Here is a 57,671-nt window from a genome sequence, read left to right as displayed (position 1 = left end):
ATCAGCCTGGATATGGATCAGTTCCAGCAGCCAATGACCATCAGCCTGCAAAGCATGGGCATTCTGAGCGCGATTCTGCTGGCACTGTCGCTGGCTCTGAGCCTGCGCATGGGCCGTTATCTGTCGACGCCGTTGCTGCAATTGCGCGTGTGGCTGCGCCGGATCGACGCGCACACCCCGGGCATCGATCGTCAGGATGAAATCGGCGATCTGGCGCGCCAGCTGCACGCCAGCTACGCCCCGGAGCCGGAACCTGAGCCTGAACCCGAGCCGGAATTAGCCGAGGAAGAAGACGAGCCGGAATTCGAAGTGCGTAACCTGCGCGATCCAAGTTTCGACGAAAGCCGCCCGCTGGCCGCGAAGAAACCGGCGCCGCGTCTCTTGGTCAGCACCGTCGAAGACGATGATGACGATGACGCTTTCGCCGACCTGCGCGACGAATCGCTCAACGGCGCCGCCCAACCGCTCACGCGCAAACCGAGCCCTGACGTGCCACAGCACACCGCCGTACTGGCCGTGCAACTGGGTTCGCAGGAACAATTGCGCCGCTTGCCTCGCGCACGTCTGGAAGAATTGCAGGAACGCTATCGCGACTGCCTCGAGCAGGCCGCTTCGCTGTATCAGGGCGAAATCGAAACCCTCAATGATGGCAGCACGCTGTTGCTGTTCCACACCGAAGATTGCGGCGACGACTACCTGACCAATGCCATCTGCTGCGGCGAATTGCTGCGTGCTCTGGGTCATCAGTTGCAGATCGAGGTCGCAGACAGCGGCATCACCCTGCAATTGCAGTTGGGCCTGACCTTGGGCGATGAGTTGTTCGGTCTGAGCCAGATTGATCTGCTGCTGACCGATTCGGCCCAGGATGCACTGGCCTTGTCGCAACACAGCCGCAATCTGCTGCTGGTCGAGCGCAAGATCAGCGATGACACGTTGATCCGCCAGCGTGCGCGGATCCGGCCGATCGCCAGCCCTGAAGGCGCGTGCTGTGTGGAGCGGTTGATGGAGCCGTATCCATCGATGCTGGAGCGGCAACTGGCGCGGATGCATGAGCGTCGGGCGTAAGGCCTAGGCCAGATACGCAAAAGCCCGCAGACGAGTGATTGTCTGCGGGCTTTTTGTTGCCTGCGCTGGCCCCTTCGCGAGCAGGCTCGCTCCCACCAGGTCTGCTCGCCGCCGATCAAATGCGGGAGCGAGCCTGCTCGCGAAGTGGCCAGCGTTGAAGACGAATAATCTCTGCCCCCCAGATACAACAAAGCCCGCACAAGGCGGGCTCTGTTCTGGCTCGTTCCAGCCTCAGAAGCGAAACACTTCCATATCGGTACGAATCGGCGAGGCCATTGGAATCTTCGGCTGCTTCTCGGCATCCGCCGCCGGCGCTGCGGGTTTCGGCGCGGCTTTACGCGGTGCCTCGGCCACGGGCGGCTGGTTGGCCAGTGGCTTGAGCGCCACCGACAACTGCTCGGCCAGACGCTGCAACAGAACCCCTTGTGCCTGCACCTGGGACGCGGTGCTGCCAGCGTGCGTTTCCTGCAGGTGAATGATGCGGTTATCACGCACCTTGCCGCGACGATCGATCAAACGCCACTGCGCATCGAGAATCGCCGGTTGTTTCGCCCCGGAATCCAGACGAGTGATGGTCAGCAAAACCTGCACATCCGGCGTGAACCCGGCGGTAGCAGGCGCCAGCACTACACGCTGGCTGTCCAGGTGACCGGCGACCTGACGCATCAGCAGCTGATCGATATCCGACGAAAGGCTGCCAGCCCAACGACCGTCGGTCGCCGCTTGCAGGCTGCCGTCCGGTTGACGTTGCAGCAGGGTTTCGCGTTGCAGGTAATCGGCTACAACCACCGGCCCCAGCAAAACCGCCATGCCCGCGCTTTGCGCAGGCTGAACCGGACTTCCGCTGTCCAGTTGGTACAGCGACACCGGCTGGTGAACGCTGCAACCCGCCAGGCCAAGAACGCCGGCGAGCAACAAAATAAGGGGGCGTAGAGCAGTCATCATCCCGTCCAGGTGGCCGCCACAAGGCTGACCACAGTGAAAATACTCAATAAATATGAAGAACGCTCGGCCACGCCGGCGCTTGAAAGGCCATATCATCCGTGAATATGCGTTCCGACTCCAGCGCCAAAGCGTCGATCTACGCGTTTAATCGCAGATCGAACGCTCTAGGAAGGCGTTCTCGCCTAATTGAGGTTTTCGACGAGCAGCGCATCGACCCGTTGGAAGCCCCGCGGAAGTTTGTTTCCGCGCCGTCCACGCTCACCTTTGTAGTGCTCGAGGTCGTCGGCTTTCAGCGACAGGGTCCTTTTGCCAGCCTGCAACACCAGGGTGGCGCCTTCCGGCAGGACGGCGATGTCCGTGACATATTCTTCGCGACTGGCCACACGCTCACCGGAAATACCGATGATCTTGTTGCCTTTGCCCTTACCTAATTGTGGCAGATCACTGATTTTGAAGATCAGCAGGCGACCTTCGGTCGTGACCGAGGCCAGCCAGTTCTGCTCACGATCGGCCACAGGGCGCGGTGCGATGACCTTGGCGTTGTTCGGCAGGCTCAACAGGGCTTTGCCGGCCTTGTTCTTCGCTTGCAGGTCTTCACCTTTGACCACGAAGCCGTAACCGGCATCGGAGGCAATCACGTACAGCGCATCGTCTTCGGGCATCAGCACGCATTCGAACGAGGCGCCCGGTGGCGGCGTCAGACGGCCGGTCAACGGTTCGCCCTGACCACGGGCCGACGGCAAGGTATGCGCGGCGACCGAGTAGCTGCGACCGGTGGAATCGATGAACACGGCAAACTGGTTGGAGCGCCCCGCCGCCGAGGTCTTGAAGCCATCGCCGGCCTTGTACGACAAACCGGTAGCGTCGATGTCGTGGCCCTTGGCCGAACGCACCCAGCCTTTTTCCGACAGTACGACGGTGACTTTCTCGTTCGGCAGCAGATCGTGCTCGCTCAGCGCCTTGGCTTCGGCGCGCTCGACGATTGGCGAGCGGCGGTCGTCGCCGTAGGTTTCGGCGTCTTTGAGCAGCTCGGTGCGCACCAGTTTCTTCAGCTTCGCTTCGCTGCCCAGCAGGGCTTGCAGCTTGGCCTGTTCCTTGAGCAGTTCGTCCTGCTCGTCACGCAGCTTCATCTCTTCCAGTCGCGCCAACTGACGCAAGCGGGTGTCGAGGATGTAGTCGGCCTGAATCTCGCTGAGGGCGAAACGCTCGATCAGCTTGGCTTTCGGATGCTCCTCGGTACGGATGATGTGAATCACTTCATCCAGGTTGAGGTAGGCGATCAGCAAACCGTCCAACAGGTGCAGGCGACGTTCGACCTTGTCGAGGCGGAATTGCAGACGGCGACGCACGGTCAGCACGCGGAACTCCAGCCATTCGACCAGCAGCGCACGGAGGTTTTTCAGCTGTGGCTTGCCGTCCAGGCCGATGATGTTGACGTTGACCCGGTAGGTCGACTCCAGCTCGGTGCTGGCGAACAGGTGCTGCATCAGCGCTTCGTGATCGACGCGGCTGTTGACCGGGATGATCACGATGCGGCACGGGTTTTCGTGGTCGGATTCGTCACGCAAATCGGCGATCTGCGGCGCTTTCGACGGTTTGGCCTGCATCAGCGCGGCGATCTGCTCCAGCACCTTGGCGCCGGAGACCTGATGCGGCAGCGCGGTGACGATGATGTCGCCGTCCTCGACGTGGTACACGGCGCGCATACGCACCGAGCCCTTGCCGGTTTCGTACATCTTCAGCAGGTCGGCACGCGGCGTGATGATTTCCGCTTCGGTCGGATAATCCGGGCCTTGAATATGCTCGCAGAGCTGTTCGACCGTGGCTTTCGGCTCATCCAGCAAGCGTACGCAGGCGGTGGCGACTTCGCGCAGGTTGTGCGGCGGTACGTCGGTGGCCATGCCCACGGCGATACCGGTGGTGCCGTTGAGCAGAATGTTTGGCAGGCGCGCCGGCAACACCAGCGGCTCCTGCAGGGTGCCGTCGAAGTTCGGCCCCCAGTCCGCGGTGCCTTGGCCCAGTTCGCTGAGCAGCACTTCGGAATAGCGCGACAGCCGCGCTTCGGTGTAACGCATGGCCGCGAAGGACTTCGGATCGTCCGGCGCACCCCAGTTGCCCTGGCCGTCGACCAGCGTGTAGCGATAGCTGAACGGCTGCGCCATCAGCACCATCGCTTCGTAGCACGCCGAATCGCCGTGGGGGTGGAACTTGCCGAGCACGTCACCGACGGTACGCGCCGATTTCTTGTGCTTGGAATCGGCGTCCAGCCCCAGTTCGCTCATGGCGTAGACGATACGCCGCTGTACCGGCTTCAGGCCGTCGCCGATATGCGGCAAGGCGCGGTCCATGATCACGTACATGGAGTAGTTGAGGTAGGCATTTTCGGTGAAGTCAGCCAGCGAGCGGCGTTCTACACCATCCAGGCTGAGATCAAGGGAGTCGCTCATGCGGGCCTCATCGGTTCGTTGTCTGGCGCAGCAGCATGGTGCCACCGCGCTGGGTAAATTCAAGTTTGTTCAGGGCGCTCATGCCAAGCAGCACCTGGTCGCCATGCAGCCCCGGCGCCACCAGTGCGCGGACATCCCGCAGCACGATGTCGCCCAATTGCAGGCGGGCAATCTTCGTTCGATAGCCCTGGCTCAGGCCGTTGGCCGTGCTCAGGGTCACGCCGAAACCTTCTTGCAGCTTCAAACGCTTGGCCAGATCCGCCGGGATCGCGACATCGGTCGCGCCGGTGTCGAGCATGAACTCCACCGGCTCGCCGTTGATCTGGCCGCTGGCGACAAAATGCCCTTGGGCATTGCTCGCCAGTTTCACTTCGATAAAACCTTCGCCCTGCTCCGACGTGACCACGATGTTCGGATTCTGCTGGCGCTGCTCCCACTGACCGAAAAACCGCGTCGCGAGAAAAAGTGCCGCGCACCAGGCGAGGACCATTAGCACCCGACCGGCACGCTTGCCCGGTGGCCGCTGACTCACGGCCTGGCGCTCCAGCCACCGTCCGGCGCGGCGAAGCGCCAGACCACCGGGCGGACCTCACCGTCGGCACGCGGGCCAAAATTGTTGTCGACCCCGATCCACGCACCTTCAGCATCAATGATCAGCGCTTCTTCCAGTCCGTAGTTCTGCGAGTAACGGCGATTTTCCTGCAACAGTTCGCCGGCATATGACCAGCACTGCTCGACCTTGGCCGTCTGTGCATCGCGACGGCAAATCTCGAAAGCGTTGCGTTCAAGGGTAAAAAGCTTGCCGTTGAACAAGGAAATGTCGGAAAAGTCGCGATGAACCGCTTTCGCCTTGGGAAACTGTGGCGGCTGCATCTCCTTGCCGCCCTCACTGAGCAGCACGCAGCGACCGTCACAATCCCACACCGTCTGCTGGCGCTTGATCAGCAGCAAACCGCGCTTTTGCCGTTCGGCGGCCAGCCATATCTGATCACCGGCCGGGTTGATCGCCAGGCCTTCGAAGATCGAATTGAACTTCAGCAGCAGGCCGCTCGCCCGCGCTTCGCGAACCAGCAGCGGCGAGATTTTCAGCCAGTTCGCCGGGCCACTGACCGGCACCTGCAATACCGCCGCATGGGCCTCACTGACGATGTAGCGATTGCCTACGCTGTCGCAACTGATGCCTTCGAAATCCAGTTCGCCCCCGCGAATGAACGACGCCGCCCAAGTGCGCGAACTCAAACCCCACGGCAAGCCGCTCTCCGGCACGGGCGGCACGTCGATGTGCACGGTTTGCGCCTGCCAGACCGGATCGCGGGTATCGAGCCGATAGATCTGCTCGTCATCGCGATCGGAAACCGTCCACAGCTCATTGCCGCACATGGCCAGACCCGACAGATTACCGCCGCGCATGCCTTCGACCGGGTGTTCGGAAAGCAGCCGCAATTGTTGCAGCGGCTCGGCCGACACGCTCAGCGCACTCAGCAGCAACGCACCCGCCAAGGCCCAGCCAAACTGCATCAGGCCAGCACCTCGGCGAGGTTGCCTTTGGATTCCAGCCAGGATTTTCGGTCGCCGGCGCGTTTTTTCGCCAGCAGCATGTCCATCATTTCCGAGGTTTCGGCGAAGTCTTCGCCCAGCGTCAACTGCACCAGACGCCGAGTGTTCGGGTCCATGGTGGTTTCACGCAGCTGCGGCGGGTTCATTTCGCCCAGACCCTTGAATCGGGTGACCTGTGGCTTGCCGCGTTTCTTCTCGGCGACCAGGCGATCGAGAATACCGTCGCGCTCGGCTTCGTCGAGGGCGTAGTAAATCTCTTTGCCGAGGTCGATACGGTACAGCGGCGGCATCGCCACATAGACGTGACCGGCATCCACCAACGGGCGGAAATGCTGGACGAACAGCGCACACAACAAAGTGGCAATGTGCAGACCGTCGGAGTCGGCGTCGGCGAGGATGCAGATCTTGCCGTAGCGCAGCTGGCTCATGTCCGCCGCGCCCGGATCGACGCCGATGGCCACGGCGATGTTGTGCACTTCCTGGCTGGCGAGCACTTCACTGCCGTCGACTTCCCAGGTGTTGAGGATCTTGCCGCGCAACGGCAGGATCGCCTGGAATTCCTTGTCCCGCGCCTGTTTGGCCGAACCGCCGGCGGAGTCACCCTCGACCAGGAACAGCTCGGAACGCATGGGGTCCTGCCCGGCGCAGTCAGCCAGTTTGCCCGGCAGCGCCGGGCCTTGGGTGACGCGTTTGCGCTCGACTTTCTTGCTCGCCTTGAGGCGACGACCGGCGTTATTGATCGCCAGTTCGGCCAGGGCCAGACCGGTCTCCGGGTTGGCGTTGAGCCACAGGCTGAACGCATCCTTGACCACACCGGAAACGAACGCCGCTGCTTCACGGGAAGACAGACGCTCTTTGGTCTGGCCGGAGAATTGCGGTTCCTGCATCTTCATCGACAAGACGAACGCGATGCGCTCCCAGACGTCTTCCGGCGCCAGCTTCACGCCGCGCGGCAGCAGGCTGCGGAATTCGCAGAATTCGCGCATCGCATCGAGCAGGCCCTGACGCAGACCGTTGACGTGCGTGCCGCCCTGCGCAGTCGGGATCAGGTTGACGTAGCTTTCCTGCACCGCGTCGCCACCTTCCGGCAGCCACAACAGTGCCCAATCGACCGCTTCTTTATTACCGGCGAAAGCGCCGCAGAACGGCTCGTTCGGCAGACGTTCGAATTCGCTGACCGCATCGACCAGATAAGAGCGCAGGCCGTCTTCGTAATGCCACTCGACTTTCTCGCCGGTGCCTTTGTCTTCGAAGCTGACCAGCAAGCCCGGGCACAGCACAGCCTTGGCCTTGAGCACGTGCTTGAGGCGGCTGATGGAGAATTTGGGAGAATCGAAGTATTTCGGGTCCGGTGCGAAGTACACGCTGGTGCCGGTGTTGCGCTTGCCGACGGTGCCGACGATTTCCAGCTCGGAGGCCTTGAAGCCGTCCTTGAAGGTCATCTGGTATTCGTTGCCGTCACGTTTGACCCGTACGCGCACTTCGGTCGACAGCGCGTTGACCACGGAAATACCCACACCGTGCAAGCCGCCGGAGAACTGGTAGTTCTTGTTGGAGAACTTGCCGCCCGCATGCAGCTTGGTGAGGATCAGTTCGACGCCGGACACACCCTCTTCCGGGTGAATGTCGACTGGCATGCCACGGCCGTCGTCGCTGACTTCCAGCGAATGGTCGGCGTGCAGGATGACCTGCACCGACTTGGCGTGGCCGGCCAGGGCTTCGTCGACGCTGTTGTCGATGACTTCCTGGGCGAGGTGGTTCGGCCGACTGGTGTCGGTGTACATGCCGGGGCGTTTGCGCACCGGGTCGAGGCCCGAGAGGACTTCGATGGCGTCGGCGTTATAAGAACTAGCGCTGGGAGTGGCCATAAGGTCTCGTCGTCAGTCATTCATGAAAGAGGGGCAAGACTTCACAGCGTGGTGAAATCGATTGCCTGATACATATCGGCAGCCATGCCGGCAAAACTCAGCAACGCCGGCAATTGCCCGGCAAAGCCCTGGAAACTGTGGTCGCCGCCAGCCTGGATGCGCAAGGCACAGGCGCGGTAATACTGTTGGGCGAGGCGATAATCCAGCGTTTCGTCGCCGGTTTGCAACCAGACCTGATAACGCTGCGGATCCTGCGGTGGCGGCACTTCCAGTTCGGCCAGCGCCGTGACGTGGTCGTGGGTCAGTTCCCAGGTTTCATCGGTGTAGAGGTTCTTCTGCGTGCCCAGATAACCATCGAACATCCGGTGCGGGCTGACCGCCGGGTTGACCAGCAGGGCTTTCAGGCCATGGCGCTCGGCCAGGTGAGTCGCATAGTAGCCGCCGAGCGAACTTCCCACCAGCAACGGCCGGCCCAGCTCGGCGATTGCCTGCTCGAGCTGACCGATGGCTTCACGCGGATGGTGATGCAGCGCCGGCACGCGCAATTGCTCGCTCAATCCCAGCCGCTCCATGACCGCGACCAGCTGACAGGCCTTCTTCGAGGCCGGCGCGCTGTTGAAACCGTGGATATAGAGGATCGAACCGGACATTTGAGCTCCCTGGCTGTCGGCGAAAGATAGCGGAGTTTACAGGGAGTCAGAGCAATCGTGGGTGTTTGTGCGGCCGCCTTCGCGAGCAGCCTCGCTCCCACAGGGAATCGCGTTTCAATGTGGGAGCGAGCCTGCTCGCGAAGAGACCCGTATGGTCTCAGTAACCGTTGGAACCGTAATCAACCTGAAAATCGAATCCAGTCACGCGCTCAACCCCGGTTTCCAAACGCCCATCCGGCAACAACCGCAGCCAGCGATACCCCGGCGCCTGCTCGCCCACTTTGAAATCCGCACTCCCCGGCTCGAACTGGATGCACGTCGAAGGCGAGGCCAACAAGCGCACGCCATTGCGGTCGCGATCGATTTGCTGATGCACATGCCCCCATAACACCGCGCGAACCTGTGGAAAGCGATCCAGCACTTCAAAGAACGCTTCCGGGTTGCGCAGGCCGATCGGCTCCATCCATGCGCAGCCGATCGACACCGGATGATGATGCAGGCACACCAGATGATGACGCTCCGGCGCCTCGCTCAGCGCGCGGGCGAGCAGCTGCAACTGATCATCCTGCAGATAACCCGGCACCGAACCCGGCACCGCCGAATCCAGCATCGTCACCCGCCAATTGCCAATATCGACCACCGATTCGAGCAAGGTGCTTTGCACCGCCGCCTCGGCCATGACCATCGGCTCGTCGTGATTGCCGGGAATCCAGCGCGCCGGGGCATTGATCTGCGCGCTCAGTTGGCGGAATGCCTGATACGACTGCAGCGTGCCGTCCTGGGAAATATCGCCAGTGGCCAGCAGCAGATCGATCTGCGCCTGTTGCGCCAACACCAGGTCGATGACCCTTTGCAGGCTCTCGCGGGTCTTCATGCCCAGCAGCGTGCCGTCCGCCTCGGCGAACAAGTGGCTGTCGGACAACTGCACCAGCAGCGCCGGGTCGGCGCTGGTCAATGTCGATACGCTGGGCAAGGCGCTCTCCCGGGGCTAAGCACGCAATGGATGGGTGCGGCAATTATGCTGGGGGATTACAAAAAGGGGAAACCGCCGAAGCGGACGCAGTTCACAACTAGCGAACGACTTCGTACTCGTGCCCCAACGCCAGACAGTGACTCAGCCATTCGCCCAGAAACACATTGAGCTGGGCCTTTTCATCGGGCTGGTGCATGGCGGCGTTCGGATAAGGATAGATGCCGCGAAAGCGTCGTGCATGTTCGGCGCTGACCACTTCGGCCATGCGCGCGTCGTGATAGACCTGCACTTCCAGTTGCGGCACCGGCAACCACGGCAGGCTGTGCTCCTGGCGCACCTGCAAGGTCGTGGTGTACGGGCAGGTCTGCAGCACTTCGAGGGCGAGCACGCCGAGCATCTGCTCGCCCTGGGTCACAGCGATACGCCGCGCCTCGGGTTCGTTGCGCATGTCCGGCAGCAGTCGCATCAGGCGCGCGTAGTTGGCCTCGCAGGCGGCTTGCAGCCCTACGAGGTCAACCCGATAACGATCGCGCAGCTTGTTTACGACCATAGCCCCCTCACTTCGGCGCGGTTCAGCGCCAGCCACTGCAAGGCGATGATGCTCGCCGCGTTGGCAATGCGTCCGTCACGCACGGCTTGCAAGGCATCTTCAAAGGCCCACACCGTCACGCGAATGTCTTCGGCCTCTTCTTCCAGCCCGTGCAGCCCGCCGACACCGTCGGTGCTGCAACGCCCCAGATACAAATGCACGAATTCGTTGCTGCCACCCGGCGAGGGGAAATACTTGGTCATCGGCCACAACGCCTTGATGTCCAGCCCAGCTTCCTCCTGCGCCTCGCGGTGAGCAACTTCTTCCGGTTGCTCATCCTTGTCGATCAGACCGGCGACCAGTTCGACCAGCCACGGGTTGTCGGCCTTGCCCATGGCGCCGACACGAAACTGCTCGATCAACACCACTTCATCGCGCTGCGGATCGTAAGGCAGGACGCACACGGCATCGTGGCGCACGAAGATTTCACGATTGATCTCGCGGCTCATGCCACCGGCGAACAGCTCATGGCGCAAGTGCACACGGTCAAGCTTGTAAAAGCCCTCGTAGCATTTTTCGCGCCGCACGATATCGACGGCGGTCGGTATGGCGTTGGCAAAGTCAGTCATAATCTTCCTCTTTACTGCACATCCATTACGAGGTGCTGTGTACAACCGGCAACCTCGACTTCGCGCCATCCTAACGCGCCCGCACCGTTTGATGCAGCCCCTTTACCGTCAGCGGGATGGACGGTGAAGCTGAAACACACTCTAATCAGCTTAGTGGCGAACTGACTGCTCCGTTGAGAGTCGAAGCGGTATCTTTTTGCCTTCCCCTGCTTTCGAAAGGACGCCCATGTCGCTTTTCAAAATTGCCTCTGTGGCCGCTATTGCCCTGACTCTGGGCGCTTGTGCCAGCCTGTTCCAGCCCAACTATCGCACGCCGCTGGAAACCACCCGCGACGCCTCGGAACAACTCAAACCCGGCTGTTCCAATCCCGATTGTCCGCTGGTGAACATCGACACCCTGCGCTTCCCGGATGAGCCGGCGCTGGATGGCATCATCGAAAAACGTCTGCTGCAAATGACCCGCACCGAGAAGAACGCGCCGGTAGCGCCAACCCTGGCCGCCTACCGCGAGCAGTTCCTCGCCAGCGCCGGCCCGCGCAACAGCAGCTATCTGCAAGCGAAAGTACGCGAGCAGCATGACGGACTGGTGATCATCGAGCTGTCGAGCTACCTCGATACCGGCGGCGCCCACGGCACTCCGGGTCGCGGTTTCATCAACTATTCGCGCCAGCAGCACAAGGTGCTGAACCTGTCCGACATGTTGCTGCCGGGTCAGGAAGAGGCATTCTGGAAAGCCGCACAAGTGGCGCACAACAGTTGGCTGATCAGTACCAAGCTCGATCAGGAGGCGGAATTCGTCGCGAACTGGCCGTTCGTGAAAACCCCGCACGTGGCGCTGACCTACGGCGGCGTGATCCTCAAGTACGACGTGACCACCATCGCGCCTTATGCGCTGGGCCACGTCGAACTGAAGATCCCTTACCCGCGCCTGAACGGCATTCTCAAGCCTGAGCTGTTTCCCGGCCGTAACTGAAGGCCCGCCCGAGCACTAACTGCAACAGCCCTGCCAGCACCAGCGCCGGCAGGGTTGCGCCGACATCCGGATACAGATTCGCCAGCAAGTGGTAGGTGCTCACACCACCCAGCCACGCCAGCAACGCCGGCCAGCGCAATGCGGCTGAGGCGACCTGAGCACTGCGTTTGCGCAGGATGAAGTGATCCACCAGCACCACGCCGAACAACGGCGCAAACACCGAGCCGATCAGCAACAGGAAATTCTGGTACTGCGCCAACGGCGCCAGCAGTGCGATCAGCGTGCAGATCACGCCGATGGCCAAGGCCAGATGCTCGACTTTCAGACGCAACAGAATCCCGCTCGATACCGCTGCCGAATGTATATCGGCAAAAGCGTTTTCCGACTCGTCGAGCAGAATCAGCAACAGCGGAATGCCCAGACCGGCGCCTGCCAAGGCCAGTAGCAACGCATTGACTTCACCGCTCGGCGCGAACGCCAGGGTGTAGGCCACGCCAAGGCTCATCAGCCAGAAGTTACCGATGAAAAAACCCACAGCCGTGCCACCGAAAACATTCTTTGCGCGTTTGCCGAAACGCGAGTAGTCGGCAATCAGCGGCAGCCACGACAGCGGCATGGCGATGGCAATGTCGAAGCCCACGGCGAACGGCATCGAACCGTCACCGGCGCGCGCCCACAGCGCCGCGAGGTCGGCTTTGGCGAACAGGTTCCAGGTCAGCCACAGGCACGCGGCGAGCAACAGCCAGATGCCCCACTTGCGCAGAATCTGCCGCACGAACGTCAACGGCCCGCTCACCGCGAGCAAGGTCGCCAGCGTGCCGAAAAACAGCGTCCACAGCATCGGATTGGCCCACGGCGAACCTTCGCTGAAGGCGCGGGTGCCGAGCAGGCTGGCGGCGTCGCGCATGACGATGATTTCGAACGAGCCCCAGCCGATCAGTTGCAGCAGATTGAGCAGCGCCGGCAGGCTCGCGCCTTTGCTGCCGAGGCTGAGCTTCAGCGCCGCCATCGACGAAAGGCCGGTGTCGCTGCCGATCACGCCGACGGCGGCCAGCAACAGCACGCCGACCAGCGTGCCGAGGAAGATCACCAGCAAAGAACCGGACAGACCCAGGCCCGGCGCGAGCAATGCGCCGGTCTGTAGAACCATCAGGCCGATGCCGAGGGAGAACCACAGGGAAAACAGATCGCGACCGCCGAAGACACGCTTTTCAGCGGGGACGGCGAGGTCGGGGGAATAAGTGCCGGGTTGAATGCTCAAGGGTGTTATCTCAAAGAGGAGCAGGAAAAAGCTGCAAGCTGCAAGCCGCAAGTTAAAGCGGTACGCGGACTGCTTCTAATCTTGCAGCTTGCAGCTTGCAGCTTGCCGCTTGTGGCTAGACTTTCTTGTACAGCTGACTGCCTTCCTGCCTGAACCGCTCGGCCTGTTCCGCCAGACCTTTGGCGACGTCCACATCGACCGCGTCGATGCGCTGGTTGGCCGCGTATTCACGGACTTCCTGGGTGATTTTCATCGAGCAGAATTTCGGCCCGCACATCGAGCAGAAGTGCGCGACCTTGGCCGAGTCCTTCGGCAGGGTTTCGTCGTGATAGGAGCGTGCGGTGTCCGGGTCCAGGCCGAGGTTGAACTGGTCTTCCCAGCGGAATTCGAAACGCGCCTTGCTCAGCGCGTTATCACGAATCTGCGCGCCCGGGTGTCCCTTGGCCAGGTCCGCTGCGTGCGCGGCGATCTTGTAAGTGATGATCCCGGTCTTCACGTCATCCTTGTTCGGCAGGCCCAAGTGCTCCTTCGGCGTCACGTAGCAGAGCATCGCGCAACCGAACCAGCCGATCATCGCCGCGCCGATACCGGAAGTGATGTGGTCGTAGCCCGGCGCAATGTCGGTAGTCAGCGGGCCGAGGGTGTAGAACGGCGCCTCATCGCAGCATTCGAGCTGCTTGTCCATGTTCTCTTTGATCAACTGCATAGGCACGTGGCCCGGGCCTTCGATCATGCATTGCACGTCATGTTTCCAGGCGATCTTGGTCAGCTCACCGAGGGTTTCCAATTCGCCGAATTGCGCTTCGTCGTTGGCGTCGGCAATCGAGCCCGGACGCAGGCCATCGCCCAGCGAGAAGCTGACGTCGTAGGCCTTCATGATTTCGCAGATTTCGTCGAAGTGGGTGTAGAGGAAGTTCTCTTTGTGGTGCGCCAGGCACCACTTGGCCATGATCGAACCGCCACGGGAGACGATGCCGGTGACGCGTTTGGCGGTCAGCGGCACGTAACGCAGGAGCACGCCGGCGTGAATGGTGAAGTAGTCGACGCCCTGCTCGGCCTGTTCGATCAGGGTGTCGCGGAACAGCTCCCAGGTCAGGTCTTCAGCGACGCCGTTGACCTTCTCCAGCGCCTGATAGATCGGCACGGTACCGATCGGCACCGGCGAGTTACGGATGATCCACTCGCGGGTTTCGTGAATGTGTTTGCCGGTGGACAGGTCCATCACCGTGTCCGAGCCCCAGCGAATGCCCCAGGTCAGTTTCGCCACTTCTTCTTCGATCGAAGAACCCAGGGCGCTGTTGCCGATGTTGCCGTTGATCTTCACCAGGAAGTTACGGCCGATGATCATCGGTTCCAGTTCGACGTGGTTGATGTTGGCGGGAATGATCGCGCGACCGCGAGCGATTTCTTCGCGGACGAATTCAGGGGTGATTTCTTGCGGAATGCTTGCGCCGAAGCTGTGGCCGGCATGTTGCTGCTTGAGCAGGCCGGCTGCGCGGGCCTCTTGCAGCTTCATGTTTTCGCGGATGGCGACGTATTCCATCTCGGCGGTGATGATGCCTTTGCGCGCGTAGTGCATCTGGCTGACGTTGGCCCCGGCCTTGGCGCGGCGCGGGTTGTTGACGTGGGCGAAGCGCAGTTTGGTCAGTTCGGCATCGGCCAGACGCTGCTGGCCGAAGTTCGAGCTCAGGCCCGGCAGGCGCTCGGTATCGCCACGGTCATCGATCCACGCTGAACGCACATCGGCCAGACCTTTGCGCACATCGATGACCACGTTCGGATCGGTGTACGGGCCGGAGGTGTCGTAGACCGTGACCGGCGCATTGATCTCGCCGCCGAAATCGGTCGGGGTTACATCGAGGCTGATTTCGCGCATCGGCACGCGGATGTCCGGGCGCGAGCCCTGAACGTAGATTTTTTGCGAACGGGTGAACGGCTTGACCGATTGCTCGTCGACCTTGGCCGAGTCACTCAGGTTGATCGCGTTTTTTTCTTTTGTTGTCATCACGGGCTCTCCAGACAGCATCCAGCAGTGGATTGTCGGAGCAGAACCTGAAAGGCACGGACGCACCAGGACCGGTGCTGTGCATTCGTCATGGCGTTCGATTGTCGAACAATATCCCGGACGAAGCACAAGAGGACTCGCCGGGTGACGAGAAATCTTGTTCCCTACGCAGGCGCTAACCTGATCAGGTTCAACGGGATCCGAAATTATTCGATCTCAGCCTCATAGCAAGGCACCCCGACAAGAACCCGGCCAGTCTAGACACAACCACCGAGGAACGCCAACACCGCAGCGAACGCCATGATGAATGGCGTAAATACCCAGGCTGGCCGATTGTTGCCGGAGCAATGCGCAACTACACTCGCTGGGCCTGCTCAGCCTTGACGCTGTACGGGCTGCGCCTTACCTTTGGCGCCCGGATTACTTCCATAATATTCATGCTAGGGATCGCCTCATGCTGCGCAAACTTTCATTGGCTGTTGCCGTGTCCTGTGCGTCCAACACAATGGCCTGGGCAGCGGAAGCACCCTTGTCGACCAAAACCGATCTGGTCAGCGTCTATCAGGAAGCGGTCGACAACAACGCCGACCTCGCGGCGGCCCGCGCCCAGTATGGCGCGCAGAAAGAAGTGGTGCCGCAGGCTCGCGCCGGTCTGCTGCCGAACCTGTCCGGTGGCGCCGAAGTCGCCGACGTGCGCACCTCGATCGACCAGCCTTCGGCCATCGCCAACCGCAGCGCGCATTCCTACCAGGCGACACTCGCGCAGCCGCTGTTCCGCGCCGATCGCTGGTTCCAGTATCAAGCAGCCAAAGACGTCAACGAACAGGCCGCGCTGCAACTGTCGGCGACCGAACAGAACCTGATCCTGCAATCGGCCGAAAGCTACTTCAACGTGCTGCGCAGCCAGGACAATCTGGCCTCGACCAAGGCTGAAGAAGCGGCGTTCAAACGTCAGCTCGATCAGTCCAACGAGCGCTTCGATGTCGGCCTTTCGGACAAGACCGACGTGCTGCAATCGCAAGCCAGTTACGACACCGCGCGAGCCAACCGCATCGTCGCCCAGCGTCAGGTCGATGACGCGTTCCAGGCGTTGATCACCCTGACCAACCGTCAGTACAACTCGATTCAGGGCATCGTCCACACGCTGCCGATCCTGCCGCCGGCGCCCAACGATGCGAAATCCTGGGTCGACACGGCGGCACGGCAGAACCTCAATCTGCTCGCCAGCAACTACGCGGTCAGCTCCGCCGAACAGACGCTCAAGCAGCGCAAGGCCGGCCACCTGCCGACCCTCGACGCCGTGGCGAAATACGAGAAAGGCGACAACGACGCCCTCGGCTTCGCCAACCCCAACTCGTTCGGCGCGCCCTACGGCGGCAACGTCGAGCAGAGCACCCTGGGCCTGCAACTGAACATCCCGATCTACAGCGGCGGCCTGACCAGTTCGCAAGTGCGTCAGTCCTATGCGCAACTGGATCAGAGCGAACAGCAGCGCGAATCGCTGCGCCGGCAAGTGGTGGAAAACACCCGCAATCTGCACCGCGCGGTAAACACCGACGTCGAGCAGGTGCAGGCGCGCCGCCAGTCGATCATCTCCAACCAGAGCGCGGTGGAAGCCACGGAAATCGGTTATCAGGTCGGCACACGCAACATCGTCGACGTGCTCGATGCGCAGCGCCAGCTGTACACCTCGGTGCGCAACTACAACAACACCCGCTACGACTACATCCTCGACAACCTGCGCCTGAAGCAGGCGGCGGGGACGCTGAACCCTGGTGATCTGGAAGATCTGCGGCGCTATCTGAAAGCCGACTACAACCCGGACAAGGATTTCCTGCCGCCGGATCTGGCGTCGGCGGCTGAAGCGCAGCTCAAGGCCCGGCCATAAGCAATCTGGAATGCATCCCCTGTGGTGAGGGGATTTATCCCGTCCGGCTGCGCAGCAGTCGTAAATCCTGCTTGCCAGATCTGACTGAATCACCGCGCCGAATGGTTTTGGGGCCGCTTCGCAACCCAGCGGGGATGAATCCCTGTGGTGAGGGGATTTATCCCCGTCCGGCTGCGCAGCAGTCGTAAATCCTGCTTGCCAGATCTGACCGAATCACCGCGCTGAATGGTTTTGGGGCTGCTCCGCAACCCAGCGGGGATAAATCCCCTCACCACAGTAATATTCCAGGCGACTATTGGATCAGCCGCGCCAAGCCATCCAGCCAAAGGCCCGGCCATAAACAATCTGGAATGAAACCCCTGTGGTGAGGGGATTTATCCCCGTCCGGCTGCGCAGCAGTCGTAAATCCTGCTTGTCAGATTTGACTGAATCACCGCGTTGAATGGTTTTGGGGCTGCTTCGCAACCGAGCGGGGATGAATCCCTGTGGTGAGGGGATTTATCCCCTTCCGGCTGCGCAGGAGTCGTAAATCCTGCTTGCCAGATCTGGCCGAATCAACGCGCTGAATGGTTTTGGGGCTGCTTCGCAACCCAACGGGGATAAATCCCCTCACCACAGTAATATTCCAGGCGACTATTGGATCAGCCGCGCCAGACCATCCAGCCAAAGGCCCCGGCCATAAACAATCTGGAATGAATCCCTGTGGTGAGGGGATTTATCCCCGTCCGGCTGCGCAGCAGTCGTAAATCCTGCTTGCCAGATCTGACTGAATCACCGCGTTGAATGGTCTTGTGGCTGCTTCGCAACCCAGCGGGGATGAACCCCTGTGGTGAGGGGATTTATCCCCGTCCGGCTGCGCAGCAGTCGTAAATCCTGCCTGCCAGATCTGACTGAATCACCGCGTTGAATGGTCTTGGGGCTGCTTCGCAACCCAGCGGGGATGAATCCCCTCCCCACAGTAAGACCGGGCCATAAACAATCTGGAAATTCCCTGTGGTGAGGGGATTTATCCCGTCCCGCTGCGCAGCAGTCGTAAATCCTGCTTGCCAGATCTGACTGAATCACCGCGTTGAATGGTTTTGGGACTGCTTCGCAACCCAGCGGGGATAAATCCCCTCGCCACAGTAATATTCCAGGCGACTATTGGATCAGCCGCGCCAAGCCATCCAGCAGCCGCTGCAATGCGCCCTGATTGCGCCGCATCACCGCCAGCCCGGCCTCGGCCATGCGCTGCGCATCACGCGGCAGTTCGAACAAGCGCTGCACCTCGACTGCTAGGCCTTCGGCATCATCCACTTCGGCCAATGCCCCGGCTTCGCGCAGTTGCGCAGCGATGTCGAGGAAGTTGAACAGGTGCGGGCCGCTGAGTACCGGTTTCGCCAGCGCGGCGGGTTCGAGCAGGTTGTGCCCGCCATTCGGCACCAGACTGCCGCCGACAAATGCGCTGTCGGCCAGGGCATAGAGAAACAGCAACTCGCCCATGGTGTCGCCGAGCAGCACGCTCGTCTGCGCATCGACATTGGCCCCGGTCGAGCGACGTACCGTGGCGAAACCTTCGCGCTGGCATAGGTCGAACACCGAATTGAAGCGCTCCGGATGACGCGGCACCAGAATCAATAATGCATCCGGATGATTGGCCAACAGGCGACGATGGGCGTCGAGCACCACTTCATCTTCGCCTTCGTGAGTGCTCGCGGCGATCCACACGGGACGATCCTGCGCCTGCCATTGGCTACGCAGATCGGCTGCACGCTGCAACAGTTGCGGATCGATGGTCAGGTCGAACTTGATCGAACCGGTGACCTCGACAGATCCAGGCCGCGCGCCGAGATCGCGGAAGCGCTGGGCCTCGGCTTCGGTCTGCACCGCCAACAGGCTCATCTCGGCAAGCATCGGCGCGGTGAGTTTGCTGAAGCGGCCATAGCCTTTGGCGGAACGCTGCGACAACCGTCCATTGGCCAGCGCCACCGGAATTCCGCGCTTGGCACACTGATGAATGTGGTTGGGCCACAGCTCGGTTTCCATGATCACCGCAAGTTTCGGCTGCACGCGATCAAGAAAACGCGCCGCCGCACAAGGCAAGTCATACGGCAGATAGCAGTGTTGAATGCGCGATTCGTTGGCGAACAGTGCCTGAATCCGCTCCGAACCGGTCGGGGTCATGCAGGTCACGGTGATCGGCAGCGTCGGATAGCGTTCCAGCAGCGCGCGGATCATCGGCGCGGCGGCAATGCTTTCGCCCACCGATACCGCGTGCACCCAAATGCCGCCGGGCTGCAAGGTCGGCATGCCAAGAGTAAAGCGCTCGCCAATCCGTTTGGCATACGCCGGCGCCTTGCGTGCGCGCAGCCACAGCCGAATCGCCACCAATGGCAGCCCCAGGTAAAACAGCGCGGTGTAGAGAGTTCTATTCATGGCGGCGGAGTTTATCGGCTTTTGTCGCCGATCGCCCGCAAGTGCACGGCAAAACGTTCCGCCAGCCAGCGCGCGGCCGGGCCGAGCGGTTCGTCGCGGCGCCAGACCAGTTCCACCACCAATGCCGGCGGCGTCCATTCGCTATCGAGTTCAACCATTTGGCCCTGATACGCCGAGTACTGCACAACGTGGCGCGGCAACCACGCCCAACCGAGATCGCGCACCAGCCATTCGGACATCACGTAAAAGCTGTCGGCGCGCCACACCTGTGGGCTGGCCGGCTCGTTGCCGGGATAGACGCTGGTCTGCGTCGACATCAGCAATTGCCGGTGCTGCGCCAGTTGCTGGCAGGTCACATAGGACTGCTGCGCCAGCGGATGATTGACGCCACAGACCGTGACCATTTCCACTCGACCCAGTACGCGGCGCTCAAGGGCTTCGGGGATTTCATCGTGATAGAACAGCAGGCCGAGGTCGGCGCGACGTTCGACCAGTTTGCGCGCGACTTCGCCTTGGGCGGCGCTGGTCAGTTGCACTTCCAGGCTGGGAAACTGCTCGGCCAGTTCACCGAAACTTTCCACCAGCGCCTGATACGGCATCGCCTCGTCCTGAGCCACCCGCAACTGTGCCTCCTGACCGCGCAGCATCGCCATGGCCCTGCCGTTGAGGCGCTCGCACTGGCGCAACACTTCCCGCGCCTCTTCCAGCAACGCCGCGCCCGCCTCGGTGAGCATCGGCTGCCGACCGCTGCTGCGCTCGAACAGGCTTACGCCCAAATCCTCTTCAAGCATCGCAACGGCGCTGCTGATCGCCGACTGCGCCTTGCGTTGTCGACGTGCCGCGGCGGAGAACGAACGCTGTTCGGCGACGTCGACAAATATGCGTAGCTGCTCAAGATTCCATTGCATGCTTGCTGCCAACCCATCTCCAGAACAGATAGGTAATGACTTTACCCCATTTGAGCAATCCCTAGAATGTCACTCCAGCAAGCAATGATTTATTTGAGGATCAAACCATGAACGCCTACGTCTATCTGGCCATCGCCATCTGCGCCGAAGTGATCGCCACCGTTTCGATGAAAGCGGTCAAGGGCTTCAGCACGCCGCTGCCGCTGATTCTGGTGATTGTCGGCTACGGGATCGCATTCTGGATGCTGACGCTGGTGGTGCGCACCGTACCGGTGGGCGTTGCCTACGCGGTCTGGGCGGGGATGGGCATTGTCATGGTCAGCGTCGCCGCTCTGTTCATTTACGGGCAGAAGCTCGACGTACCGGCGATGCTGGGGATGGCGTTGATCGTGCTGGGGGTCGTTGTGATTCAGCTGTTTTCGAAAACCGCCGGGCATTAAAAAGCAGCAGCAAGCTTCAAGCGGCAAGCCGCAAGCATTGCTGATTTGCTGGTCCGGGTTGCAGCTTGCAGCTTGAAGCTTGAAACTTGCGGCTTCTTCAAGCTCCGAGGTCGCTGCATGCCATCCGTTATTTCCACCGACGTTCTGATTGTCGGCGCTGGTGTCGCCGGCCTCTGGCTGAATGCGCGCCTGCGCCGTCAGGGTTTTTCGACCGTGCTGGTGGAAAGCGCCAGCCTCGGTGGCGGGCAGAGCGTGAAGTCCCAGGGCATCATCCACGGCGGCGCCAAGTACGCGCTGCACGGCGCGCTGACCGGGGCCTCGGAAGCCATCGCCGACATGCCGCGCCGCTGGCGCGAGGCGCTGGCCGGTAATGGTGAGCTGGATCTGTCCGGCGTGCGCCTGCTGTCCGAAGCCCATTACCTGTGGTCGCCAGGCACTTTGGCCGGCAATCTGACAAGTTTCTTCGCCAGTAAAGCCGTGCGTGGCCGGGTCGATCAGGTCAAGGGCGATGAACTGCCGCTGGCCCTGCAGGACAAGCGCTTCAAGGGCAAGGTCTATCGCCTCGCCGAACTGGTAGTGGATGTCCCGAGCCTGATCCAGCGTCTGGCCGAGCTGGCCGGTGACGGTCTGCTCGCCGGGCAGGTCATCGAGCCGCTGCTGGAAGCCGGCGTGCTGGTCGGCCTGAAAGTCGACGGCCGTGAGATCCGCGCCCAGCGCATCGTCCTCAGCGCCGGCGCCGGCACAGCCGAATTGCTTGAAGCCTTGGGCCTGAGCCGTCCGGCCATGCAGCGCCGCCCCCTGCACATGATCCTCGCCAAAGGTCCCGGCTTGAAACCGTTGTACGCGCACTGCCTGGGCGGCGGCACCAAGCCGCGCATTACCGTGACCACGCATCCGGCCGCTGACGGCCAGTGGGTCTGGTACATGGGCGGCGACATCGCCGAAAGCGAAGGCGTGGCCCGCGAGCCGGCCGAACAGATCGCCACCGCGCAAAAGGAAATCGCTCAACTGCTGCCGTGGATCGACCTCAGCACCACGCAATGGGCAACCCTGCGCGTCGATCGCGCCGAGCCGCTGCAAACCGGCCTGACCCGCCCGGACAACGCGTTCCTCGCCGAAGAAGGTCGCTTGCTCGTCGGCTGGCCGACCAAACTGGCACTGGCGCCAGACTTCGCCGACCGCGTTATCGCCTCGCTGCAACGCGACGGCATCCAGCCGCAGGCGACCGAGCCGCTGCCGCCGCTGCCGAAACCGCCGCTCGGTGTACCGGCGTGGGAGCAACTGCTGCCATGACCATCGCCACTCTGCACGAACTGCATCGCCCACTGGGCAGCACCGGCCTGACGGTTTCGCCACTGGGTCTGGGCACGGTCAAACTCGGCCGCGATCAAGGGGTGAAATACCCCAATGGCTTTCAGATTCCCGGCGATGACGAGGCGCGCATGCTGCTGCGCCAGGCGCGCGTCTTGGGAATCAACCTGATCGATACCGCACCGGCCTATGGTCGCAGCGAAGAACGCCTCGGCCCGCTACTGCGCGGTCAGCGTCAGGATTGGGTGATTGTCAGCAAGGTCGGCGAAGAGTTTGCCGATGGCCTGTCGCGTCACGACTTCAGCGCCGCGCACACGCGGATGTCGGTCGAGCGCAGCCTGCAACGTCTGGAAACGGATTTTATCGATCTGGTCCTCGTGCACTCGGACGGTAACGACATGGCCATCCTCGAGCACGAAGAGGTCTACGCCACCCTCGCGGCGCTGAAGGCCGAGGGCAAGATTCGCGGCTTCGGTTTTTCCGGCAAAACCGTCGAAGGTGGCTTGAAAGCGCTGGAGCAAGGCGACTGCGCGATGGTCACCTACAATCTGAACGAACAAAACGAAAAGGCGGTCATTGACTATGCTGCTGCCCACGGCAAAGCCATTCTGGTGAAAAAAGCCCTGGCCAGCGGTCATGTCTGTCTGAGTCCGGGAGTCGATCCGGTGCGCGCCAGCTTCGAGTTGCTGTTCACTCATCCCGGCGTTGCCAGTGCTATTGTCGGCACGATCAATCCGCTGCACCTCGCCCATAACGTAGCGACCGTTGCCCAGGTCCTGCGTAGTCACTGACGCCGCCCCGCGGCCTTAAGCCAGGAGCCGATATGCCGCGCACGCTCATCCGCAAGAACCCGAGCAACTTCAAGACACTGCCGCTGTTCGTCGAAGCCACACCCGAAGGCCTGAGCTATCAGAGCGTCGGCATGCCGCTGAACTTCGCCCAGACCCTGCAACGGCGTAAACCGGTCAGCGTCGCCGACAGCGAGCGCTTTGCCCTGGAACTGGCCAACCTCGGCGTGTCCGTGCGCCTGACCCTGCACTGGCAGAATCGCGATTACTGGGTGCTGGTGCGCCAGCGTCGGCAGGATCGCGGCGACGTGGTACTGAAGCTGATTTCCGGCTACGTGCCGGCCCATGAGCTGAATATTCCGCTGCACACGGCGATTCAGGAAATTGCCGAAGAGTGCCTGCTGGAAACCCCGGAAGGCTGGCTCGGCGGGCGTTTCAACGAGACTTGGCTGCCGGCGCCCTACTCCGCTGCGCTGCATTACCGTGAGGCGTTGCCGTTTCGCCTGACGCCGTTGTCCGGTTCGGCGCGTCCGGTGCGCTGCGCCAACCTGCAATTGCTGGAGCGACCAAGGGCGTACGTGCATCTGCCGACGGCGTCCCTGCAATTGATCTATGACTTGCGCCTGGACGTGCCCAGGGAAGCCAAATCGCTGAGCTTGTTTCATGTCGATGAACGCCTGGAAGGAGATCAGTTGGTCGCGCGCCTCGACCGAAAACGTCCTGACCTGTATTTGATGCCACTCAAGGACGGCGCACCAACCGCCGAGCTGTTCACCCTCAAACGCGACAAGCTGATACCGGCCAGCACTCGCGGCATTCACCTGGCCGAGAGCTTCGCTACGCAACAAGGCTGGGTCGTGCACGACGAACGCATTCGCTGGAAGGACTGGCTGGTGCAACAGGGTCTGACACCGGCGAAAGCGCCACGCACCGGCCTCAAGCAGTTGAGCATCAAGGCACTGCGCCTGGTCGGGCTGGGCAGGAAACGCGCGAGCCGCTAGCGCCGGCGATCCCACCAGGTGCGTAATGTCGCGAATAAGTGGAAGTAGCGGTTTTCGCGCTTGCCCATGCCACGCTTGGGGGAGAACGACTCTTCGGCAAATGCGCCGGTGATGCGCACGCGGGAGGCCTGGATCGGCAATGTGCAGACCTTGGCGCCTGCCTCAAGCAGGGCGTATTTGAGCAAACGCTCGGAGTGCAGCTTGCGGCCGGTCGCCTTGCAGAAATCGAAGATGCGTTCGATGCGTTTGCCGTACGCAACGTAGGTGTCACGACCGCATACGGCAAAACGGTCATTGAGGCCACCCCACCACTGCCAGTCCGGGATATAAACGTGGTGCCGCCGCGCCTCGGCGTGGTTGAACAAGTAGCCTGGCAGCGCGGTGTGGAAGAAATTGTCCGGCCGCACAAACACCACGAAGTCGGGATCGAATGACTCGATCTCGCTGGTTACCGTATGCAAGGAGTTCAACTGATAGATCAGGTTACGCAGCGATGCATAGTCATCGGCCCAGGTATCACCCTGTGCCTTGACCCGCTCGAAATCCCAGCGCTCCAGCACGCCTTCGGTCGAGGTAAGCGCGCCGCTCATGGATTCGAACGGCTGATAGTTGTCAGCCGCCAGCTCGCCTCTCTCGCCGGAACGCGAATTCTGCACTTCATCGACTTTATACAGATGATAAAAGCACTGCACCTCGCTGCCCGCAGGCAACTGCGCCAGTACGTTCTGTTCGATTGAAGGGAAGCAGATCGGCGAATTTCTTGGAATCCCGAAAAACGCCACGGCAATTTTCAACACTCGATTGCACCTATGAAAAAATGATTCGGCCCGGCAGGCACCTTAATGCGGCGTGGCTTATTTACGCTTGAACAGTTTCTGCCACCAGCGCCGGGGTTGCAGCGCTACGACTATCACATCGGACTTTTGCAACCAGTCCCGCTCGTAATCCCAGGCATGGCCACCCCACAGCTTCCCCGCTTCGTTGGAGAAACCCAGGGTCATCAACTGATAGGTATAACCGAGATGCCCGCGCAGCCAGTCGAGCAGCACCAGCGTGTTGAAGCCTGTGGAGGGGCCGACGTAGCGCTTGCCGCCCGAGCGGTCGACCGGGTAGTTCCACAGCGGCGGTAACGGAATGCGATCCCAGTACATCGCAACGCGAGGCAACGGGCACATCGGTGCTGCGCAACCCACCAGCATGGTGAAGCAGCGCTCGCTCGAGCGGTCGAACAGTCGCTGTACGTCCGCATTGCCGGGCAGACCGAAAAAATAGGCGTCCGGCGCGTTGTAACCGTGCACGAAGAGATTGACGCTTTGCTCATTGAGCAGCGTCGCCTTGATGCAGTGATTGAAACTGACGACGACGTCATCCACGCCGATATTCAGCGCCGCGAAGTCGGCTGCGGTAATTGCTGGATTATTGGCAATCAATACGACGCGTGCTGCACGGCCAAGAACATCTTGTAAAGCTTCGGGCAAGGCTTGCAAAACCGACTGGTCACCACCGGGCAGCGCATCCAGCGCCATGTAGTCGTCCGTCATTCAGGCCGGCACCTTCATGCCATAACGCAGCTTCACCCAGAATCGGGTAAAACCCGACGGCGGCTGCCAAGGGCGCATCTCGCCTTGTATGGCTTCGGCGAGCGCCTGGCCGACCCGCGCAAACGAGTAACGGCTTTCAGCAAACGCCTGGCCGTTGCTGGCAATTCGCTGCGCCAGTTCCGGGTCGTCCTGCAGCAGCTTGATCTTCGTTACCGCCTCGTCTTCGCTGCGGTAGAACACGGTGTTGTGCATGTCTTCGAAACCGAGCAACCGGTCTTCTTCGCCTTGGCTCCAGGCCAGCAGCACACAGCCGCAAGCCATGGCTTCGAAGTTCTTGATCATGAACTCGTTCATGCCGATGTCGGCGCTGACGAAGATTTTGATGCGATTGAGAGTTTCCAGATATTCCGCACCCGATTTGGTACGGGTCACGAGCATCCCGGTGCGCTGTGAAAGGGCTTCAAGCATGGCCTTGCGCTCGGCGTACTCGGTACTCTTCAAGCTGCCGAGGAAGCCGATCGGGATATCGCGCTCGACTCCGGTGTTGTGCAGCATTTGCTCGTCGTAGCCTTTGGAGACGAACACGGTATCGATGCCTTCGGCGAGCATCTTGCGCGCGACCACTGCGCCGGAAACCAGCGCGCGGCAGCTCGGCAATCGGCTGTACAAGCGCGAATAAACACCACGGTATTTACTGGCCGGCATGTAGTTCTGATAGGCATCGTGCTCGAGAAACACCAGCCCTGGAATGCACTTGAGCACCCGCAGTTGCGGCGCCAGACGCTTGACCCGGGAGAAGATCACCACGCGATCAAAGGTCTGGTACTCGACCGAAGCCAGAAAGGCTCCGAGGTTCATCTGCTGCTGTTTGCTCAGACGATAGATGAAACATTCATCGCAGTTCTGCTGAACGATGTCATAGAGCCGGTCGAGAATGACCCGCTGCTCGTCCATCACCAGAAGCATGACTTTCATAGATTAATCGACCACGTAACGTAGGCAGGCAAGCGAAGCGGATTCAAACCTGCCAACATCGACGGAAACGGTGAAATCCCCAAGGCAAAATCCGTTCACACGCGGTACACAACGGTAAAAATTCATCTGATCAGCGACTGCGGATTTTTTCGACAATTGCGGTCGTCGAGCTGTTTTCCACCAGTCCTAACACTTTCACGGTACCGCCGTAAGCGGTGACGATATCTGCACCGACAACCTGATCGATGCCGTAATCGCCACCCTTGACCAGCACATCCGGCTTGACCTCGCGCAGCAGATTCTCTGGCGTGCCTTCCGGGAAGCTGATGACCCAGTCCACGGCACCGAGGCCCGCCAGAACCGCCATGCGCCGGTCGACACTATTGATCGGGCGACCGGGGCCTTTCAGGCGACTGACCGAAGCATCGTCGTTGACTGCGACAATCAGTCGATCGCCTTGGGCTCGTGCCTGCTCAAGATAAGTCACATGGCCGGCGTGGAGGATGTCGAAGCAGCCATTGGTGAAGACGATTCGTTCGTTATGCGCACGGGCGTCGGCGACGGCCAGCACCAGTTGCTCAAGCCCCAGCACGCCGCGCTCGGAGCCTTCTTCACGCTGAATGGCGCGGCGCAGTTCCGGGGCACTGATGGCCGCGGTACCAAGCTTGCCGACCACAATACCCGCCGCCAGGTTGGCCAGGGCCACGGCGTGTGGCAGATCCTCACCGGCAGCAATCGCCGCGGCCAGGGTCGAAATCACGGTGTCGCCGGCGCCGGTCACATCGAACACTTCCCGGGCACGCGCTGGCAAATGCAACGCCGGTTGATCCGGGCGCAGCAGGGTCATGCCGTGTTCGCCACGGGTGACCAGCAGTGCTCCCAGCTCCAGATCGTGCATTAACGTTGCGCCCTTGCTGACGAGTTCGTGTTCGTCAACGCAACCGCCGACGATGGCTTCGAATTCGCTGAGGTTCGGCGTGATCAGGCTGGCGCCACGGTAGATCGAGAAGTCCTTGCCTTTCGGATCGGCCAGCACCGGGATGTTCTTCGCCCGTGCCGCCTGGATCAGCGCCTGATGGTTTTTCAGCGCGCCTTTGCCGTAGTCGGAAAGCACCAGCACCTTGATGCCTTCGAGGAGGTCATCGACCTGCGAGCCGAGCGCCAAAGCGTCGGTGGCGAACGGTTCTTCGAAGTCGATACGCAGCAATTGCTGGTGCCGGCTCATGACCCGCAGCTTGACGATGGTCGGCTGGTGCGCAATGCGCTGGAACAAAGCCCGTACGCCGGCGCCCTTGAGACTGTTGCTCAGGCTGTCGGCGGCCTCGTCATCACCGGTCACACCGACCAGCGACGCCGGCGCACCGAGCGCGGCAATGTTCAAGGCAACGTTGGCGGCACCGCCCGGACGGTCTTCGATCTGCTCAACCTTAACGACCGGCACCGGCGCCTCAGGGGAAATCCGTGAGGTTCCGCCATGCCAGTAACGGTCGAGCATGACATCGCCGACTACCAAGACCGGGGCTTGATCGAAACGCGGCATGGACAACTTCATGGAGCAACCCACATACAAAATGAACAGGGGCGCGATATTACCACAGGGTAAAGCGCCGTCCGCCTCAATCTGAAAGGTCGCGTACCCAGAACAGTTCATGACGCCGGACTGCCTTGCGGAAAAACTCGTTACTGCCTGTGACGGGCCAGCGACGTCCCGCCAGCACCTGTTGAATGACGCGACGCAACTGCCGCTTGAACCCGAGCGAGCCCTGCAGGTCATGCTCCATGGCCAGCGCCATCGCCTTGTCCAATTGCACATCCGCTGACAGCAATGGACTCCATAGACGATCGGACGGCAACGGCTCGATTGCCGGCGGCAGCGCGATACCGCCACCGGCCGGGCCCATTGGCCAGCGATCATTGTCATGCAGATGATTGGCGTACATCAGCAACGTCGACGGCTTCCACGTACTGGCCGTAATGGCTTCCAGCACGGCACGGGTGGAAGCGACGTGATCACTGTGCGGGTCCAGCTCGGGATGAGGAGTGACAATGACATCGGGACGAAAGTGCTCGAGCAATTGCCGTATATCACCGACGAGATTGATCCAGGTCGGCGCACCATCGACATCGCCGGGGAGTTTGAGCGGATTGTGCTGCCGAACACTGCGCACATCGTTTTCGCCGGATTCCCGCGAGCCGAATGGTGTGTCCGGCTCCTCGGCCATCGCCGGCAACTGCAGACAGTAATAGCCCAGCTGTACGCAACGACTGGCCTGCACCCCGCCCCACAATGGGATGCTCAGGCTATCCCAACTACGCAGCCTGCCCTTCAGGCGAGCGGCTTGAGCCTTGTCCAGTCCGAGGCGCTGGAAGTAGTCGGCTTCGATTTCGCCTTGGGTCAGCGTAACGATGCTTGCTTCTGCGCAGCGACTGTAAAGCCCGAACGCAGCCAGCTCGGCATCATCGGCGTGGGGCGCGATAACCATCACCCGTTGCTGCGCGTAATCGGGATTGCTCATTACCCACAGTGTGCCGCTGGAACTCAGCGTGCAATGCCGTCCACGCACTGTCAGGGTATTGTCGCCAAGCGCCGCCGCCTGCCCGGACAGATTGAGAAAACGCCAGCCGTCTACGCCCCGCTCGAAGTCCTGGCGATCGTCGTCCAGCTCGACATAAGGATCCAGCCAGCGCCCGAGCCAGGTCGCCTTGACTTCAAGCTCAAGCACCAGCGTTTCTCCCGGCGCCAGCGACTCGCTCAGACGCAGGACACCGGCATCCAGATTCACGGGCTGCTGCGCAGCATCCTCAGGGAAGTGATATTGATAGTCGTCGCTCGCGCGATAGAACAGGTGATCGGCAAACCACGCCTCATGCGCCACCCACGTCAAGACCAGCAGCACCGGCACCAGCCACCAGCCCAGCAAGAAGCCGGCCGCCACCAGCGCGATCGCAAACGCGATAAGGAACAAGCGTTTGCTGCGTCGGTGCGCCTTGAGAAGCTGTTGCTTGCGAGCAGTCATGGTTTCAGACCTTGTAGACGGGCACCGTATGGCACCAGCGATCCTTGTATTCGCGGTCGGCACGGCCGAACGAATAGCGCAGTGTCTTGCCCAACGCCTGAGCATCCGCCCACGCTTGCTGGGTGTTGACGAAACTCAACACGCTGCCCGGACTGAACTCGCGGCTTTGCGGGTCGACACCACCGTTGACGTATTCCAGCGATACCCATTGCGGCGCTTCGACACGGTAGAGAATCTGGATGGCGACAGGCGCCGACTCGAGCATCACCACCGAGCCGGTCATGAACTCGCGCAAGAGAGTGAAGACTTCGACCAGCCCGGCCTTGCCGGGCACTTCAAAGCCCCATCGGCGCTGGAACAGATCACCGTAAGCGGCGGCCTGCTCCTGTGGTGTCAAGTCGGACATCGGAATCAGCGTACCGCCCGCCTCTTCCAACAGGCGCTGTTCGCGGCGCTGGTTGTAACGAAACTTCTTCGAATAATCCTCAGGCAGCCGCGCCAGCGCCAGCCCTTCCGGCTGCGCGCGCAGGGTGCTGATCTGCTCGGCATTGAGTTGCGAAACATATGCCATGCGCTGGCGCACCGGAACCACGACATCCGCAGCAATCGGCAGAATCAGTTCGGCGTTGCCCATGTCCAGCAGCCCGCGCTTGCCTTCGCGCTTGAGGACTTCCTTGGACAGCGCGGCGTGCCTGCCCCAGCAAGCAACAGCCGCGACGACTTCGCCATCGACGACCCAGCCCAGGTAGTGCAGCTTGATGCCGACAAACGTCGACAACCGCTCCACCACTTCGGGATGAGTTGCAAAACTGCCACCGAATCGCTGCCAGGCCTGTGCATAGGCTGCCTGATCAATCTCGCTCCAGCCGCGCTCCCGCCAAGCGCGAAACGCCGTCAGCATAGGTCGGTCACATGGGTCGGTTGCGGCTCATCGCCTTCTTCAAATTCCTTGGCGTGCAAGCGTGCGTAGTAGCCGTTTTGCCCCAGAAGCTGGGCATGGGTGCCCCGCTCGACGATCTTGCCTTCGTCCATGACCAGAATCAGATCAGCCTTTTCGATCGTACTCAGGCGGTGAGCGATCACCAGCGTCGTGCGGTTCTGCACAACATGATCTAGAGCCGCCTGAATATGCCGTTCCGATTCGGTATCCAGGGCCGAGGTGGCCTCATCGAGAATCAGCAGCGGCGCATCCTTGAGCAACGCCCGCGCAATGGCGATGCGCTGACGCTGACCACCGGACAGCAACACACCATTTTCGCCGACCAGGGTTTCATAGCCCTGCGGCATCTTGACGATGAACTCATCGGCGTAGGCTTCGGTCGCCGCGCGCTTGACCTCATCGAACGGTGCGCCCGCCAGATCGCCGTAAGCGATGTTATTGGTCACCGTGTCGTTGAACAGCGTGACCTGTTGGGTCACCAGGGCAATCTGCCGACGCAGGCTGCGCAGGGTCAGGTCCTGTACCTGCACATCATCGAGCAGAATCTGCCCATGTTCCTGCTCATGTTGGTAGAAGCGCGGAATCAGGCCGGCCAGGGTCGACTTGCCACTGCCGGAACGACCGACCAGCGCGACCATTTGTCCTGGCTCGACGACGAAACTTATGTCATCGAGGACCTTCTTTTCACTGTCGGGATAACTGAAGCTGAGGTTGCGCACTTCGAGGCGACCTTGCAGACGGTCGCGCTCGACCGTGCCGTTATCGACTTCTGCCGGCTCGTCCAGCTGCTCGAAAATGCTCTCGGCACCGGCCACGCCCTTCTGGATCGTCGAGCTGACTTCCGAGAGCTGGCGAATCGGTTTTGGCAGCAGGCCGGCCATGGTGATGTAGGCCACCAGATCACCCGGCGATGCATCACCACGAAGGTACAGCACCAGGAACATCACCACCGCCATGGCGCTATATGTCACCAATTGCAGCATCGGCGTATACACCGCACCGGTCTTGGTCATGGTCAGTTGCTTGTCGGTGTTGCTTTGGCTGGCGTCGTGAAAGCGAACCTTTTCGTAGGTTTCGCCACCAAAGCTGCGCACCACGCGGTAACCATGAATCGTCTCGGACGCCACATGCGTGACGTTGCCCATCGACACTTGAATCTTTTTGCTCTGCTTGCGGAATTTCTTGCTGGTGCTGTTCACCATCAGGCCGATCACCGGCAGGATGGCGACCATCACCAGGGTCAGCTTCCAGTTCATCCACAACAGGGTGCAGAACAGGAAAATTACGGTCATGCCTTCGCGGATTACCACTTTGATCGCGTCGGTGGCGGCGCCGGTGACCATGGTCACGTTGAAGGTGATACGTGAAATCAGGTGGCCGGAGTTGTTCTTGTCGAAATAACTGTTGGGCAGATCCAGCAATTTATTGAACAGCACCACACGCAGGTCATGCACCAGCCCCAGGGAAACACGCGCCAGGAAGTAGTTGCCCAGGTACGAACCGACGCCTTGCCACACGGCAATCAGCACGATCAATAAAGGCACGCTTTCGAGCAACTGCAGCTTGCCCAGATAAGGATTGCCGGGAAACAGGCTGGCCTCAGGATTGGCCAGGCCGTCGACGAAATACTTGAGGATGTAAGCGAGCATCGGTTGGGTCGATGCGAAGATCAGGAAGCCGACGATACTCAGGATGAACAGGCCGGCGTAGGGACGCACGTAAGCCAAAAGGCGGAAATAGATCGCCAGCGTTGACTGGGCTTTCGGTTCAGGACTGCTCATGGGAATCCGCGTAAATCAGTGAGGCGGCGATGATATCACAGGCCCTTTTGCGCCGATCAACATCACCGGGCGCCAGCCTTTGGCCAAGTCGGTTAAGATAGCCGGCTCACGATGGGGAGTCAGGCATGCAATCGATTGATCACAGCACTTACGAGGCACTGCGCAAGGGTGCTCAGGTACTCGAAGCCGACGGTTCCGGCGACAAGGTGCTCAGGTTGGCCGACGGTCGCATGCTCAAGCTGTTCCGCCGCAAACGCCTGCTGAGTTCGGCGCTGTTGTTTCCCTACGCCCAGCGCTTCGCCAACAACACCAAGGCGTTGCAGCAGCGCGGCATCCTCTGTCCGAACGTGATCGCGGTTTATCGCATTCCAAGCATTCAGCGCGATGGCGTGTATTACGCACCGCTGGCGGGCGAAACCGTACGGCAATTGCAGGGCACGCCCGAAGAAACCGAGACGTTGCGCAGTCAGTTGGGGGCATTTATTGCGCAACTGCACGAAAAAGGCGTGTACTTCCGGTCCCTGCACTTCGGCAATGTCGTGCAGACGCCGCAGAATCAGCTCGGATTGATCGACATCGCCGACCTGCGCTGCCAGAGGCGCGCCCTGAGCGACAGCAAGCGACTGCGCAACTTCGCCCACTTGCTGCGCTACAAACAAGACCGGCAATGGCTGCTCGGCGGCGACGCCGGGAGAACTTTTCTTGAGGGTTATCGCCAGGCATTGCCGAGCAAGCGACAAGCTGCGCTGATGGAACGCCTGCGCCTGCTGCTGAATTGAGCCTTACTTGCCGATCACCAGAATCGTCGCACCCTTGCGATTGGCAAACCGCTCGATGATGCGCATCTTGTGCGCCACCAGCCATTCGCCCAGCCACGGTTCATCACCTTTCCCCTCGATCAGGAAATAGCGATATTCATTGGCGTGCTCCGGTGACATGGCCTGTTCACGTGTGAGCGTCGGCAATACATAACCGCGCCCGGCGTAATAGCTGATGCGACCGTCTTCGAACCATGCGCTGGTATCAGGTTCGACGTGTGCAGACACCCAGCGCCCGGCAGCCACGTAATGGGTCTTGCCTGCACCCGTGGAAATCACATTTGACAGCATCACCAGCAACGCTGCCACGACCAGGACTTTGGTCCAGCGCGGAAACTGCCGGGCAAATGCCGCCAGCGCCATCGCCAGTACCGGTACGAAAAGCAAATTCAGGAAACTCAGATACCGGGCGTTCATGAATTGCTGCTTGATGAAAAACAGCATCAGCACAACGAGATACAGCAGCGCCGCCCAGGCGAAAGGACGATAGTCACGCCAATAAACACCCAATACGCCCCAGTTGCGACGCAGGATGAAGGGCACAGCGAACGGCCCCATCAGCTTGACGAATGTGATCGTCATCGTCGCCAGCAGGCCAAAGAACACGATGCGCCCGGCTTCATCCTGGGAATACTTGTTGATCAGAGAGTTGCCGAACTGTTCGGACAGCATCTGAAACGACGCGTAGACGCCCTGCGGTGCAATCATGTCCAGATACAGGAGGAAGCGCGCGGACATGAAAACCCCGAAGGCCGATGCAACCAGCAGCCCCACCACCGGCAACAGAGCAAACTGCAGCAAACGAGTGCGCTGGCCAGAGTGCCCCAGACCCGGCAGTTGCCACAGCCCGAGCGCAGGCAACAACAGCAATGCTTCGAGCCGAAACAGCGCTGCAGCAACAATGGCCAAGTGAATCAGACCGGCTTTAAGCCAACCGCCCAAGGCCTGCCAACGCAGCGCCTGCCATAACGCCAGCGTGCAGAAAAACCAGAAACCGCATTCGCGGATGATGTCATTTCGAAAGGCATTGACTGCGGGCATCGCCAGCACAATCAGGCACGCCCAGCCGGCAAGCTCGGGGGAGCGTCGACGGATACAATCGACCATCAAGGCACTGGTGCCGGCAAAAAACAGACCGCACCAGAGATAGGCGCTCAACTCCAGCGGCAATAGCAGAAAGCGATGGGTCAGAGCCAGAAGAATGGAAAACCATGGCCAGTCGAAATGCGTCCAGGCCACATCGGCCCCGTGCAAGACAACCTGATGGGCGATATCGATGTACAGCGCGGCATCGCGACCGACCGTTGCGGTACCCCACACGGCGATCAATGAAAGGAGAATGCTTGCCCAGAACGCGACACAGACCGGTCGCTCATTGATTACCCGAGCTGCCTTGACCGCCCATTTACTATCCGTACCTTTCACCCAGCCCCCTCAACATCACGCGCCACAGGTACGCAAAAAAAACAGATCGATTTATCGGAACAGCAGGCGCAAGGCTTTGCGCATGTAAGACCAGCGCCCGAGGATGCGCCAGTCGGCGCGTAGTGCTTGCATATAGAATGTTTTCGCCAACGCATATTCACCATGCGAGTAGCAATCTCGAAACAATGACAGGCAACGTTGAGCAAGATAAGCCTGGCGCAAGTCGTGAAACTCCTGCGGCATCCGCTGACTGGAAAAAACCTCACCGACCACCTGCTCGGTACCCGATGCCAGGCTCTGGCGCAGATCATGGCGCATGCTGTCGGCGTGCTTGTAAATCAGCGCCAGTGGCTGCTCGACCACTGTGCAGGGGAAGCGCGCCAACACCTGGGCAAACACCGGCAAATCTTCGACGTTGCGCAGATGCTCCGGATAGTTGCCCGGCTCGAATACCTCACGATGCATGGCGCAGGCACCGTTTGAGATCGACACCGTTTTGTCCAGCAAATAGCCCCTGACTCGCTGTCGCACCGTGACTGGCAACGGTTTGACAGCCTGCAGGCTGCGCTTGCCACCGGAAAAGATCGACCAATGAGCGCCGATGATCATCCGCGTTTCAGGGTGACTGGCGATGTGTTGTGATAACGCTGCCAGAGCCCCTGGAGCCATCTCGTCATCCGCGTCGAGAAAAATCAGAAATCGCCCGGTGGTTTCCTTGATCCCGCGATTGCGCACTGAAGACAGCCCGCCATTACTTTGGCGTATCGCACGAAAACGCCCGGCATGTTCGGCCAGCAACGCTTGCAACACCTCAGGCGTGGAGTCAGTGGAACCATCATCGATAACCAACAGATCCGCAGCTGCCTCGTGCAGCTGCGCCAGCACCGACTCCACCGCACGCGGCAGCGATCTGGAGTAGTTGTATGCCGGGATCACGACACTGATCAGTGTTTCAGTCAAGACCGTTTCCTTGCACGCCTTCTTTGACGACCAGAATATCTTCCATGATCAGATATTGCAGGTCCGAGCCAAAAAACATGTTCAGCGCATCGGTCGGCGAGCAGATCATCGGCTCGCCACGACGGTTGAGCGAAGTGTTCAGCGACACGCCGTTACCGGTGAGGTTTTCCAGCGCCTTCATCATGTCGTAGTAGCGCGGGTTGTATTCGCGCTTGAGCACTTGGGCACGGGAAGTACCGTCCTCATGGACGACTTCCGGCACGCGGGTTTTCCATTCTTCGGCGACTTCGAAAGTGAAGGTCATGAACGGCGCCGGGTGATCGATCTTGATCATCTGTGGAGCGACTGTGTCGAGCATCGACGGGCAGAAAGGCCTCCAGCGCTCGCGGAACTTGATCTGATGATTGATGCGGTCGGCGACACCGGCCACGCTCGGGCAACCGATGATCGAACGACCACCCAACGCGCGCGGGCCGAACTCCATACGGCCCTGGAACCAGGCGACCGGGTTGCCGTCGACCATGATTTGGGCGATCTGCTCCGGCATGTTGTCGAGCTTGCGCCAGGTCGGCTTGTTCTCATGACGGGCGCAGGCGGCGATCACGTCCTCGTTGCTGTACGACGGGCCGAGGTAGACGTGTTCCATCTTCTCGACCGGGACGCCACGGGCGTGCGACACGTAAGCGGCAGCGCCGACTGCGGTGCCGGCATCGCCGGACGCAGGCTGTACGAACAGCTCTTTGATGTCGTCGCGAGCGATGATTTTCTGGTTCAGCTTGACGTTCAACGCACAGCCGCCGGCGAAAGCCAGTTTGCCGGTTTCCTTGAGCACGTCGCCCAGGTAGTAGTCGATCATCTGCAACGCGAGCTTCTCGAACAGCGCTTGCATGCTCGCGGCGTAGTGGATGTACGGCTCGTCGGCGATGTCGCCTTCGCGCTTCGGACCCAGCCACTCGATCAGCTTCGGCGAGAAGTAGAAACCCTTGCCCTTCTCTTTATAGCGACGCAGGCCGATCACGTTGGCGTAGTCGGTATTGATCACCAGCTCGCCATTTTCGAACGAGGCCAGACGCGAGAAATCGTACTTGCTGGCATCGCCGTATGGCGCCATGCCCATGACCTTGAATTCGCCGTCGAGCATCTCGAAACCGAGGAACTCGGTGATCGCGCCGTAAAGACCACCAAGGGAGTCCGGATCGAAGAATTCCTTGATCTTGTGGATCTTGCCGTTTTCGCCGTAGCCGAAGAAGGTCGTGGCGTATTCACCCTTGCCGTCAATGCCGAGGATCGCGGTTTTTTCTTTGAAACCCGAGCAGTGATAGGCGCTGGAGGCGTGAGCCAGGTGATGCTCGACCGGTTCGATCTTGATTTTCTTCGGATCAAAGCCCAGTTGTTCGAGGCACCAGACGATCTTGTTGCGATAGCGCTTATAGCGACGGTTGCCCATCAGGATCGCATCGAGAGCACGATCCGGGGCGTACCAGTAGCGCTTGGCGTAGTGCCAGCGGGCCTTGCCGAACAGGCTGATCGGGGCGAATGGAATCGCCACCACGTCAACGTCGGAAGGTTTGATGCCGGCTTGCTCGAGGCAGAATTTCGCCGATTCGTAGGGCATGCGGTTCTTTGCATGTTTATCGCGTACGAAGCGCTCTTCCTCAGCCGCCGCGACCAGCTTGCCGTCGATGTACAAGGCTGCGGAAGGATCATGGCTAAGGGCGCCGGACAGGCCAAGAATCGTCAATGCCACAGGGGTCTAGCCTCTTTAGTCTGCATGCAGGCGCGAAGCGCCTTGAAAATTGATGTGCCCTCGCACAGGGCGAGTGGCAGCTAAAGGGCGGGATTATAGCGTAAACATGACGGGAATTACCTTGTGCGAATTGCCACCTGCACGATTGGTCCGAATCAACGGGTTCAACGACTCAATAGCCGTCCTTGCGCCAGTAAATACTCAGATTTGAATCGGTAATCTGCCGATAGATTGTGTAAGGCAGCGAAAGCGTATCGAACATGGCGGACAGCGGAAGATCGAATAACACGAAGGGCGCCAGCATACCCGTAGGATCGGGCGGCGCATTCAAAGTGCAAAAATCGAAGGCCACGCCACTGTAGATGCGCGGAATCGATTGGCAGTAGGTCTTCTTTTTGCGCAGGTCACGGGCGACATCAGCGTCCCCCTGTAACACGGTTGAGACACTGCCACAGCCTGAGAGAACCGAAGACAGGACGCCCAGCGCCAGAAGTTTTTTCATACCCAAGATTCGCCCTCCGAGATCGTCAGGCAAACTAGCATCGAGGTGGAGCAGAGCACAGTTCATGGTTTCTGGCGAAGCTGTAGGACATGTCGGGATTTTTTGTCCGCTACTGCTGGCAGGCTCATCCCCAGAGGAAACCGGGTTCGTTGTGGGAATGAGCCTGCTGGCCGGAAAATCACCCTGCGGTGGAGACTTCCTTCGGCAACCGCTGATCGATGACCTGATACAAGGCACTGCTTTGCGGCCAGTTGCGCATGAACCGCGCGCGATCGCGGGCATACGCCGGGGCAAAGCTGCCAATAGAGCCGTGCTGACACATCGAGTCGAGGTCGATCAGCGCCCAGCGATCCGCCTGCCAGAACAGGTTGTGGCCCTTGAAGTCGCCATGACTGATGCGCTCGGCGATCAATCGGGCAAACAGTTGATCAAGCGCCAGCAACTCGGCTTCCGGCGCCTGGCCATTTTCCACGTACGGCGCAAAGCGCTCGATGATGTCCGGCCCGGGCAGGTATTCGGTGACCAGATAGGCACTGCGGCGCAGCCACAAAAAACGCTTTTCCAGTACCGCCAGCGGTTTCGGCGTGGCAATGCCAAGGAACGCCAGGCGATTGCCTTCACGCCACGAATGCCAGGCCCGGCTCGGGCGCCAGAAGCGTTTGAGCCAGTGGGCGAAATTCTTGATGTTGTAGCGCTTGATAACCAGAGCCCGCCCGGCTATCTCGACTTTGCCGACGCTGGCCGCGCCGCCGGTCTTGTACAGGTGCCCCTGATCAAGCAAGGCGTCAGCCTGCTCAAGCACCGGCAGCATGGCCGTTTCTTCTTCACGGCGAACGGCGCGCAGGGCAAATGCGCCGCGCTGCACGGCGAACAACGTGCAGTCGCGGCCAACCTTGATCAGGTAATCCCTGAGTCGCCATTTGCGCACCTTGTCGATCTGTTTTTGCAACGCCTCCAGCGGCAACGCATGCTCGCTGTTGCTCAGCAGGTAATACACCAGCAGTTCTTCGGTGAACGCTTCGAGTGATTTTGGCAACTGGGCGAAAAACACGCCGAGATTTTCCAGCACTTTCTGCCGGGACAAGGGCTGCCCCGCCGTTTCCGCACGAACGCCGGCGCCGTCGATCAGGTACAACTGACCGCCGTGGCGCAGCAGATTGTCCAGATGCAAGTCTTCCTGCCAGAGCCCTTTGCCGTGCAGCCGACCGATGGCATCCAGTGCTTCGGCCAGAACAGCGGTCTGCTCATCGGCCAGCGCCGGCAGAGACTCGACCTCGGCCCAGGCATCACCGAGGCTCTCGGAACCCTCGAGAAATTCGAACAGCAGCCAGCCACCCTCGCCGTCCTTCAGCCCATCGGCCAATAACAGCGGCGTCGTCATGCCCTGCGCAGCGAGCAAGCGCACGCCTTGCAGCTCACGCTGAAAATGCCGCGCAGCTTTGCTGCCGACCAATAACTTGGCCAGCACCGGCCGACCGCGCCAGACACCTGCGCCAACGTAACGCTGCCCGGGCAACACCCGCAGCAAGCTCAGCAACTGTAAATCCGCCGCACCGGCGGCGTCCGCCAGGGTCACGGTCAGTGGCAGTGTGGGTGCGCGCCCGGAGCGGGCCAGCTCGGACAATTGCATCAGCGGGTCTCCTTGTGACTGCGCCGCGCTGTCAGTCGGGTCAGCCAGCTGTCGAGCAGCGAGCTGTCAGTCGGCTGGTCGAGATAAGCCGCAAGCAATTGGCGCAAGTCGGCCTCGCTCCACTGCGGCGCGCGACGTTGCAACGGTTCCAGATCCTTGACCCGATCTCGCATGCCGAACAGCAGCGGCCGGGTTTTCTCCAGATCGATCAGTTGCGCCTCATAGCCGTCGCCGGTGGCGCGCAGGAAAATATGTTTGGGATAGAAACAGCCATGTACCTGACGCGCGCCGTGCAGCCGCCGCGCCAGCAGACCGCACGCAGTGAGAATGGCCGACTGTTGTGCGGTACTGAGCTGCACCCAGCGCGCCAGCAACGAATCCAGGTCGCTCCAACCGTCCAGCGCGCGCGTCAGCAGGATTGCCCTGACCTCGCCGTCGATCTTGCGCTGGCCAAAAAAAGCCGCTTGCAGTGCCGGGATGCCGAGCTTGCGATAGCGGCTTATATTGCGAAACTCACGGGCAAAACTGGGCTCGCCAAACGGCGCATGCAAGGTCCGCGTCAGGTAATTGCTTTGGCGCTTGAGGTAATAGCCCTGGCCTTCAAGATCCAGGCGGAACACGCTGCTCCAGCCGCCACCGGCAGTGTTGGGCTCATCCACAGCTTCAAGCTGTTTGGCCCACAGTGCGTCGAAATTGCCGAGACCGTGGCGCTCCAGCAGAGCGCGGTCCTGTACGGCAAGAAAATCAGTCATTCGCGCCCCTCAAAAAATCTCACCACGTGCCGAATCCGTTTCTTGTCGGCGACATCGAGCCGATCACACTGGCGATATTGCTTGTAGAAGCGCAGGCGCTGGGTGTTGGACAGGTGATATTTGGCCAGTTTGTCGAGACAGGCGAGGTCCTTGGTGATCCGGTACTTGAGCCAGAAGCCGCGCCAGAATTCGCCGTTGGGGCAGTCGATGAGGAAGATGCGGGCCTGATCGTCGATCAGCAGATTGCGCCATTTCAAATCGTTATGCGTAAACCGATGGTCGTGCATGGTCCGGGTGTAACCGGCCAATTGCTGGCTGACATTGTCGACCCAGGCGCGATCCTTGAGTTTGGGATCCTTGCGCTCGGCCAGTGCCGAGAGGTCTTCGGTATTGGGCAGCTCACGGGTGATCATCGCACCCCGATCGTAGGCCGCGCCCCGCCGCTCCAGCCCCCAGGCCACCACCTCGGCAGTGGGAATGCCCCATTTGGCGAAGCGCTTGAGGTTCTGCCATTCCATTTTTACCCTCGGCTTGCCGAGGTAACGGCGCAGGCCCTTACCGGCGCCGACGTAGCGTTTGACGTAGTAATTGACCCCGTCGCGCTGCACCCGAACGACTTCCGACAGCGGATCGCGGGTCAGGCGTTCGCCCTGCAAGGCAAACACAGCTTCGAGGCTGCCGAAATCTTCGGCGAGGTCGCTGTACTGCGGCTCCAGTGTCCAGCCCGCCATCAGAGCGCATCCCCGTAACGCTGTTTGCGCGCGTAGAGCTTGTCGGCCTTGCCTTGCAGCCAGCTCAGCAGTGGCGCCTCTTCTGCCAGAATCTGCCGCAGCGGTTGCTGGAAGTAGCCCTTGAGGAAACGCAGTTTGTCGCGGCGGGTCAGGCCGATGTCCAGCGCGGAGAAGTACAGCGCCGCCAGATCCTTGTTGCGCCAGCGCTGAGTGATTTTCGCGCGGGTCTGGGCACGGTGCAGGTCAATCACCGAGAGTTTGAAATCCTGCGGTGTGACCGGTTTGTCGGTGTGCAGCAGAAAATGGCAGATGTAGCAGTCGCGGTGATTGACCCCGGCGCGGTGCATCATCCCGGTCATCCGCGCGACTTCGGCAATCAATGCGCGCTTGAGTGTTGGCTCCGGCGGCTGCTTGACCCAGTCAATGCTGAAGTCTTCAAGGCTGATGGTCGGCGCCAGCTCTTCGGTGACGATGAACGAATGCTGATCCGCCGGGTTGCTGCCCTTCTCACCGTAGGCGACGGCGGTCATGGTCGGCACGCCAACTTCCTGAAGGCGCTGGATGGCCTTCCACTCTTGCCCGGCGCCGAGCACCGGCAGCTTGGCGGTCAGCAGATTCTTGAAGATTTCGCCCCAACCGATGCCACGGTGGATCTTGACGAAAAAACCATGGCCGTCGACTTCCGTGCGCAATGTCCGGCGCGCTTCCAGCTCGCGGTATACCTCGCCCTGCAAGCCTTCGACTGCGGCGAACGGGTCGCGTCCGGCCCATAGGCTTTTGAACGGTTCAGCCAGCATCAACTTCATTAAGCGTGCTCCGCCAGAATCACATCCGCCGCGTGCTGCGGCATGCTGTAGAGGTCGGCCGTCTCGGCGAAGGCCAGACCGTTGCGGCTCCAGGCCGCCCGTGCAGCGTCGTCGCTCAACATCTCGGTCAGGTATCGGGTCAGTTGCGCCTGCTCGAACGGCTCGTCCAGCACTCGCCCGGCATCGGCTTCGGCGATGTAATGGGCGTAACCGCAGACCGCACTGACCAGCACCGGCAACCCGGCCACCAGCGCTTCAAGCAGCACGGTGCCGGTGTTTTCGTTGTAGGCCGGGTGGATCAACAGATCAGCGCCGAGCAGGAAGCGCGGGATATCGCTGCGCCCTTTAAGGAAGGTCACATTGTCGCCCAGGCCCAGCGTCGCACTCTGCATCTGGAACAATTTGGGGTCATCCTGGCCGATTACAAACAGCCGGGTGCGTTTTCTCAACTCGGCCGGCAGGGCGGCCAGCGCCTTGAGGCTGCGATCGACCCCCTTGGTCTTGAAGCCGGAGCCGATCTGCACCAGCAGCAGGTCGTCGTCCTTGAGATCGAATTCAGCGCGGAAACCGGCGCGAATCTCATTGGCATTCGCCGGCCGCCGACGATCCTGGGCAATGCCCGGCGGCAGCAGGTGGAAGCGCTCGAGCGGCGTGTCGTAATACTTGATGAACAGCGGCTGCTGCACTTCGGAAATCATCAGCACTTCGGTCTTCGCGTCCTTGGCGAACACGGCGCGCTCATACTCGGCGAAGTGGCGATAGCGGCCCCAACGGCGGTACAGCGAGTTGCGCAGGTTCTGCGCCTTGTCTTCGAAGCAGCCGTCGGCGGCGTAGTAGACGTCCAGGCCCGGCATCTTGTTGAAGCCGATCAAGCGATCGACCGGACGCTTGGCCAGATCCGCTGCCATCCACGCGCTGAGTTTTTCGTTGCGACGGTGATTGAAGAACGCTTTGACCGGCGCCACCAGCACTTCGAAACCCGGCGGCACGTCGCCTTCCCAGATCAGCGTGTAGACGCGAATCTGATGGCCGCGTTTCTGGCATTCGAGGGCGATGCGCATGAAATCGCGCTGCAAGCCGCCGAACGGGAAATATTTGTACAGGACAAATGCCAATTGCATCAGCGCAGCTCCTCAGCCATTAACAACGTGCTCAGTCGGCTGGCGACACGCTCGGGGTTCACACGCGTGAAGCACAAAGGCTGCTCGCGTTTCAGGTCAAACTGACGGGCATCCTGCGCGGTCGGTTGATAGGTACATTTTTTCTGCATGCACGGCGCGCACGGGAAGTCGCTGGCCAGATGAATCTGCAGCTTGCCGTAAGCGCCGGTCAGGCCCGGGTTGGTCGGGCCGAACAACGAGATGGTCGGCACATCCAGCGCAGCGGCCAGATGGCCGAGCCCGGTATCCACCGCCACGCAAGCCTGCGCGCCGGCGAGCACTTTGCCAACGCCAGCCAGATTGAGTTTCGGCAGCACTTCGGCGTGTTTGAAGCCGGCAGCGATGCGTTCGGCGCGGGCCTTTTCCTGTGGGTTGCCCCACGGCAGCTTCACGCCAACGCCGAGGTAGCCGACCCGCTCGGTCAGCTCGCGCCAGTAGAGTTCCGGCCAGTGCTTGGTGTCCCAAGTGGTGCCGTGGAGGAACACCACGTAAGCGTTCTTGCGTGGCAACTCGACCAGTCGCTCGACGTTGAGGCCGTAATCGCCGAGGCCTTTGGGCAAGTCGTAACCCAGAGCGATGGCGAATAACTGGCGTACGCGCTCGACGGCGTGCTGGCCTCGGGCGACAGCGAGTTTACGATCGTAGAAGCGCGCAGCCATCGGCTCGCGCGCGGAAGTTTTATCGAGGCCGGCCACCGGGGCTTTGACGTAGCGGGTCAGCCAGGCACTTTTAAGCAGGCCTTGAGCGTCGATCACCAGATCGTATTTATTGGCGCGCACGCTTTGCTTGAAGCGTTTCCACTCGCCGCTGGTGATGGTTTTCCACAGACTCTTGCGCCAGCGGCGGATCGCCACCGGAATCACTTTATCGACCGCCGGGTGCCAGCTCGGAATCTCGGCGAAGCCCTCTTCCACCACCCAGTCGAACTCGATGCCCGGGATCGCCCGCGCGGCGTCGGTCAGCGCCGGCAACGCGTGAATCACGTCGCCCAGCGATGAAGTCTTGATCAACAATACCCGCAAGTTAATGAACCTCGACCACGGAGCCCTGCAACTTCTGCAAGGCATCGTTGACCGCGTCCGGCATCAGCTGGCGCAGGCAGTTGTAATGGCCGAACCGGCAAGTGCGATCGAAGCACGGGCTGCATTCGATGCCCAGGCGCACGATCTCGACCTGCTCGGCCAGCGGCGGGGTGAAGCCCGGCGAGGTCGAGCCGTACACCGCGACCAGCGGACGATTCAATGCCGCAGCGACGTGCATCAGGCCGGAATCGTTGGACACAACCGAATCGGCGCAGGACAGCAGGTCAATGGCCTCGGCCAGCGAGGTGCCGCCGCTGAGGTTGACCGATTCTTCGCGCAGGCCCGGGATCAACCGGGCGCGGATGTCTTCGCCGACCGCGTGATCGTTTTTCGAGCCGAACAGCCAGACCTGCCAGCCTTCGCGGATGCGCGCTTCGGCGACCTTGGCGTAGTGCTCGGACGGCCAGCGCTTGGATTCGCCGAACTCGGCGCCGGGGCACAAAGCCAGGACCGGGCGATCGAGAGTCAAGCCGAATTTGGCCAGTGCCGCTTCGCGGGTCACCGGGTCAATTTGCAGAGTCGGGCGCGGGTACGGCTTCGGCAGCTCGGCGTTCGCTTCATAGGCCAGCGCCATGAAACGCTCGATCATCAGCGGGTAGCGTTCTTTGTCGAGGGTACGCACGTCGTTGAGCAGGCCATAGCGGAATTCACCGCGCCAACCGGTGCGTTTCGGGATGCCGGCAAAAAACGGCACCAGTGCCGATTTCAGCGAGTTGGGCAGCAGGATCGCCTGATCGTACTGACCGCGCAGGGACTTGCCGATGCGTCGGCGCGTCGCCAGTTCCAGCGCGCCGTGGCCGAGCGGGAAGCTCAAGGCCTTGCGCACTTCGGGCATCCGCTCAAGGATCGGCCGGCTCCATTCGGGCGCCAGTACGTCGATTGCGCATTGCGGGTGGCGCTGCTTGAGACACTGAAACAGTGTCTGCGCCATCACCATGTCACCGACCCAACTGGGCCCAACGATCAGAATATTCATGTGGTTTCCAAAAACGAACCGGGGAGGCATTTACGCCTCCCCGCCTCGATAATTCTACAAACACTGTAGATCTACTGTGGGAGCGGGCTTGCCCGCGATGGGGTCTTCACATTCAACATTATTGTCGTCTGATACTCCGCTATCGCTGGCAAGCCAGCTCCCACAGGGTTTTGCATCTGTTTCAACATCTGCATTTCAGCGCAGATTACTGTGGGTGCTGCATAAACCGCTTTCAGCTTAGCCCCATCTCTTTCCAAATCCGCAAAACCTGCCGGCGTTCGTCGGCAAACTGGTCGCCTGGTATCACCCCGGCGTCCTTCTGCAAGGCCTGCCGGTGGGCGGCGGAGCGGTAGGCCTTGTAGGCCTCGCGCAACAGACTGGCATCTTCGGCGGGCATCAGCCGTTCGTGTTCCAGCTCTTCCAGAATGCGGATGTTATCGGTCCAGCGCAGCAGCGGCGGATGGCTGTGCGACCACGCCAGGGCCGCGTATTGCACCATAAATTCAATATCGACGATACCTCCGGCGTCCTGCTTGAGGTCAAACGGCACGCCCGCATCGAAAGCGTTCGCCGCCGTGCCGGCTGCGGTGCTGCGGGTACCAAGGTTGTCGCGCATCTTCGCGCGCATCTCGCTGACTTCCTGTTGCAGCTTGGCCAGATCCCTAGGTTTGCCCAATACCTTGGCGCGGACTTTTTCGAAGGCCTGGCCAACATCCTGACTGCCCACCAGCACCCGCGCGCGCACCAAGGCCTGATGCTCCCACGTCCAGGCTTCATTTTCCTGATAGCGCGCGAACGCGCCGAGGGAACTCACCAGCAGCCCGGAAGCGCCGGACGGCCGCAGGCGCATGTCCACTTCATACAGCTGGCCGGAGTTGGTCTGCGCTGTGAGCAGGTGGATGATCCGCTGCCCCAGGCGCGTGAAGAACTGCGCGCCGTCGATGGATTTCGGCCCGTCGGTTTCCGCCTGCGGATCGCCGTCATGGATGAACACCAGATCCAGATCGGAACCATGCCCCAATTCGATACCGCCGACTTTGCCATAACCGACAATGATGAAGCCGGGATCGCACAGCGTGCCGTCGGTGCGCAGCGGCGTGCCGTACTTGGCCACGGTCTGCCGCCAGGCCAGGGCCAGCACCTGTTCGAGAATCGCTTCGGCCAGCCAGGTCAGGTAATCGCTGACTTTCATCAACGGCAGGCTGCCGGCGATTTCCGAGGCGGCGACGCGCAAGCGGTGCGCCAGTTTGAAATGGCGCAGGGCTTCCATTTGCTGCTCGAGGTCGTCTTCGGGAATTCGCGTCAGGCGTTCGCGCAACTCGGCCGCCAGTTCCGGCGCCAGCGGCGGCTTGAACAGCCGACCTTCGTTGAGCAATTCGTCGAGCAGCAGCGGGAAGCGCGTGATCTGCTCGGCAATCCACGGGCTCGCCGCACACAAGGTCAGCAGGCGGCGCAGCGCGCCGGGGTTTTCCGTGAGCAAAACCAGATACGCCGAACGCCGCGCCACCGCTTCCACCAGTGGCAGCACGCGCTCGAGCACCAGATCGGGATTGTCGTGCTCCACCGCTTGCGCAAGCAGTCGCGGAATAAAAGCATCGAGACGCTCGCGCCCCAGCCGCTGCATCGCGCGCAATTGCGGACTGCCACGCAAACCGGCCAGCGCTTTCAGGGCTTTGCCGGCATCGACGAAACCGCCTTCCTGCAACTGCCGGCACGCGGCCTCCTCGTCCTGTTCTTCCTCCCACAGCGGCAGCCATTCACCACCGACCACCACCTCGCTTTCGCCGCCCTCTTCTTCGTCGGGATCAGCGATCACCTGGGCGAAATGCCAGGCCACGCGCCCGCGCCAGTACATCAGCTGTTCGTGGAACGCCGACCAATCGGCGAAACCCAGCATGAAGGCGATCCGCGCCTGATCCTGAGCGCTGTCCGGCAGCATCTGCGTCTGACGGTCGGCAATCGCTTGAATGGCATGTTCGGTGTAACGCAGAAACTCGTAACCCTCGCGCAATTCGCTGACCACCGCCGGCGGCAGATAGCCCTGCCCTTCCAGCGTGCTCAGCACCTTTAATAGAGGACGCTGTTGCAGGCTCAGGTCGCGGCCACCGTGGATCAGTTGAAAGGCCTGAGCGATGAACTCGACTTCACGAATGCCGCCGGAGCCGAGCTTGATGTTGTCGGCCATGCCCTTGCGCCGCACTTCCTGCTGGATCAACTGCTTCATGGTGCGCAGCGCTTCGATCGCCGAGAAGTCCAGATAGCGCCGATAAACGAACGGCCGCAGCATGTCGAGCAACTGCGCGCCGGCAACCTGATCGCCAGCCACCACCCGCGCCTTGATCATCGCGTAGCGTTCCCAGTCGCGGCCCTGATCCTGGTAATACTGTTCCAGCGCGTTGAAGCTGAGCACCAGCGCACCAGACGATCCGTATGGACGCAGGCGCATGTCGACGCGGAAGACGAAGCCGTCGACGGTCATCGGATCGAGCGCCTTGATCAGACGCTGGCCGAGGCGGATGAAGAATTCCTGATTATCCAGCGAGCGTTTCACGCCGACGGTTTCGCCGCCTTCGGGGTAGGCGAAGATCAGGTCGATGTCGGAAGACAGATTCAGCTCGACCGCGCCGAGCTTGCCCATGCCGAGAATGACCATCTGCTGCGGCTCACCGCTGCGCCGGCCGGTGGGTGTGCCGAACTGCTCGCAATGGCGGCTGTATAGCCATTGATAAGCCTGATCGATGGTGGCGTCGGCCATATCCGAGAGATCACGACAGGTCTGCACCAGATCGGCCTGGCGGGTCAGGTCGCGCCAGATGATTCGCACCTGATGGCGTGCGCGCTGGCGACGCAAGGCGCGGCCGAGTTCTTCTTCGCTCTGCGCGCTGTTCACGGCGGCGGCGATCTGTGCGCACAGCTCGCCGGGCGCAAACGCTCGATCAAGTTCGCCGGACGCCACCAGCGACAACAACATCAAAGGGTCACGAATGCTCTGTTCAATGACAAATTCGCTGGCGGCGGTGACGCGGGCGAATTGCGCCCAGCGCTCCGGCGTCCAGTTCGACAGGCCGTGATCGTCTTCAAGGGCGGCGACGGACGTACGGAACGACTGCTCGGATCGGCTGACCAACGGCAGGAGAATGGCGGGCAGTTCGGCAAGCACGGGCAGGGTCATGGTCTATCCTTGATCGGCGTAATAAGGGCCGCTTGTAGTGAATGATGAAAACCCGCTACGTGAAGGACTGTCGAACAAAAGTTAGAAATAGCTGAAATTTCTTCTTCTTTGGCATCCAGCATCAAACTTTCACCTTATTCGGATGGAAATCGACCCGCCTTAACGATTATTCTCACAACGCAGTCGGAGGCCACAAGCCTTTCATCTGTAGTTTTACTACTCGTCTATACATTCGAAAGGCTGAAATGCCGGAAGATTTGTAGTAAAACTACACGCCGCCGGAACAACCTGTCGGCAATCCAAGAATTTTAAATCGTCTGCCCACAAGGCCAGTCGCAAACTCAGGCAACCGATTCTGGAAGCCTTTCCGCCCTGGAGCAAGCCATGCAAGACCTCGATCCCGTCGAAACCCAGGAATGGCTGGACGCCCTGGAATCGGTTCTCGACAAAGAAGGCGAAGACCGTGCTCACTATCTGATGACCCGTATGGGCGAACTCGCGACCCGCAGCGGCTCGCAGCTCCCTTACGCGATCACCACGCCTTACCGCAACACGATCCCCGTTACCCACGAAGCACGCATGCCTGGCGACCTGTTCATGGAACGCCGCATTCGCTCGCTGGTACGCTGGAACGCGATGGCCATGGTAATGCGCACGAACCTGCGAGATTCGGACCTGGGTGGTCACATCTCCAGCTTCGCTTCCAGTGCGACCCTGTATGACATCGGCTTCAACTATTTCTTCCAGGCCCCGACCGACGAACACGGCGGCGACCTGATCTACTTCCAGGGCCACACCTCGCCAGGCGTTTACGCCCGTGCATTCATGGAAGGCCGCATCACCGAAGACCAGATGAACAACTTCCGTCAGGAAGTCGATGGTCAAGGCCTGTCGTCCTATCCGCACCCTTGGCTGATGCCTGACTTCTGGCAGTTCCCGACCGTATCGATGGGTCTGGGTCCAATCCAGGCGATCTACCAGGCGCGCTTCATGAAGTACCTGGAGCACCGCGGTTTCATCCAGCCGGGCAAACAGAAAGTCTGGTGCTTCCTGGGCGACGGCGAGTGCGACGAGCCGGAATCCCTGGGCGCGATCTCCCTGGCCGGCCGCGAGAAGCTGGACAACCTGATCTTCGTCATCAACTGCAACCTGCAGCGCCTCGACGGCCCGGTTCGCGGCAACGGCAAGATCATCCAGGAACTCGAAGGCGTGTTCCGTGGTGCGCAGTGGAATGTGACCAAAGTCATCTGGGGCCGTTTCTGGGACCCGCTGCTGGCCAAAGACGTCGACGGTATCCTGCAACGCCGCATGGACGAAGTCATCGACGGCGAGTACCAGAACTACAAAGCCAAAGACGGCGCGTTCGTTCGCGAGCATTTCTTCAACACGCCTGAACTCAAGGCAATGGTTGCCGATCTGTCCGACGACGAGATCTGGAAACTCAACCGTGGCGGCCACGACCCGTACAAGGTCTACGCGGCGTACCACGAAGCGGTCAACCACAAGGAACAACCGACCGTCATCCTCGCCAAGACCATCAAGGGTTATGGCACCGGTGCCGGCGAAGCGAAAAACACTGCGCACAACACCAAGAAAGTCGACGTCGACAGCCTGAAGCTGTTCCGCGACCGCTTCGACATCCCTGTCAAGGACGAAGAGCTGGAGAACCTGCCGTTCTTCAAGCCAGAGCCAAACAGCGCCGAAGCGCGTTATCTGGCCGAGCGCCGTGCCGCACTGGGCGGTTTCGTGCCACAGCGCCGCGCGCAGAGCTTCAGCGTACCGACTCCGGATCTGGATACCCTCAAAGCCATCCTCGATGGCTCGGGGGACCGTGAAATTTCCACCACCATGGCTTTCGTGCGGATCCTCGCGCAACTGGTCAAGGACAAGGAAATCGGCCCGCGCATCGTCCCGATCATCCCGGACGAAGCCCGTACCTTCGGTATGGAAGGCATGTTCCGTCAGCTGGGTATCTACTCCTCCGTCGGCCAGCTCTACGAGCCAGTCGATAAAGACCAGGTGATGTTCTACAAGGAAGACCAGAAAGGTCAGATCCTTGAGGAAGGCATCAACGAAGCAGGCGCCATGAGCTCGTTCATCGCTGCCGGTACTTCGTACTCCAGCCACAACCAGCCGATGCTGCCGTTCTACATCTTCTACTCGATGTTCGGTTTCCAGCGTATCGGCGATCTGGCCTGGGCCGCTGGCGACAGCCGTACCCGTGGCTTCCTGATCGGCGGCACCGCCGGCCGCACCACCCTGAACGGTGAAGGTCTGCAACACGAAGACGGTCACAGCCACCTGCTGGCCGCGACCATCCCGAACTGCCGCACCTACGATCCGACCTACGGCTACGAGCTGGCGGTGATCATTCAGGACGGCATGAAGAAGATGACCGAAGAGCAACAGGACATCTTCTACTACATCACAGTGATGAACGAGTCGTACCAGCAGCCAGCCATGCCGGCCGGTGCCGAAGAAGGCATCAAGAAAGGCATGTACCTGCTTGAGGAAGACACCCGCGATGCGGCGCACCACGTTCAGCTGATGGGCTCCGGCACCATCCTGCGCGAAGTGCGTGAAGCGGCGAAGATCCTGCGTGAAGAGTTCAACATCGGCGCTGACGTGTGGAGCGTTACCAGCTTCAACGAACTGCGTCGCGACGGCCTCGCCGTAGAGCGCAGCAACCGTCTCAAGCCTGGCCAGAAGCCTAAGCTGAGCTACGTCGAAGAGTGCCTGAACGGCCGTAAAGGTCCGGTCATTGCATCTACCGACTACATGAAGCTGTTCGCCGAGCAGATCCGTCAGTGGGTACCGTCCAAGGAATTCAAAGTCCTGGGCACCGACGGTTTCGGCCGCAGCGACAGCCGCAAGAAACTGCGTCATTTCTTCGAAGTCGACCGTCATTTCGTGGTGTTGGCAGCCCTGGAAGCACTGGCTGACCGTGGTGATATCGAACCTAAAGTCGTGGCCGAGGCCATCGTCAAGTTCGGCATCGACCCGGAAAAACGCAACCCACTGGACTGCTGAGGAGACATTTTGTGAGCGAACTCATTCGCGTACCTGACATCGGCAGCGGTGAAGGTGAAGTAATTGAACTGTTTGTGAAGGTCGGCGACCGCATCGAAGCCGACCAGAGCATCCTGACCCTGGAATCGGACAAGGCCAGCATGGAAGTGCCGGCCCCGAAAGCCGGCGTCATCAAGAGCCTGAAAGTGAAGCTGGGCGACCGTCTGAAAGAAGGCGACGAACTGCTCGAGCTGGAAGTCGAGGGCGCCGCTGAAGCGGCCCCTGCACCTGCCGCCGCACCTGCTGCGAAAGCCGAAGAGAAACCGGCTGCGGCACCTGCTGCTGCCGCGCCTGCCGCTGCTCCTGCTGCCGCTTCGGTACAGCAAGTGCACGTGCCGGACATCGGTTCGTCGGGCAAGGCACAGATCATCGAGATTCAGGTCAAGGTCGGCGATAGCGTCGAAGCTGATCAATCGCTGATCACCCTGGAATCCGACAAGGCGAGCATGGAAATCCCGTCGCCTGCCGCTGGCGTGGTCAAGGCCATCAGCGTCAAGCTCAACGACGAAGTCGGCACTGGCGACCTGATTCTGGATCTGGAAGTGGCGGGTGCTGCGGCCCCTGCTGCGGCCGCTCCGGCTCAGGCTGCTGCGCCTGCCGCTGCCGCTGCGCCTGCTCCGGCAGCCGCGCCAGCAGCACCGGTTGCCGACAGCGTTCAGGACATCCACGTTCCGGACATCGGCTCGGCCGGCAAAGCCAAGATCATCGAAGTGTTGGTCAAGGCGGGCGATACCGTTGAAGCCGACCAGTCGCTGATCACCCTGGAATCCGACAAGGCGAGCATGGAAATTCCATCGCCTGCCGCTGGCGTGGTCGAAAGCGTTTCGATCAAGCTGGATGACGAAGTCGGTACCGGCGACCTGATCCTCAAGCTCAAAGTCAAAGGCGCGGCACCTGCTGCTGCCCCGGCTCCGGCTGCTGCACCAAGCGCTCCGGCACCTGCCGCTGCTGCTCCGGCTGCCGCTGCACCTGCTGCTGGCGCTCCTGCCGCCGCACCGGCCAAGCCGGGCGCCAAAGTTCACGCCGGCCCTGCCGTGCGTCAACTGGCTCGTGAGTTCGGCGTCGAGCTGAGCGCCGTTGGCGCCAGCGGTCCGCACGGGCGCATCCTCAAGGAAGACGTGCAGGTTTACGTCAAGGCGATGATGCAGAAGGCCAAGGAAGCCCCGGCCGCTGCTGGCGGCGCTACCGGTGGCGCGGGCATCCCGCCGATCCCGGTGGTCGATTTCAGCCGTTTCGGCGAAATCGAAGAAGTGCCGATGACCCGCCTGATGCAGGTCGGCGCTGCCAACCTGCACCGCAGCTGGCTGAACGTGCCACACGTGACGCAATTCGACTCGGCGGACATCACCGAGCTGGAAGCCTTCCGTGTTGCGCAGAAAGCCGTAGCCGAGAAGGCTGGCGTCAAGCTGACCATCCTGCCGCTGCTGCTCAAGACCTGCGCGCACTTGCTCAAGGAGCTGCCGGACTTCAACAGTTCGCTGGCGCCAAGCGGCAAGGCGATCATCCGCAAGAAATACGTGAACATCGGCTTCGCCGTCGACACTCCGGATGGCCTGCTGGTGCCGGTGATCAAGAACGTCGACCAGAAGAGCCTGCTGCAACTCGCTGCCGAAGCGGCTTCGCTGGCTGAGAAAGCCCGCACCAAGAAGCTGTCGTCGGACGAGATGCAAGGCGCCTGCTTCACCATTTCCAGCCTCGGCCATATTGGCGGCACCGGCTTCACGCCGATCGTCAACGCGCCGGAAGTGGCGATCCTCGGTGTTTCCAAGGCAACCATCCAGCCAGTCTGGGACGGCAAAGCCTTCCAGCCGAAGCTGATGCTGCCACTGTCGCTGTCCTACGATCACCGCGTGATCAACGGCGCTGCAGCGGCACGCTTCACTCAGCGTCTGGGCAGTCTGTTGGGCGACATCCGCACCATCCTGCTGTAACCCAAACGGCCCTCCGGAGACGGAGGGCCGCTTGCTGCACCCTTTCGAGCGCCACACGCTCGTACCTCAACCCCGTCAATTGACGGGGCTTTTTTTTGCCTGAAATAAACCGAATCGCGCCTCTTTCCTACAACCTGCGCTGACATCGGCCACAGGTCTGGTCCACTTAACGCCAATATTTTCCGCCGCTGGCCAACTAACCTCTGCTCAGGAAAGTTGCTTCAACGCGCTCCGCTTATTTAATTCTTGTTTATTAAAATCTCGAACGGAATCGATCATGTTCAAACCGACTATCGGCCCCATCGTGGGCCACACCACAACTAACGAAGTGCGCATTTTCATGCGCGGCGAACAACAGGACAAAAAACGTGTATTTGCCGGAGTTCGCGCTCGCCAGGCCGGCACGGAAAAATGGTCGAACAGCGTATTTGCACTTTTGCACCCAGCCAACGACATGTCGGGCGTACTGGTATTACAGGATCTGGACGCCGATTGTGAATACGAATATCAAGCCGGCTGGTTAAGCCCGATGAATCCGGTACACACCATCGACACAGTGGTGGAGTTTCCACTGCAATGGCCGCGACAGCTCTACCGCTTTCGTACCCGCACCGCGCAAGCCAGCCAGCCCCGGGGCTTTATCGTCGGATCTTGCCGTTATCTGCGGATCACCGCGGGCATTGCTTCGTTGCCGCAACTGGGCGATCGCATCTTTGGCTCGATCAATCAACTTGTCGAGAACAGTCATCTACCCGTCAGCGCGGTGATCATGACCGGAGATCAAGTGTATGTAGATGATTTGAATGTCATTGCTCCGGATCGCGAAGCCAAAGACATCCTGAAGAAATATCGAACGGCATTTTCGCAACCGAATATTCAGCGACTGATGTCCAATACATCGACTTACATGATGCTCGACGATCATGAAATAGAAGATAACTGGCCTGCCAATGCCACCGCAGCGGACGAGGACTTATATCGCAACGCCATGGCCGCTTATGAACTTTATCAAGCCAGCCACAGCCCGGTTTATGCATGTAATGAGAAGGGTCAGATAGACCGGGATACGTTGAAGCATTACTGGTATCAGTTTGGCGACAGCGATATCGCCTGGTTTGTCACCGACAGCCGCACCCGACGCAACTTGTCTGAGGATGACCGGCGCATTCTCGACATCGAGCAGGAACAGGCCCTGCTGCAATGGCTGATTCATAGCCCGGCACGGGTGAAATTCGTGGTGACCAGCGTGATGTTCTATCCCGATCGCAAGTTCAACGGTGACGATGCCTGGAAAGCTTTTCCCGAGCAGCGTCTGCGCCTGCTGGAAACCATCCGCACTCACCGGATCAAGAACGTGGTGTTCGTCTCCGGCGACGTCCATGGCTCGCTGACCAGTCGCTTGAGTCACAGCGAGGACACCGATTTCGAAGTGCACACCATCGTGTCCTCGCCACTGCACAACAGCAAATTGCTGCCGTATGCCAAGGCCTCGACGTTCATCCTCGATCAACCGCTGGTGCGCACAGCGGCCGGGGATTATCGGCACGAGCTGACCAGTGCCGTGGTGAGTCAGGACAATTTTGCGCATGTGGTGGTCGAGGCTGATCAGATATTGGTCAATTACCATGACCGCGATGGCAAGAAGTTGCAGTCGATCAGTATGAAATTGCGTTGAAACACCAAAAGATCGCAGCCTTCGGCAGCTCCTATATGGCTACGTGGCGCCTGCAAGAGTTGTTCAAGGCTGCGATCTTCTGCTCATTTCAGTTGTGCACTGGAGAAATGTTCACTGCAGCCGACATATTCTTATAGCACTTGGCCTTCATCTCTCTTGTCAGTCGGTGCCGCAATGATGCAACCTTGCCGCAGCCAACAGACAAGAGGGCGAGAGCCCGGCGCATTCAGCATATTTCCAAGCGAGTTTCCTTCATGAAGAGCCAGCCCGATGCCGCCAGCCGTATGGCGGCCGAGGTAGTGACGCAGTTGCCTGTGCCCTCGCGGCTCGGCATGCTGCGTTTCGAGCGCTTGAATGAAGCCAGTTGGGCAATGCTGTTCCTCGATCCCAACTGCGAACGCCAGTTCGGCCAGCCGGCCGTCGAGCTCTGCGCGCTGGTCGGCTCGCCTTACGCCAGCCTGATGGAGCCCGAGGCGCGCTATCAACTGCACGATGCGATCCAGCAGCAACTGAGCAAAAGCGCACATTACGTGGTGCGCTACACCCTGCACACCGCCGCCGGCGCGTTGAACATCCTCGAGCTGGGCGAAGCCTACAAACAGCACAACCGGCACTTGCTGCGCGGCTACCTGCTGGCAGTCGACGAGGTGTTCGACGAAACCCAGGCGCTGCCTTCGGTCGACCTGGAAACCCAGAACTCGCGCCTGCAAATCGCCCTTGAGCTGAACCAGCGTGCCCAGCAGGAACAACTGCAGCATCTGGAGCGCGTGCGTGCCCAGCAGGATCTGATTCTGCTGCTCGCACGCCAGCGCTACAGCACGCACAACTCGCTGCAGGAAGCCGCCGAACTGATCACCCGCTGCGCCTGCGATATCTACGAGATCGACTGCGCTAGCCTGTGGAACCTCGAAGGCCAGCGCTTGCTGCCGATCTCCGCTTACCATCGCGCGACCCAGGAATACATCCTGCCGGAGCCGATCGATATCAGCGGCTTCCCTGACTACATGGAAGCCCTGCACAGCAGCCGCGCCATCGATGCCCACAACGCCATGCACGATCCGCGTACCCGCGAGATGGCCGAGGCGATGCGTCCGCGTGATGTCAACGCCATGCTCGATGCCAGCATTCGCGTCGACGGCCAGGTTGTCGGCGTGTTGTGCCTGGAACAGACCGGCGTCACCCGCGCCTGGCAGTCCGACGAAATCGCCTTTGCCGGCGAACTGGCCGACCAGTTTGCGCAAGTGATCAACAATCACAACCGGCGTACCGCCACTAGCGCCCTGCACCTGTTTCAGCGCGCGGTCGAGCAAAGCGCCAACGCCTTCTTGCTGGTCAACTGCGACGGCGTGGTCGAGTACGTCAACCCGAGCTTCACTGCGATCACCCAGTACACCACCGAGGAAGTCCACGGCCAGCGCCTGTCGGAATTGCCGGCGCTGGAAAACCTCAGCGAACTGCTGTTCGACGCGCCTTCGGCGCTGGCCCAGAGCAACAGCTGGCAGGGCGAATTCAAAAGCCGCCGGAAAAACCTCGAACCGTACTGGGGCCAGCTGTCGATCTCCAAGGTCTACGGCGATAACCGTGAGCTCACGCATTACATCGGCATCTACGAAGACATCACCCAGACTAAACTCGCGCAGCAACGTATCGAGCGCCTGGCCTATACCGACAACCTGACCAACCTTGGAAACCGTCCGGCATTCATCCGCAATCTCGATGAGCGCTTCGCCCGCGACAGCGACACGCCGATCAGCCTGTTGCTGGTGGACATCGACAACTTCAAGCGGATCAACGACAGCCTCGGTCACCAGACCGGCGACAAACTGTTGATCAGCCTCGCCCGGCGCCTGCGCAACAGCCTCAGCCCGAGTGGCAGCCTGGCGCGTTTTGCCAGTAACGAGTTCGCCGTGTTGCTCGACGACACCGACCTTGAGGCCGGGCAGCAGATCGCCAGTCAGTTGCTGATGACCCTCGACAAGCCGATGTTCGTCGACAATCAGTTGATCAGCGTCACCGGCTCCGTCGGCCTGGCCTGCGCGCCGCTGCACGGCCGCGACCCGCAGACCCTGATGCGCAACGCCGGCCTGGCGCTGCACAAGGCCAAGGCCAACGGCAAACACCAGTTGCAGGTGTTCACTGAAGCGCTGAACGCTGAAGCCAGTTACAAACTGTTCGTCGAGAACAACCTGCGCCGCGCCCTCACGCAGAACGAGCTGGACGTGTTCTACCAGCCCAAGCTGTGCCTGCGCAGCGGTCGCCTGCTGGGCATGGAAGCGCTGTTGCGCTGGAACCACCCGGAGCGCGGCATGATCCGCCCGGACCAGTTCATCAGCGTCGCCGAGGAAACCGGCCTGATCATTCCGATCGGCAAGTGGATTGCTCGTCAGGCCTGCCGCATGAGCAAATCCCTGACCGCTGCCGGCCTAGGCAATCTGCAGGTGGCAATCAATCTGTCACCGAAACAGTTCTCCGATCCGGATCTGGTCGCCTCGATCGCCAACATCCTCAGGGAAGAAGCGCTGCCGGCCAGTCTGCTCGAACTGGAGCTGACCGAAGGCTTGTTGCTGGAAGCCACCGAAGACACGCATTTGCAGCTCGACCAGCTCAAACGCTTGGGCCTGACCCTGGCCATGGATGACTTCGGCACCGGGTACTCGTCGCTGAGCTATCTGAAGAAATTTCCGATCGACATCATCAAGATTGATCGCAGCTTCATCCATGAAATCCCGGACAACCAGGACGACATGGAAATCACCTCCGCGGTGATCGCCATGGCCCACAACCTGAAACTCAAGGTCGTCGCCGAAGGCATCGAAACCGCCGAGCAACTGGCGTTCCTGCGCCGGCATCGTTGCGACGTCGGCCAGGGTTACCTGTTCGACCGACCGATTCCGGGTGATGAGCTGATCAATGCGCTCAAGCGCTATCCGCGCGGCCCGCTCTGCCTCTAACCTCGGCTTCTATGAAGATCCCTTGTGGGAGCGAGCCTGCTCGCGAAGGCGATAAAACCGTCGACATCTTCGTCGCCTGACACCCCGCTTTCGCGAGCAGGCTCGCTCCCACAGTTTTGATAGTGCGAATTCCGGCATCATTCGGCACACTGGAGGTCTGACTTTTTACCTCCAACCTGACTGAGAGGAACGCTCATGGTTCTGCGCTCGGAAATTCTGGTGAACAAAAACGTGCTTCCAACCAAAGAACAAGCCCTGCCCGGCCGCGAAACCGCGATGACCCTGCCGGAAAAACACTTCGTCTTCGAAGACACCCCGCTGCTCGGTCCATTCTTTCAGGACGTCGACTTTGCGATTTTCGGTCTGGGTTGCTTCTG

At 60.7% G+C, this 57,671-nt stretch carries 46 protein-coding genes and 1 riboswitch (2 of these 47 running past the window's edge); of the genes, 13 read left to right on the top strand and 33 right to left on the bottom strand.

Annotation, left to right across the window (positions count from 1 at the left end):
- A protein-coding gene (locus BXA01_RS18550) for an AhpA/YtjB family protein (protein ID WP_076565360.1) crosses the window boundary here: on the top strand, positions 1–1,065 show its 3' portion. Its footprint begins 447 nt before the window's first position; only the last 1,065 of its 1,512 coding nucleotides appear in the window; its start codon lies beyond the left edge, outside the window; its stop codon occupies positions 1,063–1,065.
- 231 nt (positions 1,066–1,296) lie between these two features.
- Here the strand turns inward: BXA01_RS18550 and BXA01_RS18545 are convergent, their stop codons facing one another.
- From BXA01_RS18545 to BXA01_RS18505, 9 genes are all read right to left on the bottom strand, one after another.
- Positions 1,297–2,007: a PqiC family protein gene (locus BXA01_RS18545; RefSeq protein WP_024011350.1), complete on the bottom strand. Its 711-nt coding sequence runs from the start codon at positions 2,005–2,007 to the stop codon at positions 1,297–1,299.
- Positions 2,008–2,192: 185 nt separating this feature from the next.
- A complete protein-coding gene (gene parC, locus BXA01_RS18540; protein ID WP_024011349.1) occupies positions 2,193–4,457 on the bottom strand; it encodes a DNA topoisomerase IV subunit A in 2,265 nt (754 codons plus the stop codon).
- Positions 4,458–4,464: 7 nt separating this feature from the next.
- Positions 4,465–4,989, bottom strand: a complete 525-nt coding sequence (locus BXA01_RS18535) for a retropepsin-like aspartic protease family protein (RefSeq protein ID WP_076565358.1) — start codon at positions 4,987–4,989, stop codon at positions 4,465–4,467.
- Positions 4,986–5,975: an esterase-like activity of phytase family protein gene (locus BXA01_RS18530; protein ID WP_076565355.1), complete on the bottom strand. Its 990-nt coding sequence runs from the start codon at positions 5,973–5,975 to the stop codon at positions 4,986–4,988. Before BXA01_RS18530 ends, BXA01_RS18535 begins: the two co-directional genes overlap by 4 nt.
- Positions 5,975–7,882 (bottom strand): DNA topoisomerase IV subunit B, encoded by a 1,908-nt coding sequence (gene parE, locus BXA01_RS18525; RefSeq protein WP_024011346.1) that lies wholly within the window; start codon positions 7,880–7,882, stop codon positions 5,975–5,977. Before parE ends, BXA01_RS18530 begins: the two co-directional genes overlap by 1 nt.
- A gap of 41 nt (positions 7,883–7,923) precedes the next feature.
- Positions 7,924–8,532: a YqiA/YcfP family alpha/beta fold hydrolase gene (locus BXA01_RS18520; RefSeq protein ID WP_076565352.1), complete on the bottom strand. Its 609-nt coding sequence runs from the start codon at positions 8,530–8,532 to the stop codon at positions 7,924–7,926.
- 157 nt (positions 8,533–8,689) lie between these two features.
- The gene (gene cpdA / locus BXA01_RS18515) at positions 8,690–9,505 is read right to left on the bottom strand and encodes a 3',5'-cyclic-AMP phosphodiesterase (RefSeq protein WP_076565349.1); all 816 of its coding nucleotides are present in this window, start codon (positions 9,503–9,505) and stop codon (positions 8,690–8,692) included.
- 97 nt (positions 9,506–9,602) lie between these two features.
- Positions 9,603–10,055, bottom strand: coding sequence for a DUF1249 domain-containing protein (locus tag BXA01_RS18510; protein WP_016771972.1), 453 nt, complete (start codon positions 10,053–10,055; stop codon positions 9,603–9,605).
- A complete protein-coding gene (locus tag BXA01_RS18505) occupies positions 10,046–10,663 on the bottom strand; it encodes an NUDIX domain-containing protein (protein WP_024011344.1) in 618 nt (205 codons plus the stop codon). The genes BXA01_RS18510 and BXA01_RS18505 overlap by 10 nt, the downstream gene beginning before the upstream one ends.
- Before the next feature lie 226 nt (positions 10,664–10,889).
- Between BXA01_RS18505 and BXA01_RS18500 the strand changes: the two genes are divergently transcribed.
- Complete coding sequence (locus BXA01_RS18500; RefSeq protein ID WP_016771974.1) at positions 10,890–11,636, top strand: RsiV family protein; 747 nt, start codon at positions 10,890–10,892, stop codon at positions 11,634–11,636.
- On the opposite strand, the gene cytX is transcribed toward BXA01_RS18500, so the two are convergent.
- Both cytX and thiC read right to left on the bottom strand, forming a co-directional pair.
- Positions 11,605–12,897, bottom strand: coding sequence for a putative hydroxymethylpyrimidine transporter CytX (cytX, locus tag BXA01_RS18495; protein WP_076565347.1), 1,293 nt, complete (start codon positions 12,895–12,897; stop codon positions 11,605–11,607). The two genes, BXA01_RS18500 and cytX, sit on opposite strands and share 32 nt — an antisense overlap.
- Before the next feature lie 115 nt (positions 12,898–13,012).
- The gene (gene thiC, locus BXA01_RS18490) at positions 13,013–14,902 is read right to left on the bottom strand and encodes a phosphomethylpyrimidine synthase ThiC (protein ID WP_076565344.1); all 1,890 of its coding nucleotides are present in this window, start codon (positions 14,900–14,902) and stop codon (positions 13,013–13,015) included.
- A gap of 144 nt (positions 14,903–15,046) precedes the next feature.
- A riboswitch (TPP riboswitch) is annotated at positions 15,047–15,152 on the bottom strand.
- A gap of 204 nt (positions 15,153–15,356) precedes the next feature.
- Here thiC and BXA01_RS18485 point away from each other — a divergent pair.
- Positions 15,357–16,790, top strand: a complete 1,434-nt coding sequence (locus BXA01_RS18485) for a TolC family outer membrane protein (protein WP_016771977.1) — start codon at positions 15,357–15,359, stop codon at positions 16,788–16,790.
- Positions 16,791–17,930: 1,140 nt separating this feature from the next.
- Here the strand turns inward: BXA01_RS18485 and waaA are convergent.
- Both waaA and BXA01_RS18475 read right to left on the bottom strand, forming a co-directional pair.
- Entirely contained in the window at positions 17,931–19,205 is a 1,275-nt protein-coding gene (gene waaA, locus BXA01_RS18480; protein WP_076565342.1) for a lipid IV(A) 3-deoxy-D-manno-octulosonic acid transferase, read from the bottom strand.
- A gap of 11 nt (positions 19,206–19,216) precedes the next feature.
- The gene (locus tag BXA01_RS18475; RefSeq protein WP_076565340.1) at positions 19,217–20,113 is read right to left on the bottom strand and encodes a LysR family transcriptional regulator; all 897 of its coding nucleotides are present in this window, start codon (positions 20,111–20,113) and stop codon (positions 19,217–19,219) included.
- A gap of 107 nt (positions 20,114–20,220) precedes the next feature.
- Here BXA01_RS18475 and BXA01_RS18470 point away from each other — a divergent pair, with 107 nt between their 5' ends.
- The 4 genes from BXA01_RS18470 (at position 20,221) to BXA01_RS18455 (ending at position 23,653) form a co-directional block, all read left to right on the top strand.
- On the top strand, positions 20,221–20,553 hold the full coding sequence (locus BXA01_RS18470) for a DMT family transporter (protein ID WP_016771980.1): 333 nt from the start codon (positions 20,221–20,223) through the stop codon (positions 20,551–20,553).
- Between the two features lie 117 nt (positions 20,554–20,670).
- Positions 20,671–21,846: an NAD(P)/FAD-dependent oxidoreductase gene (locus BXA01_RS18465; RefSeq protein ID WP_076565337.1), complete on the top strand. Its 1,176-nt coding sequence runs from the start codon at positions 20,671–20,673 to the stop codon at positions 21,844–21,846.
- Positions 21,843–22,655: an aldo/keto reductase gene (locus tag BXA01_RS18460; protein ID WP_076565335.1), complete on the top strand. Its 813-nt coding sequence runs from the start codon at positions 21,843–21,845 to the stop codon at positions 22,653–22,655. The genes BXA01_RS18465 and BXA01_RS18460 overlap by 4 nt, the downstream gene beginning before the upstream one ends.
- A gap of 32 nt (positions 22,656–22,687) precedes the next feature.
- A complete protein-coding gene (locus BXA01_RS18455) occupies positions 22,688–23,653 on the top strand; it encodes a metal ABC transporter ATPase (RefSeq protein WP_076565332.1) in 966 nt (321 codons plus the stop codon).
- Here the strand turns inward: BXA01_RS18455 and BXA01_RS18450 are convergent.
- The 7 genes from BXA01_RS18450 to msbA all read right to left on the bottom strand — a co-directional run bounded on the left by BXA01_RS18450 (position 23,650) and on the right by msbA (position 31,907).
- Positions 23,650–24,450: a hypothetical protein gene (locus BXA01_RS18450; protein WP_076565330.1), complete on the bottom strand. Its 801-nt coding sequence runs from the start codon at positions 24,448–24,450 to the stop codon at positions 23,650–23,652. The genes BXA01_RS18455 and BXA01_RS18450 overlap by 4 nt on opposite strands.
- Before the next feature lie 57 nt (positions 24,451–24,507).
- Entirely contained in the window at positions 24,508–25,194 is a 687-nt protein-coding gene (locus BXA01_RS18445; RefSeq protein ID WP_076565328.1) for a hypothetical protein, read from the bottom strand.
- A complete protein-coding gene (locus BXA01_RS18440) occupies positions 25,195–26,169 on the bottom strand; it encodes a glycosyltransferase family protein (RefSeq protein WP_076565326.1) in 975 nt (324 codons plus the stop codon).
- 130 nt (positions 26,170–26,299) lie between these two features.
- Complete coding sequence (gene hldE, locus BXA01_RS18435) at positions 26,300–27,721, bottom strand: bifunctional D-glycero-beta-D-manno-heptose-7-phosphate kinase/D-glycero-beta-D-manno-heptose 1-phosphate adenylyltransferase HldE (protein WP_076565323.1); 1,422 nt, start codon at positions 27,719–27,721, stop codon at positions 26,300–26,302.
- A gap of 64 nt (positions 27,722–27,785) precedes the next feature.
- On the bottom strand, positions 27,786–29,186 hold the full coding sequence (locus BXA01_RS18430) for a PIG-L deacetylase family protein (RefSeq protein WP_076565321.1): 1,401 nt from the start codon (positions 29,184–29,186) through the stop codon (positions 27,786–27,788).
- Between the two features lie 4 nt (positions 29,187–29,190).
- Complete coding sequence (locus BXA01_RS18425) at positions 29,191–30,087, bottom strand: GNAT family N-acetyltransferase (protein ID WP_076565319.1); 897 nt, start codon at positions 30,085–30,087, stop codon at positions 29,191–29,193.
- The gene (gene msbA, locus BXA01_RS18420) at positions 30,081–31,907 is read right to left on the bottom strand and encodes a lipid A export permease/ATP-binding protein MsbA (protein ID WP_076565318.1); all 1,827 of its coding nucleotides are present in this window, start codon (positions 31,905–31,907) and stop codon (positions 30,081–30,083) included. The genes BXA01_RS18425 and msbA overlap by 7 nt, the downstream gene beginning before the upstream one ends.
- Before the next feature lie 125 nt (positions 31,908–32,032).
- Here msbA and BXA01_RS18415 point away from each other — a divergent pair, with 125 nt between their 5' ends.
- On the top strand, positions 32,033–32,686 hold the full coding sequence (locus tag BXA01_RS18415; protein WP_076565317.1) for a lipopolysaccharide kinase InaA family protein: 654 nt from the start codon (positions 32,033–32,035) through the stop codon (positions 32,684–32,686).
- A gap of 3 nt (positions 32,687–32,689) precedes the next feature.
- On the opposite strand, the gene BXA01_RS18410 is transcribed toward BXA01_RS18415, so the two are convergent.
- From BXA01_RS18410 to BXA01_RS27425, 13 genes are all read right to left on the bottom strand, one after another.
- On the bottom strand, positions 32,690–34,150 hold the full coding sequence (locus BXA01_RS18410) for a hypothetical protein (RefSeq protein WP_076565316.1): 1,461 nt from the start codon (positions 34,148–34,150) through the stop codon (positions 32,690–32,692).
- Between the two features lie 51 nt (positions 34,151–34,201).
- Positions 34,202–35,110 carry a glycosyltransferase family 2 protein gene (locus BXA01_RS18405; RefSeq protein ID WP_076565314.1) on the bottom strand — a complete coding sequence of 303 codons (909 nt, stop codon included), beginning with the start codon at positions 35,108–35,110 and terminating at the stop codon, positions 34,202–34,204.
- Positions 35,103–36,857 carry a carbamoyltransferase family protein gene (locus BXA01_RS18400; protein ID WP_076565313.1) on the bottom strand — a complete coding sequence of 585 codons (1,755 nt, stop codon included), beginning with the start codon at positions 36,855–36,857 and terminating at the stop codon, positions 35,103–35,105. Before BXA01_RS18400 ends, BXA01_RS18405 begins: the two co-directional genes overlap by 8 nt.
- Before the next feature lie 172 nt (positions 36,858–37,029).
- Positions 37,030–37,359, bottom strand: a complete 330-nt coding sequence (locus BXA01_RS18395) for a YceK/YidQ family lipoprotein (protein ID WP_172834011.1) — start codon at positions 37,357–37,359, stop codon at positions 37,030–37,032.
- A gap of 178 nt (positions 37,360–37,537) precedes the next feature.
- The gene (locus BXA01_RS18390) at positions 37,538–38,989 is read right to left on the bottom strand and encodes a lipopolysaccharide kinase InaA family protein (protein WP_076565310.1); all 1,452 of its coding nucleotides are present in this window, start codon (positions 38,987–38,989) and stop codon (positions 37,538–37,540) included.
- Positions 38,989–39,741, bottom strand: a complete 753-nt coding sequence (locus BXA01_RS18385; protein WP_076565308.1) for a lipopolysaccharide kinase InaA family protein — start codon at positions 39,739–39,741, stop codon at positions 38,989–38,991. Before BXA01_RS18385 ends, BXA01_RS18390 begins: the two co-directional genes overlap by 1 nt.
- Positions 39,738–40,472 carry a lipopolysaccharide kinase InaA family protein gene (locus BXA01_RS18380; RefSeq protein WP_071174199.1) on the bottom strand — a complete coding sequence of 245 codons (735 nt, stop codon included), beginning with the start codon at positions 40,470–40,472 and terminating at the stop codon, positions 39,738–39,740. The genes BXA01_RS18385 and BXA01_RS18380 overlap by 4 nt, the downstream gene beginning before the upstream one ends.
- A complete protein-coding gene (gene rfaP, locus BXA01_RS18375) occupies positions 40,472–41,278 on the bottom strand; it encodes a lipopolysaccharide core heptose(I) kinase RfaP (protein ID WP_076565307.1) in 807 nt (268 codons plus the stop codon). Before rfaP ends, BXA01_RS18380 begins: the two co-directional genes overlap by 1 nt.
- Positions 41,278–42,399, bottom strand: a complete 1,122-nt coding sequence (locus BXA01_RS18370; RefSeq protein WP_076565305.1) for a glycosyltransferase family 4 protein — start codon at positions 42,397–42,399, stop codon at positions 41,278–41,280. The genes rfaP and BXA01_RS18370 overlap by 1 nt, the downstream gene beginning before the upstream one ends.
- A complete protein-coding gene (gene waaC, locus BXA01_RS18365) occupies positions 42,399–43,460 on the bottom strand; it encodes a lipopolysaccharide heptosyltransferase I (protein WP_076565304.1) in 1,062 nt (353 codons plus the stop codon). Before waaC ends, BXA01_RS18370 begins: the two co-directional genes overlap by 1 nt.
- Before the next feature lies 1 nt (position 43,461).
- Entirely contained in the window at positions 43,462–44,496 is a 1,035-nt protein-coding gene (gene waaF / locus BXA01_RS18360) for a lipopolysaccharide heptosyltransferase II (protein ID WP_024011319.1), read from the bottom strand.
- Between the two features lie 232 nt (positions 44,497–44,728).
- Positions 44,729–47,668, bottom strand: a complete 2,940-nt coding sequence (gene glnE / locus BXA01_RS18355; protein ID WP_076565302.1) for a bifunctional [glutamate--ammonia ligase]-adenylyl-L-tyrosine phosphorylase/[glutamate--ammonia-ligase] adenylyltransferase — start codon at positions 47,666–47,668, stop codon at positions 44,729–44,731.
- On the bottom strand, positions 47,665–47,790 hold the full coding sequence (locus tag BXA01_RS27425) for a hypothetical protein (protein WP_256584330.1): 126 nt from the start codon (positions 47,788–47,790) through the stop codon (positions 47,665–47,667). Before BXA01_RS27425 ends, glnE begins: the two co-directional genes overlap by 4 nt.
- A gap of 262 nt (positions 47,791–48,052) precedes the next feature.
- Between BXA01_RS27425 and aceE the strand changes: the two genes are divergently transcribed.
- The 5 genes from aceE to msrA form a co-directional block, all read left to right on the top strand.
- The gene (gene aceE, locus BXA01_RS18350; RefSeq protein WP_041477616.1) at positions 48,053–50,698 is read left to right on the top strand and encodes a pyruvate dehydrogenase (acetyl-transferring), homodimeric type; all 2,646 of its coding nucleotides are present in this window, start codon (positions 48,053–48,055) and stop codon (positions 50,696–50,698) included.
- Positions 50,699–50,709: 11 nt separating this feature from the next.
- On the top strand, positions 50,710–52,668 hold the full coding sequence (gene aceF, locus BXA01_RS18345; RefSeq protein WP_076565300.1) for a dihydrolipoyllysine-residue acetyltransferase: 1,959 nt from the start codon (positions 50,710–50,712) through the stop codon (positions 52,666–52,668).
- Between the two features lie 277 nt (positions 52,669–52,945).
- Positions 52,946–54,343 carry an alkaline phosphatase D family protein gene (locus BXA01_RS18340; protein WP_076565299.1) on the top strand — a complete coding sequence of 466 codons (1,398 nt, stop codon included), beginning with the start codon at positions 52,946–52,948 and terminating at the stop codon, positions 54,341–54,343.
- Positions 54,344–54,597: 254 nt separating this feature from the next.
- The gene (locus BXA01_RS18335) at positions 54,598–57,294 is read left to right on the top strand and encodes a putative bifunctional diguanylate cyclase/phosphodiesterase (protein ID WP_076565297.1); all 2,697 of its coding nucleotides are present in this window, start codon (positions 54,598–54,600) and stop codon (positions 57,292–57,294) included.
- A 195-nt stretch (positions 57,295–57,489) separates the two neighbouring features.
- Positions 57,490–57,671, top strand: partial view of a peptide-methionine (S)-S-oxide reductase MsrA gene (gene msrA, locus BXA01_RS18330; RefSeq protein ID WP_076565295.1) — the 5' end (the start) only. The gene runs 484 nt beyond the window's last position; the window shows 182 of its 666 coding nt (coding positions 1–182); the start codon lies at positions 57,490–57,492; its stop codon lies off the right edge, out of view.

This window comes from Pseudomonas sp. B10 (assembly GCF_900156235.1).
Classification (GTDB): domain Bacteria; phylum Pseudomonadota; class Gammaproteobacteria; order Pseudomonadales; family Pseudomonadaceae; genus Aquipseudomonas; species Aquipseudomonas siliginis.
This window is presented reverse-complemented; position numbering and strand designations above follow the sequence as displayed.

Excerpts from the sequence above, each read along its gene's own strand:
- rfaP (WP_076565307.1), bottom strand. The coding sequence starts at position 41,278 with ATGAAGTTGATGCTGGCTGAACCGTTCAAAAGCCTATGGGCCGGACGC.
- msbA (WP_076565318.1), bottom strand. The coding sequence starts at position 31,907 with ATGAGCAGTCCTGAACCGAAAGCCCAGTCAACGCTGGCGATCTATTTC.
- thiC (WP_076565344.1), bottom strand. The coding sequence starts at position 14,902 with ATGACAACAAAAGAAAAAAACGCGATCAACCTGAGTGACTCGGCCAAG.
- BXA01_RS18545 (WP_024011350.1), bottom strand. The coding sequence starts at position 2,007 with ATGACTGCTCTACGCCCCCTTATTTTGTTGCTCGCCGGCGTTCTTGGC.
- BXA01_RS18485 (WP_016771977.1), top strand. The coding sequence starts at position 15,357 with ATGCTGCGCAAACTTTCATTGGCTGTTGCCGTGTCCTGTGCGTCCAAC.
- BXA01_RS18395 (WP_172834011.1), bottom strand. The coding sequence starts at position 37,359 with ATGAAAAAACTTCTGGCGCTGGGCGTCCTGTCTTCGGTTCTCTCAGGC.
- parC (WP_024011349.1), bottom strand. The coding sequence starts at position 4,457 with ATGAGCGACTCCCTTGATCTCAGCCTGGATGGTGTAGAACGCCGCTCG.
- BXA01_RS18425 (WP_076565319.1), bottom strand. The coding sequence starts at position 30,087 with ATGCTGACGGCGTTTCGCGCTTGGCGGGAGCGCGGCTGGAGCGAGATT.
- BXA01_RS18415 (WP_076565317.1), top strand. The coding sequence starts at position 32,033 with ATGCAATCGATTGATCACAGCACTTACGAGGCACTGCGCAAGGGTGCT.
- BXA01_RS18475 (WP_076565340.1), bottom strand. The coding sequence starts at position 20,113 with ATGCAATGGAATCTTGAGCAGCTACGCATATTTGTCGACGTCGCCGAA.
- BXA01_RS18390 (WP_076565310.1), bottom strand. The coding sequence starts at position 38,989 with ATGCAATTGTCCGAGCTGGCCCGCTCCGGGCGCGCACCCACACTGCCA.
- BXA01_RS18460 (WP_076565335.1), top strand. The coding sequence starts at position 21,843 with ATGACCATCGCCACTCTGCACGAACTGCATCGCCCACTGGGCAGCACC.
- BXA01_RS18530 (WP_076565355.1), bottom strand. The coding sequence starts at position 5,975 with ATGCAGTTTGGCTGGGCCTTGGCGGGTGCGTTGCTGCTGAGTGCGCTG.
- BXA01_RS18445 (WP_076565328.1), bottom strand. The coding sequence starts at position 25,194 with ATGACGGACGACTACATGGCGCTGGATGCGCTGCCCGGTGGTGACCAG.
- BXA01_RS18465 (WP_076565337.1), top strand. The coding sequence starts at position 20,671 with ATGCCATCCGTTATTTCCACCGACGTTCTGATTGTCGGCGCTGGTGTC.
- waaA (WP_076565342.1), bottom strand. The coding sequence starts at position 19,205 with ATGAATAGAACTCTCTACACCGCGCTGTTTTACCTGGGGCTGCCATTG.
- hldE (WP_076565323.1), bottom strand. The coding sequence starts at position 27,721 with ATGAAGTTGTCCATGCCGCGTTTCGATCAAGCCCCGGTCTTGGTAGTC.
- waaF (WP_024011319.1), bottom strand. The coding sequence starts at position 44,496 with ATGAATATTCTGATCGTTGGGCCCAGTTGGGTCGGTGACATGGTGATG.
- BXA01_RS18505 (WP_024011344.1), bottom strand. The coding sequence starts at position 10,663 with ATGACTGACTTTGCCAACGCCATACCGACCGCCGTCGATATCGTGCGG.
- BXA01_RS18500 (WP_016771974.1), top strand. The coding sequence starts at position 10,890 with ATGTCGCTTTTCAAAATTGCCTCTGTGGCCGCTATTGCCCTGACTCTG.
- BXA01_RS18335 (WP_076565297.1), top strand. The coding sequence starts at position 54,598 with ATGAAGAGCCAGCCCGATGCCGCCAGCCGTATGGCGGCCGAGGTAGTG.
- BXA01_RS18520 (WP_076565352.1), bottom strand. The coding sequence starts at position 8,532 with ATGTCCGGTTCGATCCTCTATATCCACGGTTTCAACAGCGCGCCGGCC.
- parE (WP_024011346.1), bottom strand. The coding sequence starts at position 7,882 with ATGGCCACTCCCAGCGCTAGTTCTTATAACGCCGACGCCATCGAAGTC.
- BXA01_RS18385 (WP_076565308.1), bottom strand. The coding sequence starts at position 39,741 with ATGACTGATTTTCTTGCCGTACAGGACCGCGCTCTGCTGGAGCGCCAC.
- aceE (WP_041477616.1), top strand. The coding sequence starts at position 48,053 with ATGCAAGACCTCGATCCCGTCGAAACCCAGGAATGGCTGGACGCCCTG.
- BXA01_RS27425 (WP_256584330.1), bottom strand. The coding sequence starts at position 47,790 with ATGCTGGATGCCAAAGAAGAAGAAATTTCAGCTATTTCTAACTTTTGT.
- glnE (WP_076565302.1), bottom strand. The coding sequence starts at position 47,668 with ATGACCCTGCCCGTGCTTGCCGAACTGCCCGCCATTCTCCTGCCGTTG.
- BXA01_RS18430 (WP_076565321.1), bottom strand. The coding sequence starts at position 29,186 with ATGACTGCTCGCAAGCAACAGCTTCTCAAGGCGCACCGACGCAGCAAA.
- BXA01_RS18510 (WP_016771972.1), bottom strand. The coding sequence starts at position 10,055 with ATGGTCGTAAACAAGCTGCGCGATCGTTATCGGGTTGACCTCGTAGGG.
- BXA01_RS18370 (WP_076565305.1), bottom strand. The coding sequence starts at position 42,399 with ATGCAATTGGCATTTGTCCTGTACAAATATTTCCCGTTCGGCGGCTTG.
- BXA01_RS18340 (WP_076565299.1), top strand. The coding sequence starts at position 52,946 with ATGTTCAAACCGACTATCGGCCCCATCGTGGGCCACACCACAACTAAC.
- BXA01_RS18470 (WP_016771980.1), top strand. The coding sequence starts at position 20,221 with ATGAACGCCTACGTCTATCTGGCCATCGCCATCTGCGCCGAAGTGATC.
- BXA01_RS18455 (WP_076565332.1), top strand. The coding sequence starts at position 22,688 with ATGCCGCGCACGCTCATCCGCAAGAACCCGAGCAACTTCAAGACACTG.
- BXA01_RS18440 (WP_076565326.1), bottom strand. The coding sequence starts at position 26,169 with ATGAAAGTCATGCTTCTGGTGATGGACGAGCAGCGGGTCATTCTCGAC.
- BXA01_RS18380 (WP_071174199.1), bottom strand. The coding sequence starts at position 40,472 with ATGGCGGGCTGGACACTGGAGCCGCAGTACAGCGACCTCGCCGAAGAT.